Genomic DNA, 44146 nt, shown 5'->3' on the forward strand with positions numbered 1-44146 from the left:
GAACGCGGCGGAAGTCGCCGAAGCCCGCTGGGTGAACTGGAAGGAGTTCAGCGCCGAGGTGGTCTCGGGGGACGCGGGCGTTTCGCCGTGGTGCGCGTTGCAGGTCCGCCAACTGACCGAACTCGGCCCCGAACCGGTGCAATGGCCCAAGGGCGACTCGGCGGCTCTGCCGCCCGCGGCACGCATCGGCTGAGGGCTTACCCGCGGTGCCGACCTCCTGACACGCAGAGCGCTTTCGATGACGGGCTTCTCGGGACTCGTGCTGCGCAGCGGCGAGTCGTTAATCACAACATCCCAGTTCAGCGGGGCCTGGACTTTTCGTCGCAGTCGGTTAACTTAGGCTAGGCTAAGCGACCCGGATTGCGAGGTAGGTCCATGTTCAACCTGGTGCCGCGAGTGCGGCGTCGTGCGGTCGCGGTGGTCGGCGCGTTCATGGTGCTGCTGCTCGTCGCCGCCTGCGGCGCGGACACCGAACCCGCCGCGGGCAACGCGCCGAGCGCGGATGGTGCGTTCCCGGTGACGATCACGCACTCGCACGGCACCACCGAGATCCCCAAGCGTCCGCAACGCGTGATCGCGCTCGGGTTCTCCGATGTGGACCCGCTGTTGGCGCTGGGTGTCGTGCCGATTGCGATGCGTCCATGGGCCGACATGCCGGGTCCGGGCTCGTGGGCCAAAGACCGGTTGCACGGCGCCCAACCGGTGCAGCTGCCCAGCCAAGGCGACGTCGATCTGGAGAAGATCGCCGAACTGCAGCCGGATCTGATCGTCGCGATCAACGCGGCGGTCGACGACGCGCTGTACAACCGGCTTTCCTCGGTGGCGCCGACGATCGTGCGGCCCGCCGGGTTCGCCGACTTCGCCACTCCGTGGCAGGACGCCACCAGGATGATCGGCGCAGCCGTCGGCAAACCGCAGGAGGCCGACCAGCTGATCGCCACCACCCAGGCCCGGCTCGACGAGGTCGCCGCGAAACATCCCCAGTTCGCCCAGGCCACCGGCGCTGTGCTGCTGCTCAACCCCCGAGGGGGCTACTGGGTCTACGGGCGCAACGACGCGCGCGGGCAGTTCCTGACCGCACTCGGCATCAAGCTCCCGCCGGGCCTGCAATCGCTGGACGACGGCAAGAAGTTCTACCTGGACATCGGTGCCGAGCAGACCACCCTGCTGGACTCCGGTGTGCTGGTGGTCATCGACCAAGGTGGCGACACGCAACGACTCGCGACCGATCCGCTGTTCCAGAGGTTGGACGTGGCCAAACGCGGCGATGTGATCACGGTGCCGTCCGTGGAAACCGGCATCGCAATGGCGCACAACACGGTGCTCAGCATCCCGTACACCCTGGACACCGTGGCACCGCTACTGGCCGAAAAGCTCGGCTGACCTGTCGCAACACGCAGCAGGAGCGGGCGGATTCCCGCAGCGATCCGTGCGCGGCCCATCTCCAGCGACAGTCGCTCACACACCCGATCGAGTGCGGAGCACAGTCCACTGTGGGCACCTCTGGCTACGGTAGTGCGGTGGTTTTCGGGCGTAGGTCTAGCGACCAGCTCCACTCGCCTGGCTCTGGCGCTCCGACCAGCTTCATACCTGCCGCGCGCAGCGTGCGCGCGATCGGCGTGTTGTCCACGTGGGTGTGCGCGGTGAGCGTGCCTAGGCCCAGTTGCTCAGCTTGCTCGATCAGCTTTCGCACCACGATCGTCCCCACTCCCCGCCGCTGCCAATCGTCTCGGACCAGCAGCGCCAGTTCACCGGAATCGTCGTCGTACATCAGGTTCCCCATGCCGACCACGTCGCCGTCCGGCGCCAACGCCAGCAGCGATCGGCCCAGTGCCGGAGTCAGCAGCCGTTGCAGACCGCGCTCACCTTGCGCCGGGCCTGGGCTGAAGTAGCGGCGGAAGCGGGCCGCGCTGGAGCAGCGCGCGTGGAACGCCGCGACCAGCTCCACATCCGCCCGGTCCGCTGCCCGGATCGTCAGGTCCGCTCCGCCCGGCGTGCGCGCGGTGTCCGAGACCGGCCGCACTCGCGCCCGGCAACTCGCGGCCAACTCCGCCATCGCCCGCGCCCGTGCGAACTCCGCCGGGGTGAACGAGCCATCCGGCCGCTCCAGCACGAGCACCCCGCCGCCGGGATCCGCCAGGCACATCGCGCCACCGGTGAACGAACCGACCTCCAGCGGCGATTCCGGCTCCTCCTGCCAGTGGACTTCCACCTGCCCCACCAGGGCGCGCAGCGCCCGCACCAGATCGGTCCGACCGTTGACCAGGTCGATGGCCAGGTTCGCGGTCCGGGTCGGCACGTCGTCTAGTTCGCGGACATCCGCACGCGTCGCGGTCACGTCCCGCGCACCGGCCGTCTCGACGGCTTCGACCAGCTCTTTCCGGCTCACCCGCGTCGGCACGTGCAACAACACTTCGTCCACCACGCCACCGGCCACCGGATGCACCTGCATGGTCCGGATGTCCGCACCGAGCGCGGCCAGCCCACCGGCCAGCCTCGCCAACCGGCCGGGCGTGTCGGTGACCGACGCACGCAGCCGCCACAACGTCTGCGGCACGTTCACGACCTCCGGAACCGGCCCCGCGACGGGCGCGGCCGGTGGATGCTGTCGCCGCCACCACCAGCGACCACCGGCAACGACCAGCAGAACGGCGCCCGTGCAAAGCAGCACCAGCGATCCGCGCACCTGGCTGTGCAGGCCGGTGACGAACAGGTTCGCCGCCCCCGCAGCCAGGAACAGCGCGGCCAACTCGACGAGTTCGCGGGTCCAGTCCCCGTGCCCGTGGCGATGCTGTCTGGAAGTCATGCCACCATGCTTCACGAGCCGTGTTGCACGCACTTGACCTGCGATGACCACAGGGTTAACGGGCAGACATCACCCGGCAGCGCCTGGCTGAGAACGACGGGTCTGCTGGCCGTAGCCCGCGAACAGGTCCGCGCAGCGAGCCAGCTCCGCATCGCTGAGCAGCATCGGATCACCAACGCGGCTCGCGGTCAGCCAGAGTTCGCACAGCCACTCCAACTGCCTCGCCCGGTTGTACGCCTGCGACAGGCTGGCGCCGATGGTGATCGTCCCGTGGTTGCGGAGGATGCAGCCGGTTCGTCCACGCAATGCCTCCGACATGACCTCGGCCAGCCGGTCGCTGCCGAAGGTCGCGTACTCCGCCACCGCAACGGCACCGCCGAAGTCCGCGAGCTGGTAGTGCACCGCCGGAACATCGTTGCGCAGCAAGGACAACGCCGTGGCGTGCAGCGAATGCGTGTGCACCACTGCCCCGGCGTCGTGCCGTCGGTAGGCCATCAGGTGCATGGGCAGTTCGGAGGTGGGTTTGAGATCGCCCTCCACCACCTCGCCGTTGAGGTCCACCAGTGGGATGTCGGCCACCCGCAGAGCGTCGTAGTCGACGCCCGAGGGCGTCACCGCCACCAGATCGCCGCAGCGGATCGACACGTTGCCCGAAGTGCCGACCACCAGCCGGTCCGCCGTCATCCGGCGGGCGATGGCGATGACCTCGCCGCGCTGGTCGGCCAGTCGCGAACTGCTCACTTCATCCCTCGTTCAGCACGCGACGCCGGAGGCATCCGACGCCGACTCGTAGCCGTTGATCGCGGCGACCTTCTGCGCCGACGGCGAAGCCTCGTCGAACCGGTGGTCCAGCCACTCCGAGGCCAACTTGCGCGCCAACTCCAAGCCGATCACGCGCTGGCCGAAGCACAGCACCTGGGCGTTGTTGCTGAGCACCGATCGCTCCACCGAATAGCTGTCGTGCGCGGTGACCGCCCTGATTCCGGGCACCTTGTTCGCGCTGATCGCCACCCCGAGCCCGGTGCCGCACACCAGCAGCGCCCGGTCCGCTTCGCCTTCGGCGACCAGCCGCGCGGCGTGGACCGCCACGTGCGGGTAGGCGGTGTGCTCGTCGGTGCCGACACCCACGTCCACCACGCTGGCCACTCGCGGATCGTTCTCCAGGTCCTTCTTCAACGCATCCTTGTACTGCAGTCCCGCGTCGTCGGAGCCGACCACGATGCGAAACGGCTTCTGCTCAGTCACGATTCTCCGTCCTTTCCGTCCCCGGCGAGCACGTCCCCGATCCGGTTGAGCACCAGCGCCAGGGAGGTGGCGCCCGGATCCGGGGAACCGAGGCTGCGCTCGGCCAACGGCCGGGCACGTCCGGTGCGGGGCCGCAGCTCCGCGGTCTGCTCGGCGGCCTTGGTCGCCACCCTCGCGGCCTGCCGCCACGCCTGGGCACCGCTCGCGCCCGCCTCGACAGCACTGCGCAACTCCGCGACGAATGGCACCAGCGCGTCGACCAGCGTCTTGTCGCCGAGTTCCGCTCGCCCGAGCCGCTGCACCGCCGCCAGCGCCGCCGACGCGCCCGCGGCGAGGTCATTGGCCACCGCCGCGCGGTGGTCGGGCAGCAGGTCGCCGAACGATCGCAGCGCCGCGCCCCACAGCACTCCCGACGTACCTCCGGCCTTCGCCGCCCAGGCGTCACCGGCGGCGACCAACACCGCAGCCGGACCGACGCCCTGTGCTGCGGCCTCGTCGGCGGCCGCTACTGCCGCCGCGCTGCCGCGCGTCATGCCCCGGCCGTGGTCGCCGTCGCCAGCGATCGCGTCGAGACGGCCAAGCTCCTCTTCCTTGTCGTGCAACAGATCGGCGGCTTCGTGCAGGGCTTTCACCACGAGCGTGGCGGTCGCCTGGCCTTCCAGCGGGGCCACCACGGTCACCCGCTCCGGCGCCACCGGCAGTTCATCGTCCTCATCGGACTCATCGGACTCGGCGAGTGCGGCATTTCCCTTGCGGTAGGCGGGAGTGTCGGCCGGTGCCTGCCACAGCCGCTCCAGTTCCGGGTCCAGCCAGGTCAGCGTCAACGAGCAGCCCGCCATGTCCAAACTGGTCACCAGTTCGCCGACCTCCGGCGCGACGACCTCCACCCCGGCCTCGGCAAGCAGTCGGGACACCCTGCCCCAGACAACGAAAAGTTCCTCGTACTTGGTGGCGCCCAGGCCGTTGAGGATCGCCGTCACCCGACGGCTTCCGGTGTCCGGGGCCTCCGCGAGCAGGCCGTCCACCAGGAGCTTCGCCAGCTCGGAGGCGGAGGGCAGATCGCGTTCCGAGACACCGGGCTCGCCGTGGATGCCGAGCCCGAGCCCCATCCGGCCCTCCGGCACCTCGAACAGCGGCCGCTCCTGCCCCGGCAACGTGCAGCCGTCGAAGGCCACGCCCAGGCTGCGGGTTCGCGCGTTGGCGTGCTCGGCGACCCGCACCACCTCGTCGAAGCAATAGCCCTCCTCGGCCGCCGCCGAGGCGATCTTGAACACCACGAAGTCGCCGACCACGCCCCGGCGCTTGGTCTGCTCGGCGGCCGGGGCACTGGCCACGTCGTCGGTCACCACCACGTTGTGCGCGCGGATCCCGTCCCGTTCCAGGCGTTCCACCGCCAGCCCGAAGTTCATGTTGTCGCCCGCGTAATTGCCGAACGAGAACACCACCCCGGCACCGCGATCGGCCGCCCGGCCCACCGAGCAGGCATCGTCGGCCGACGGCGAAGTGAAGATGTTGCCGATCACCGCGCCGTCGGCGAACCCCGGCCCGACCACCCCGCAGAACGCCGGGTAGTGCCCCGATCCGCCGCCGGTGACCACGGCGACCTTGCCCTGCCGCGCGCGCTTCGCACGCACCACGCCGCCCGGCACCTGCCGGACGTAGTCGGAATGCGCCGCCACGAAACCGGTCACCATGTCCTCGGTGAACGACGCCGGGTCGTCGTACAAGCGCGTCATCTCACGTCTCCTCAGCACCACGTCGGGAGCTCGCGCCCCACAGCGGGCGGGCGCGGTCGATCGAGAGCAGGTATTCGCGGTAACCGCGTTCGTAGAACTCCACGGCGCTCGGGTGCGGCACCACGGTCCGCCGGGCCGCCGCCCACTGCTCGCGGTCCACCGGTTCGCCCAGCGAATCCCATGCGGTCATCGCCGCGCCACGCGCGCCCACGCCTTCCTCGTGCGGCACGTGCAGCGGGCGGCCCAGCACATCGGCGAAGATCTGGCTCCACGCCGCCGAACGCGCGCCACCGCCGCACGCCGAGACCGCACCGGTCAGGCCCGCGGACTCCAGGTTGTGCCGCGCCGCGTAGGCGACCGCTTCGCACATCGCGCGCACCAGGTCGGCCTGCGTGGTCTCCAACGACAGGCCGGTGAACTGGCCGCGCGCATGGGGTTCGACGAACGGCGCGCGTTCGCCGGAACTGGACAGGAACGACAGCGCCGATACGCCACCGGCACCGGGTTTGCTGTTGTCCAGCAACGTTTCCAGCTGATCCACGTGGCTGCCGACCACGTTCAGCACCCAGTCCAGGTTGGCGGTGCCGACCATCGCGGGCATCACCCGCAGGTACCGCTGCGGCAGCGGCGTTGCCAGCCACATGCCCGCGACCTCGCCGTGCGGGTCGATGTCGACCTCGTCGCGGAGCACCTGGCAGCCCAACGTCGTGCCGATCACCAGGCTGCCGTCGCCGACATCGCTGACCCCGGCGCCGAACGCGCACGCGGGCAAGTCGAACGGTCCGGCCGACACCGGCAATCCGGCGGGCAGTCCCAATTCCTTGGCGCTCCTGCCGTCCAGCGCGAACAGCTTGTTCGGCGGCGCGGGCTCGGCCAGCAGCCTGCGGTATTCCGCCACCCCGCAGGCCCGCAACGCCTCCTGCGAATAGCTGCGGGTCGGCACGTCCAGGAACGGCAGCGACGCATCCGATGCGTCCACGGTGATCTCGCCGGTGAAGCGCTGCACGATCGCATCCACGCAGTACCCGGCGACTGCCGCCCGCGCCAACCGTTCCGGGGCGTGCTCGGCGAGGTGCGCCAGCAGCGGACCAGCCGAACCGGGGAACATCCCGGACCCGGTGAGCGCGTGAACCTGCCGCTGCACACCGGATTCCGCCCACCGGTCCAACAGTCCCGACGCGCGGGCGTCCAACCACGAGATCGCCGGGCCAACCTGCTGGCCCTGGTGGTCGCGCAACCACAGCCCATCGCCCTGCCCGGTGATGGCCAGCGCCTCGACCAGGCCGCCGACCTGCTCGGCGGTGGCGGCGACTTCGCGCACCACCCGGATCACCGAGTCGACGACCTCTTCGAGGTCCTGCTCGACCCGGCCGCCGGGCAGCCGCTGCAAGGTGCTGCGCATGCTGTGCGTTACCAGCGCCGAACCGTCGCGGTCGAGCAGCGACGCTTTGGTGACCGAGGTGCCGACGTCGACTCCGATGATCATGGCCGCAGACCCTCGAACTTGCCGAGCACGTCCGGGTTGGCCACGAACCGCGGCCGTTGCCCGTTGCGGAACCGGGCGAGCTCACCGGCCACGATCTCGGCCGCGCGGTGCGCGGTCTGCCGGGTCGCCCCGGCCAGGTGCGGGGTGGTGATCACGTTGGGTGCGTCGAACAGCGGCCAGTCGCGCGGCGGCGGTTCGATGTCGTAGACGTCCACGGCCAGGGCGCCGAGGTGGCCCGACTCCAGCAGATCCGGCAGCGGCGCGTAGTCGAGCAGCCCGCCGCGCGCCGAGTTGATCAGCACCGCGCCTTGCGGCAGCAGCTTGAGGTTGTCGGCGTTGAGCAGGTTCTTGGTCTCGGGAGTCAGGCGCGCGTGCAGGCTGACCACCGAGCTGCGCCGCAGCAGCACCTCCAACTCGACGAGCTCGACACCGTCGCGAGCGGCGTCCTCGGCCCGCACGAACGGATCGGACACCAGCACGTGCGCATCGAAGGCTTTCAGCACTCGGGCGACGATCTTGCCGATCGCGCCGTATCCGACCAGGCCGACCGTGGAGCCCGCCAGTTCGATACCGGCGTTGTCGTAGGCGTAGTAGTCGCCGCGCCAGTTGCCCGCCTTCAACTCCGCGTCGGAGCCGGGAATCCGGCGCAACGCGGCCAGGATCAGACCGATGGCGAACTCGGCGGCCGCGGCCGCGTTGCGCCCCGGCGCGTAGCTGACGATCACACCATTTTCGGTGGCCGCGGCCAGGTCCACGTTCACCGGGCCGCCGCGGCACACCCCGACGAACTCCAGCTCCGGACTGGCGGCCAGCACATCCGCGGTGAACGGCGCCATCTGGGTGACGGCGAGCTCGACGCCGCCCAGCGCGTCCAGCAACTGCTGCTCGGTGCCGCTGGCCTCCTGCACGTTGCCCACCGGCCCGAACGGCTCCACCGGCCAAGGCAGTTTCAGGGTGCTGAACTGCAGGTCGTGCGCATCGACGCTGCGGCGCACGGCGTCGACGAACACTTCGGGGGCGACGAAGTGGTCACCTGCGGCCAGAACGCTGGTCATTAGGACTCCTTTGTCTCCTTGCTTCGGCTGGCGCCCGCGGTTTCAGCTCCCGACCGGCTCCGGTAGGGCGCCCACCAGGTGCAGCCGCACGTCGTTCAGGTCGTTGGCGATGTAGCCAGCTTTGGCCAGGGCGTCCTCGGCTGGCGGGTAGTCCGAGTTGGGGATGGCCACCACAGTCATCCCCGCTGCTGCGGCGGCGCGCAACCCGTTGCTGGAGTCCTCCACCGCCAGGCAGTCGCTGGGGTCCTGGCCGAGCTTGTCGGCGGCCGACAGGTACACGTCCGGGCTCGGCTTGCCCTTGGGCACCTCGGCACTGGAAACGGTCGCGGAGAAGTACTTGGTCAGCCCGTGGCGGTCCAGGACCGCGTCGATCAGTCGACGCGGCGCGGAGGAGGCGAGCGCGATCGGAGCCCGATCGGCGACTTCGGTGACCATCAGCGCCGCGCCGGGCAGCAGCTCGATCTCACCGCCGTCGAGCGCGGCGATCATGTCGTCGACCACGACGCGCTCGGTCGTCGCGGCGGATTCGGTGGCTCCGCTGAAGTCGGCGAGGAACGCCGACCACTCGGGGGCGCTCATGCCCTGCACCTGCCGGGTCTGCGCGGCGGTCCAGGTCTTGCCGCGAGCGGCGGCGAACTTGGCCCACACCCGCTCCCACAGGTGTTCGCTTTCGACCAGGACGCCGTCCATGTCGAAAACGACCGCGCGGTGGGTGCCGTTCGGCCCCTCGGACTGGGTCATCTGTACCTCCCGCCACTCGTTTGCCAGGTCAAATTAACATGACCGACGTTAATTGTCACCCGTCTAGTGATAGTTCAGCGCTGTTGTGCGTCCGCGCGTCACTTCCGGCGAGTCACCAGGCAAGATGACGGCATGGCGTCCGCACCGAAGAAGCAGTCCCCCCGGCTCCTGCGCCAGCAGAAGATCATCGACCACGTGGTCGGGCAGGGTTTCGCCAGCGCCGCGGAACTGTCCGAGCTGACCGGCGTCAGCCTGATGACGGTGCACCGCGACCTCGACGACCTGGTCACCAGGGGGCTGCTGCGCAAGTTCCACGGCGGGGTTTCCGCCCAGCCGTCCACGGTGTTCGAGAGCAGCTCGGACTTCCGGCTGCACACCCACACCGCCGAGAAGGAAGCGCTGGCCAAGGACGCGTTGCAGTTCATCACGCCGGGGATGTCGGTGATGCTGGACGACTCCACCACCGCGCTCTCGCTCGCCCGACTGCTGCCCGAGGTCGGCCCGCTGACCGTGGTCAGCAACTACCGCCAGGTGCAGGAGACGCTGCGCGACGTGCCGGACATCCGGCTGATCGGACTGGGCGGCGAGTACTCCCGCACCCACGACTCCTACCTCGGACTGCCCTGCCAGGAGATGATCAGCACCTTCTCGGTGGACATCGTGTTCCTGTCCACCTCGGCGATGAACGCGCAGCTGACCTACCACCAGGAGCAGGAGATCGTGCTGGTCAAGCGGGCGATGCTGGCAAGCGCGACGACGAAGGTGCTGATGATGGACGCCAGCAAGGTGGCCCGCTCGGCGCTGCACCAGTTCGCCCCGGTGAGCGCCTTCGACCACGTGCTGCTCGCGGGCGCCCTGGACCCGGAGCTCGTCGAGGCGATGCGCGAGCAGACCAACGTCCACCTATCCCCGGCGGACTAGGCGGGCTGACCCCGGCCGGACCAGGCTATTGGTCTTCACATCGGATTGCGACGAATTAACGTCTTGCGCGTTAATCTGAACAGGGTGCATGATAGTCGGCACCTTGCCCGGTGCGGCTGGTTCGTCCTCGACGTACCAGGCCCAGGTGATGCGCACCGGAACTTCCGATCCTTGGAGACAGTGATGTCCCAACAGACCACAGCGGATGCCGAGCCGAAACGGCCGGTGAGCAGACTCGACCGCATCGGTATTCCCAGGCAGCTGTTCTGGGGCTTCGTCGCCGTGCTGATCTTCATGATCGGTGACGGCGTCGAGACCACCTACCTGTCGGACTACCTGCAGCAACCCGAAGGCGGCGGGCTGCCCGGCGCGGTGGCCTCGTTCGCCACCGTCACCGTCTACGGCGTCGCGGTGATGATCGCGGCCTGGTTCTCCGGGACGCTTTCGGCGGTCTGGGGACCGCGGCGGGTCATGTGGCTCGGCGGCGCGTGGTGGATCGCGTTCGAAATCCTGTTCCTGTTCGCCGCGATCCCCTCGCACAACCCCACGTTCATCGTGGCCACCTACGGCATCCGCGGCTTCGCCTACCCGCTGTTCGCGTTCGCCTTCCTGGTGTGGGCGCAGGTCGCCAGCCCGACCCACATGCGCGGTTCGGTCGCGGGCTGGTTCTGGTTCGCTTTCACCGGCGGCCTGCCCACCCTCGGCGCCGCGGTGGCCGCGCTGGCGATCGGCCCGTTCGGCATGAGCCTGTACGGCACGCTCGTGCTGTCGTTGGTGCTGGTCACCGTCGGGGTGCTGATCGGTTGCTTCGCGGTGCGCGAGGAGCACGGCCTGAAGCCGATCGCCGATGAGACGGTGGCGAACCCACGGAGTCTGAAGCGGCTGATCGAGGGCGTGGACATCCTGTGGCGGGACCGCCGGACGCTGGCCGGTGGCCTGATCCGGATCGTCAACACCACGCCGCAGTACGGGTTCTTCGCGATGTTCCCGTTCACCTTCGGTCCGGCCGCCCCCGGAGGTGGCTTCCTCAGCGTCGCGGAGGTGGCCGCGTTGGCGTCCATCGCCTACGGCGCGAACATCGCCGCGAACCTGTTCTTCGGCGTGTTCGGCGACCGCTTCGGCTGGCGCCGCACGATCACCTGGTTCGGGTGCGTCGGATGTGCCGTGGCCACGCCGCTGTGGTTCTTCGCCGCCGTGGCCTCGCAGAGCTTCGCGGTCACCGCCACGTGCGGTGTCGTCTACGGTGTCCTGCTGGCCGGTTTCGTGCCGCTGTCGGCGCTGATGCCCTCGATGGTCGCGCCCAAGGACAAGGGTTCGGCGCTGGCGGTGCTCAACTTCGGTGCTGGTGGCGCGGCGTTCGTGGGCCCGGTCGTGGTCACCATCCTGTATCCGCTGGTCGGCGGCGGCGGGGTGACCATCGCGTTCAGCCTGATGTACATCGCGGTGGCGTTCCTGAGCCTGAAGGTCAAGGACGACTGCGACCCGGGCGAACAGCGGTTGAAGCAGCGCTCGTCGAAGCCCGCCGCGACGGTGCAATCCCCGGCGTAAGTTCCTGGACGGGTGTCGCGCAGCGGTGCGTCTCCCCCCGGTTCGGGCGAGAGGTGAAGGGCACCTTTTACCAACTTACTTGGTGAAAGGTGCCCTTCACCTCGTCCACGCGCGTTCGGCCGTCGTCGCCGAGCGCGACCAGGTGGTGGCCGTCCGGGGTGAAGGCGGGTTGGCCGACGATCTGTCCAGGTAGGACGGTCCTCATCGGTCCGAACACCGCTATGCGGCCTGTTCCGTCGCGGGCCGCGACGATCGGGGTGTCCCGGCCCGCGTTCCGCACCACTGCCAGCGCAGGATCAGAGGTGGTCGTGGTGTCGATCCTGGCGACCACCGACCATCCCGCCTGCTCGCCGAGCACGACCAGGTGTCCGGTGGCCGCCTCGCGGAACGCCACGAACGCTCGGCTGCCCCGTGCCACCGCGATGGCACCCACCGGGCGGTGGGCCTCCGGTGGTGCGACGAGTTCGCCTCGACCTGCGTCGTCCAGCCGCCAGTGCAACAGCGCATCCCGGCCAGCGGCGAGCACGTGCACACCGGTACCCGTGACCAGCACTGACACGACATCGTCGACCCCGGTGCCGCCGAGGTCGATCCATCCGGGCCGGTCGGTGAACCGGATGCTCGCACCACCACTGGCGTTGCGGACCGCGACCAGCGTCCGCCCGTCCGGTGTCACGGTCGCCGCTGGCGGTCCAACCTGCGTCAATTGCCCTCCGGCCGGTGGGGCTCCGAGCGACTTCCACCGGCTGTCCTTCCACTTCAGGAAGATCGTGCCGGTATGCCGGTCCTGCGCCAGCAGCGTGTCCGAGTCCGCGAACACCACCGAGCCGTCCCGCGGCACGAATCCTGGAGTATCCACAATGGACTCCCGTGATCCCGTTGCCCTGATCAACCTGCCACCCCGCACAAAGACGCAGGTCACCTGGCCGCCGCGACCGGTCGTGACCCAGTTCGACCGCCAGGACCAGCGGTGCCGCATGCTTCGCAGCCACGTCGCATAAGGCTCGTCCAACCCCACCACGGCGTCGTGCACCGCGTAGCGCTCGAAGATCGCCCGCTTGTCCGCGACGATCTCCGGTGGCAGGTTCGGCGGCGCGTCCGCGATGTTGTAGTCGCGGTAGTGGACCAGGTGCGCCGAACGAGCCCCGGCTGCTGGCATCGCAAGTTCGGCGAATCGCGCGGACATCACGTGGTCCGGATGGTTGTGGTACTTCCCCCACTGCGACTGGTATCGAACGTCCGGTTCGGGGTCGTGCGTGCGCACGATCGTCGGCGCGAACTGCCGGTAGAGCTGGGCCAACGCAGTTGTGACTGCGGCTCGGTCGTAGCTGCTGGTGCCCGGTAGCACCGAACCCTCCGGCAGAACTGTCGCGACCTGCACGGTCTCGTCGTGCCAAAGTCTGGTCAGCGCCTGCCTGCCACCGAGCGCGTGCGGATCGTTGTCGTCCGGCAGGTTCAAGAACACCAGCCGCACTCGTGGTCGTTCGCGCAACGTCTGCAGTTCTGCCTGTCGCCCGCCGGGCAGCGAGAGCGCGGCGCGATCCCAGGCGTCGGACGCCCCGGCCATCGTCGCGAACGCCGAGCGAGCCCCGGCCTGCCGCTGCGCGGCATACCTCGCGGTGGGCCGCACGTCGCTCTCCCCAGCCGTCAGGAACACCGTCGTCACTGTCGCGCCGGAACGAATCGAGATGGCCAGATCGGGGTTCATGAACAGGATGTCATCATCCGGATGCGCCACGACCTGCACATGTGAACGCACCTGCGCGGCAGCCTCCGGACTGGCGAGCAGCGCGAGCAGCAAGGCCGTGGCGACCGCGACGAAACCTCTCAGCACAACGGCCTCCCCGCGCGCAGCGGAACGAGGGACAGCGCGATCGCGAGCAGCGCACCCGCGCAGGCCAGCAGGAGCTGAGCGGTGAATCCGGGCGGGCGCCAGGACAGCGTCAGCGTGCCGTTCTGGACGCCAGGCGGGATGCGCACGACGAGCAACCCCGCATCCGTCCAGCCGATCGGTATCCGACGTCCGTCCACTGTGGCCTGGTAACCAGGCCATGCGAGACGGGCGAAGACCAACTCCGGCTGCCCTCTGGTGCTGCCGAAACGCACTGTCTCGTGCCGCTGCCCGTGCTGCACGTCATCGAGCACCTGCACGCCTCGGCTGACACTGAGCCGTCCACGCGGCCACGGCGGTGCCGATTCCCGGCTGAGCACCACGACATCCTCGTTCCGCCGGGAGATCTGCCAGCCCGCAGGAGCCTCGGACACGTCGCGAAGTCGGCGCTGCACCACGACATGCGCGGCTTTGAGCTGGTCGGCCAAGCTGTCCGGCTGCCAGAGGCGGTCGTACGCCTGCGGGCAAGTCGCGCCGTAGTAGCTCAGGCAGAGTCGGGTGTGCAGGGCGTCGTAACCGATTCCGGTGTAAGAGACCACGCTCGCCACCCCAGCCGCTGCGGGCATGTTGCCGAACAGCAGGTCGGACCAGGCACTGCCGGAGGCGATCTGCTCTGGCCGAATCAGGTTGCGGTCGGCCACCTGCACGACGGTGCCACCGCGAAACTCCGCGTAGCGGGACCGGAGTTGCGTGACATCAGCCGGGAAGTTGTAGACCGCGACGTCCCGGTTGGCCGGGAACCAGTACATCTGCAGCACGAGGGCACAGGCGGTGCCCAGGTGCAGCACGGCGACCATCACCTGCGTGCGCCGCAAGATCAGGACAGCGGCCAGCAGAACTGCGATCACGCCCAACGACATCAAGTGCTTCGGTGCCTGCGCAGGCCATGCCGCGAACGACAGGTACCCGCCGAGCAGCACGGATCCGGCCGAACACGCCAGCCGCACCCTGAAGTGGTCGGTGCGCAACCCCCGCGACAGCGCCACCGCGAGCAGCACCGCCACCGCCAGGTGCAGCACTGCCACGTGCCGCAGCGGCCAGCGGAACAGCCACACGTTGGACGGCCCGAGGCACAGCAGGAAATAGCAAACCGCCAGCACGACGGCGCAGCCGCAGCGCCGCCACGCCGCACCGGCCGACCGCCAGTCCAGCCAGGCCAGCAGCGGGATGGCGAACCAGGCGAAATAGGTCGCGGGCACGGACATCCGGAAGGCGCCGAAGGACAGGATCTGCGGGACGAAGGCGGGCATCGAAGCGTTCAACAGGTCACCGATGCCCGGCACCAATTGACCGATGTTGAACAACTCGTACCCGGACCGCCACCCCACCGCGGAAGTCGCCAGCACGGGGAAGAAGATCAGCGGCAAGCACGCCCCGACGGTCACGCCCACCAACGCCAGGCACCGGATACGCGGCCAACCTCGACCGGTTTCGACCAGCAGCCCCGCGAAAACCCCGCACAACGCCAGAACCCCGTAGGGATCACCGGCGGAGACGCACAAGAAGCAGCACAGCCACGGCACGAACGCCGGTACCCGACCGGCTATCGCACGACGCAGCGCCCACCACGCCCACGGCAGCCAGGCGAAGCCCATGAGGCCGCCCGCCCAGGTGGCGGCCTGGAAGTACAGCACGAATCCGGACAGCGGCAAGGCCACCGCGAGCACCGACGCGACGCCCTGCTTGGCCCCGTAGTCACGGCAGAGCAAGAGCGTTCCGATGCCGAGGGTCACGAGGTACTGGGTCTTCACCACGGTGGCCGCCACCGCGAGATCACCGAGCCACACCACCAGCACGCAATCCAGCAGGTGCACCGGATTCCAGATGCCGAACAGCGATTCGGCCGCCAGGTTCCCACCCATCCACGAGTCGACGTCCAGGCCGAGCGGCCAGTCACCGGCCAGCAGCCGCTCCCCCAGCCGGTGCCACATCGGCAGGAACTGCGCGGCGCTGTCGTCCCAGAAGTAGAACGACGGGTTCACCAACACCGGAATCTGGCTCAACAGAGCAATGATCACCCCAACAGCCACCGCGCCGCGCCAATCACCGCGCGGCAACCGCTCGGTCAGCACTGCCTTGCTCAGCAGGAACGTCGCAGGCACCACCACCAGGCCAGCCGCGACCGGCGCGAGCAGCGGATCCACTCCGAACACCGCAACGGACGCCGCAACGGTGGCGGTGCTCAAGCCGATCATCGCGAGGTTCGACAGCGGAAACAGCAGCAGCGAGCGGATGTTCGGCAACACCCCGAAGGTGAACCGGCAGTTGAGCAGGTACGAGCACAGCATCGCCACAACTGTCGCGACCAGGTGCGCCAACAGGTACGGCAGCAGCAACCACAAGGCGAGGTAGACGGTGTAATGCACGGTCGTGTTCGCGCCGCCGACCAGCGCGAACCGCCCGAGCTCCGATTGGCTTATCCTGCGCCACATCACGCCCCCTACGAAGCCAGCTCGGCCGCCGGGTGCAACCGGCGTTCGCGGGCCTGCGGGTGGAACTCCGGGCTGGTCTCCTTGACCAGGTAGTGCGGCCTGCGCTTGGCCTCGAAGTAGCTCTTGCCCAAGTACTCGCCCAGCACCCCGAGGAAGAGCAGTTGCAACCCGCCCAGTCCGACGATCCCGGCGAGCAACGTCGCGTATCCGGGCACGTGCACACCGTCCACAACGGTGTTCACCACCACGAACAGCACGTAGGCACCGGCCAGCACGGCCACCAGCACGCCCAGGTAGATCGACATCCGCAGCGGCCGGTTGTTGAACGAGGTCAGCCCGTCGATGCCGTAGTTCACCAGCGCACCGAAGCTCCACTTCGAACCACCGGCGGCCCGCGGCGCGTTCCGGAACGACACGTAGGCGGTGTCGAACCCGATCCAGGCGAACAGCCCCTTGGAGAACCTGTGGTACTCGGGCAACGACAGCACCGCGTCGACGGCCCGCCGCGAGAGCACCCGGAAATCACCGACACCGTCCTGCAACCGCACGTCGATGAGCCGACCGGCGGCGCAGTAGAACACTTTGGACAGTGTCGACCGGCAACGGCGCTCACCATCGCGGTTCCGCCGCGCGACAACCTGGTCGTAGCCGGAATCCAGCAGCACGAGCATCCGCCGCAGCAGCTCCGGCGGGTGCTGCAGGTCGGCGTCCAGCAGCGCCACCCGGCGCCCCCTGGCGTGCCGCAAACCGCACAGCATCGCGGATTCCTTCCCGAAATTGCGGCTCAGCGACACGTAGCGGAACCGCGGGTTCAGCGCCGCCAACCGGCGCGCTTCGCGCAGCGTCCGGTCGGTGCTGCCGTCGTCGACCAAGATCACCTCGTAATCTCGGACGCGTCCGGACAGCGCCGCGACCAGCGCGTCGTGCAAGCGCTGCAGGCCGTGCTCCTCGTTGAAGCACGGCACCACCATCGAGAGGTACATGGCAGGTCACATCCAGTGTCGGTCGACTCCCACGAGAACCGGGAAGCCGCTGCGGGCCAAACGAATCGGCGTCGACCGTAGGATTCGGTGCCTGCCGCACCCCCTCCCGACACACCGGCGAATAATCCGTCCGCGCGGCATCGAAACCTGTTGTCACCCGATGGCGGAAAGCCGGGATGACCCGGCCCCGTCACGCAACGCGAGCCAACTCTCACCAAACGTGGTGCCAACGTTCGGCGGACACCTGCCGACACTTGGCCGAACCGGAAATGGCAGGCTGGATCCATGCCGTCAGCGTCGTTTCCCCGCCGCAGCGCCCGAACGCAGGGCTTCACCCTGGGAGCACCGCGGAACTTCACCGCCGGTGCCACCGTGCTCTTCCTGCGCTCCGCCAGCGGCACCGACCGCAGCAACGCCCTGTGGGCACTGGACACCGACACCGGTCAGGAGCGCATGCTCGCCGATCCGGCCGCGCTGCGGGCCGAAGACCAGGTGTCACCGGCGGAACAGGCCCGCCGGGAACGCGCGCGGGAACGCGCTGGCGGCATCACCGGCTACGCCACCGACCGGGACGGCCGGATGGCCGCCTTCACCCTGTCCGGTCGGCTGTTCGTCACCGACGTCGCCGCGGGCACCACCCGCGAGCTGCCGGTGCCGCACCCGGTGGCCGACCCCAGGCCGGACCCGACGGGCCAGCGGATCGCCTACCTCTCCGGTGGCGGTCTGCGGGTGATCGAAGTGGACGGTTCCGACGACCGCGCGCTGGTCGAACCAGACGGCCCGAACATCACTTGGGGCGCGGCGGAGTTCATCGCCGCCGAGGAGATGGACCGGCACCGCGGCTACTGGTGGTCCCCGGACGGTTCGCTGCTGCTGGTGGCGCGAGTGGACGAATCCCCGGTGCGGCACTGGTACCTCGGCGATCCGGCCGACCCAGCGCGCGAACCGACCCCGATGCGCTACCCGGCCGCGGGCACCGCCAACGCGGACGTGTCGCTGGCTGTCGTCGGCCTCGACGGCGGCCGGGTGGACGTCGACTGGGACCGCCAGGCCCAGCCCTACTTCGTCACCGCGCACTGGTCCGAGCACGGTCGTCCGCTGATCGCGGTGCAAACCCGCGACCAGCACACCCAACTCGTCCTCGACATCGACCCGACCACCGGGCGGACCAGCGAGGTGCACCGCGACACCGACCCGCACTGGGTGGAGATCAAACCCGGCTGGCCCGCCTGGACCCCGGACGGAAGCCTGGTGCGCATCGCCGCTTCGGACGGCGCGTACCGGCTCGTCGTCGGGGATCAGCCGTGGACCGGGGCTCCCCTCCAGGTCCGAGCCGTCCTTGACGTCGGCGAGGACATCTTGATCTCCGCCTCCGAGCAGGACCCGACGCAGGTCCACCTCTACCGCGTCACCGCGAAAGGTGCCGAGCAGGTGACCGAGCAGCCCGGTGTCCACACCGGAACGCGCTCCGGCGACGTGCTGGTGGTCGCGACGTCCACGCTGGACGAACCGCGCACCCGCGTGCGGGTGCTGCGCGGTGCGCGAGAAGTCGCCGAGATCGGCAGCAATGCCGAAATCCCCGATCTGGACGTCAACGTCCGGCTGCTGCGCCTCGGCGACCGCGAGCTGTGCAGCGCCCTGCTGCTCCCCAACGACTACCAACCGGCCGACGGCCCGCTGCCGGTGCTCGTCGACCCCTACGGCGGTCCGCACGCGCAGCGCGTGCTGTCCCGGCAACAGGGCTACCTGACCTCCCAGTGGTTCGCCGACCAGGGCTTCGCCGTGCTGGTCACCGACGGTCGCGGGATGGCCGGTCGCGGCCCCGACTGGGACCGGGCCATCGCCGGCGACCTCGCCGGTCCGCCGCTGCAGGACCAGGTCGACGCCTTGCACGCGGCCGCCGCGCAGCACCCCGAGCTCGACCTCGACCGGGTCGCCATCCGCGGCTGGTCCTTCGGCGGCTATCTCGCCGCGCTGGCCGTGCTGCGCCGCCCGGACGTCTTCCACGCCGCGGTCGTCGGCGCCGGAGTCGTCGACTGGCGGCTGTACGACACCCACTACACCGAGCGCTACCTCGGTGATCCCAACGTCGTCCCGGAGGTCTACCAGGTGAACTCGCTGCTGCGGGACGCCAACAAGCTGGAGCGGCCGATGCTGATCGTGCACGGCACCGTGGACGACAACGTCGTCCTAGCGCACTCGCTGCGGCTGTCCGCCGCGTTGACCGCATCTGCGCGCCCGCACACCGTGCTGCCCCTGGCCGGTGTCAGCCACATGCCCACCGACGAGACCACCAGCGAGAACCTCTTGCTGCTGCAGGTCGACTTCCTGCGCAAATCGTTGGCTCGCTAAAGGATTTCCAGTGGCACGGGGTGCGGCGGCGCCGGGAAACCGGCGTCGAGCTCGGCGAGGTCCTCGGCTGACAGCTCGATGTCCAGCGCCGCTCGGTTCTGCTCGACGTGCTCCTGGGTGGCGGCCTTCGGGATCGCGCACACGCCGTCCTGCGCCAGCACCCAGGCGATCGCGATCTGCGCCGGGGTCACCGAGTGCCGCTGGGCGACCCGCCGCAACACCGGCTCGCCCAGCAGCCGCCCCTGCTCGATCGGGGAGTAGGCCATCACCGGCACCGCGTGCTGGCGGCACCACGGCAGCAGGTCGAGTTCGATCCCGCGCCGGGTGAGGTTGTAGAGCACCTGGTTCGTGGCGGACTGCCGACCGAGTTCGCCTGTGAACAACTCCGCCATGTCGTCGGGGTCGAAGTTGCTCACTCCGAAGTGCCGGATCTTGCCGTCGGCGCGCAGCTGCTCGAACGCGTCCAGCGTCTCCGCCAACGGCGTGCTGCCACGCCAGTGCAGCAGGTAGAGGTCGAGGTGATCGGCGCCCAGCCGCCGCAGGCTGCGCTCGCACGCCTCGACGGCTCCGCGTCGGCTGGCGTTGTGCGGGTACACCTTGCTGACCAGGAAAACCTCGTCGCGCCGCCCGGCCATCGCCGCGCCGACGACCTCCTCGGCACCCCCGCTGCCGTACATCTCGGCGGTGTCGATCAGCCCGAGCCCGAGATCCAGCCCGTGCCGCAGGGCCGCGACCTCCGCCGCTCGCTCGGCCCGCCGCTCCCCCATTCCCCAGGTGCCCTGCCCCAACACCGGCAGCTCCTGCCCGCCGGGCAACCGAAGACGTCGCATGCGCGCTCCGTTCCACAAGCTCTGATTTCACGCGGTCGATCAACGCCGGGCGTCGGCCCCAGGATACGGATCAGCGCAGCTGCGGCAGGACGGCCACCAGTTCGAAGCCGCCGTCCTCGGACGGTCCGGCGTTCAGCCGCCCGCCAGCCATCTGCACCCGCTCCGACAGCCCCGCCAGCCCGGAGCCGCCGCTACCGACCTCGACGGCCTCACCGCAGGGTGCAGCGTTGCTGACGACGATGCGCAACGAACCGTCACAACGAGCCAGGCGCACCCGGATACCCGCGCCAGGAGCGTGCTTGGACGCGTTCGTCAGCGCTTCCTGCACGACCCGGTACGCGGCGCGCTCCACGGCTGGGGGCACGTCGTGCTCGTCGCCGAGTTCGGAGGACAGCTGCACGTCCACCCCGGCCGCCCGCGCCTGCCCGACCAGGTCCGGGATCGAGTCCAACCCGGTCGGCTGGCCCGCCGTGCTCAGGCCCAGCGTCGCCCGCATCTCTTCCAGCGCCTGCTTCGCCAGTCCGCGCAGCCGCACGGAGGTCTCCTTCACGCCCCGCTCCGCGGTGGTCGTCGCCAACGCCGCCGACTCGACCGCGATCAACGTGACGTGATGCCCGACGGCATCGTGGATCTCCCGCGCGATCCGGGCCCGCTCATCCGCACGCGCCATCTCGGCCTTGGCGCGCAGTTCGGCCTCGGTCGCCTCCTCCAGCCGCCGCAGGCTGTCGGCCAACTGCTGCCGCAACGCCACCAACGCTCCCAACGCAACCGGCGCACCGGCGGCCAGCAGCACGAACGCCACCGTCAGGACGAGCGCACCCACCCCGAGCGACTGCGTGATCAACACCGGAGCCAAGGCAACGACCGACGCCAGCAAGACCCAGAAGACCAGCGGCTTCATCCGCGGCTGCGCCCGACCGAGCGCGAACAGTGCCACGATCGTCGGAGCCCACCCCAGGCCACCAACCATCGCGGGCAGGCAAAGGACCACCGCGACGCGCGGCCACCGCCGCCGCAGCGGCAGCACCGCCGCCCCCACCAGCCCGGACACCAGGGCGTATCCGAAGTGGTCGTGCGCGAACAGCACGGCGATCGCCGGAATCCCGACGACCAGCACCTCCATCCCGAACTGCCGCCACCGCGCCGGACTCACGGCGCATCACCCGCCACGCGCTGCGCGATCAACGCGGCCTGCACCCGGTTCTGCGCGCCGAGCTTGCTCAACACCGTCGAGACGTAGCTCTTGACCGTCGCCTCGGTCAACCCGAGCCGCGCACCGATGTCGGCGTTGGACCGGCCGTCGCCCAGCAGGTGCAGCACCTGCTGCTCCCGCCCGGACAGGCCCCGCACCAGATGCATCTCGTGGGTGTTGTCGCGCACGCTGCGGAACCTGGGCAGCAACCGAACCAGCACTGCGGGGTCGGCGTCCTTGAGGAGGAACCCGTTCGCCCCGAACCGCAGGGCGTCGGAGACGTAGTCGTCCAGGTCGAACGTCGTCAGCACGGCCGCCACCGGCGGATCCGGCAACGCACCCAGGTCCCGCAACGCGGTCAACCCGTCCTTGCCCGGCATCTGCACATCGATCAGCGCGACGTCCGGGCGGTGTGCGCGCACCTTGGCCAGCAACTCGTCGCCGTTGCCCGCCTCCGCGACCACCCGGATCGTGTCGTCGCCCTCCAGCAGCACGCGCAAGCCCCGCCGCAGCATCGCCTCGTCGTCGGCCAGCACGACTCGGATCGGTCCCCCGCCGTCCTCAGCCCGCACCTCTCGGGTCACCTCCCCTGCTCCGAGGGTCGCCAGCAGACTAGCGGTGCCGCGTAAACGCAGCGCACACACCACCCGAGCGGACAGTGATCAGCGACGGCCCTTGGCCTTGCGCTCCCGCACCCGAACGGAGATCCGCACCGGAGACCCGACGAATCCGAACGTCTCGCGGAACTTGCGCTCCAGGAACCGCCGATACCCGGCCTCCAAGAATCCGGTGGTGAACAGCACGATCGTCGGTGGCCTGGTCTGCGCCTGGGTGGCGAAGAGGATCTTCGGCTGCCGACCACCGCGCACCGGTGGCGGATTGGCCGCGACCAGCTCGGAAAGCCACCCGTTCAACCGACCGGTGGGAACGCGGGTGTCCCACGAGTCCAGCGCGGTGCGCAGCGTCGGGGCCAGCTTCGCCACCGCCCGACCGGTCCTGGCCGACACGTTGACCCGCTCTGCCCACCGCACCCGGACCAGCTCGCGGTCGATCTCCTTCTCCAGCTGGCGGCGCCGGTCGTCGTCGACCAGGTCCCACTTGTTGTAGGCGATCACCAGCGCCCGACCGGCGTCCACGACCATGGACAGCACCCGCAGGTCCTGCTCGCTCAACGGCTCGGAACCGTCGATGAGCACGATCGCCACCTCGGCCGCCTCGATGGCCGCCTTGGTGCGCAGCGAGGCGTAGTACTCGGTGCCGCTGGCGGTCCGGACGCGCTTGCGCAGGCCCGCGGTGTCGACGAACCGCCACACCTCGCCGTCCAGCTCCACCAGCGAGTCGACCGGGTCCACGGTGGTACCGGCGACGTCGTGCACCACCGACCGCTCCTCGCCGGTCAATTTGTTGAGCAGGCTCGACTTGCCCACGTTCGGCTTGCCGACCAGCGCGACCCGCCGCGGCCCGCCGGTCGCGCCGAACACCTCGCGCGGGGTTTCCGGGAACACCTCCAGCACGGCGTCCAGCAGGTCGCCGGAACCGCGCCCGTGCAGACCGCTGACCGGGTAGGGCTCACCCAGCCCCAACGACCACAGCGAGTGCACCTCGGCAAGACCGCGCTGGTCGTCGACCTTGTTCGCGGCCACCAGGACCGGCCGCTTGGAGCGGCGCAGCACCTTCGCCACGGCTTCTTCGGTGGCCGTGGCACCGACTTGGGCGTCCACCACCAGCAGCACCGCATCGGCGGTGTGCATCGCCAGCTCCGCTTGCGCGGCCACCGAAGCCTGCAACCCCTTGGCGTCCGGCTCCCACCCGCCGGTGTCGACGACCGTGAACCGGCGCCCGTTCCACAGCGCGTCGTAGGCCACCCGGTCGCGGGTGACGCCAGGGGTGTCCTGCACGACGGCTTCCCGGCGGCCCAGCAGGCGGTTGACCAGCGTCGACTTGCCCACGTTGGGTCGGCCGACCACGGCCAGCACCGGCTGCGGCTTCGCGGGCGCGTCTTCCTCCGGGGATTCGACCTCGTCGAACTCAGCCCATTCGGCCTCGTCGGACCACGTGCCGTCCAGGCCCTCCACCGACTCGTCGGTCACGCTCGTTTACCTCTCAAATCGTCTTGGTGCTGGTCCGCGACCAGCCGATCCAACTCGGCGATCAGCTCGACCAGTTCGGTGCGCACCGCGTCGGTTGCCGCTACCAGCCCGGTGCGGCCCTTGCCCGTCGGTACCGTGATCGGCTCCCCGAACAACACGTCGATCCTGGGTAGCAGCCTACGGCCGCGGCCTTCCGGTCGTCGCGTACCCCGGCAGGCCACCGGCAGGACCTTCGCACCGGACGCCCGCGCCAGCCACGCCGCGCCGTGCTGCGCGCTGGCCATGTCGCCCGCGCCGCGGGTGCCTTCCGGGAACACGCCGACCAAGCCACCGGCCCGCAACACCCGCACCGCGGCCAACAGCGGCGTCCGGTCCGGCTCGCCCCGGCGCACCCCGACCTGTCCGATGCGGCGCAGGAACCAGCCCAGCGGCCCGCGGAACATCTCCTGCTTGATCAAGAACACCGCGCTGCGCGGAATCATGCCGAACAGCAGCGGCCCGTCGATCAGCGAACTGTGGTTGGCCACCAGCACCACCGGTCCGCTGCGCGGAATCCGCTGCGCGCCGTGGATCCGCACCCGGAACGGCAGCCGCACGATCCGTCGCGAGATCCACTGGCCGAACCGGTGCAGACGCGCGGACGCGCCTTCTGGCAGGGTTTCGTCGGTCACGGCGTGGTCCGTTCCGCCGCGACCAGCAGGCCGCGGCTCTCGATGTGCTTGTGCAGCTGTTCGAGCACCGCCACCACGTCCAGATCGGTGGTGTCCAACTCCACCGCGTCGTCGGCCTTGCGCAGCGGCGACACCTGCCGCCCGGAATCCAGCGCGTCCCGGCGCTGCACGTCCGCGTGAGTCCGACCCAGGTCCCCGTCCCGACCCTCCGAGACGTCCTGCGCCGTGCGGCGGCGCGCGCGGGCGTGCGCGGAAGCGTTCAGGTAAACCTTCAGGCCCGCGTCCGGCGCCACCACCGTGCCGATGTCGCGTCCCTCGACGATCACACCGCCCGGCGCCAGCAGCGCATCGTTGATCAGTTCCCGCTGCTGGGCGACCAACTGCTCGCGCACCGCGGCGACCGCCGACACCGCCGACACCGCACCGGTCACCTCCGGCCCGCGGATCTCCCGCCCGACATCCGCTCCGTCCAGGAACACCGCGGGACGCACCGGATCGGTGCCCACGCTCAGCCGCGCCGCGCTCACCACCTGCGCCACCGCACCCGCATCGGACGGCTCGACGCCCGCGCGCAGCACGGCCAACGTCGCGGCGCGGTACATCGCACCGGTGTCCAGGTAAGCCGCGCCCAGTGCCGACGCCAACTTGCGGGACACCGTCGACTTTCCGGTGCCCGACGGGCCGTCGAGGGCCACGACACCGCGGAGCCTGGCGTGTGCCACGTCGCATGTCCTCCCAAGCAGGAAACCAACACCGTAGAAGTGCACCGGCACCAGCCGGACCAACCGTCTATTCTGCCTGGTCCGCCCCCGAGCATCCCAATCGCGTCCAGATCGGTCCGGACCACGGGACAAATGCGAAAGATCTCCTAATAAGGTCGGGGCGTGGACGTAACAGTGACCCCCTTGCCGGGGCTCGGCACGCAGCAGGACTTCACCACCCGCTCCGGCCACCGCATCGGCGTGATCACCTACCGCGACGGCAGGTTCGAGCTGATCGTTTCCGACCACGACGACCCGGACAAGGTGGTCGCCTCGGTCGACCTGACCACCACCGAGACCAGCGCGCTGGCCAACCTGCTCGGCGCCCCGCAACTGGTCGCCCAGCTCACCGAACAGCAGCGCGAGGTCACCGGGATCACCACCTGGCAGCTGCCGGTCACCTCGAACTCGCCCTACGACGGCCGCACCCTCGGTGAGACGGAAATGCGCACCCGCACATCCGTCTCGATCGTCGCGGTGGTCCGCGACGGCACCGTGCACCCGTCACCACGCCCGGACTTCCAGTTCGCCGCCGGTGACCTGGTGGTGGTCGTGGGCACGACGGACGGCCTGCGCGCCGCCAGCGAAATCCTGGAACAGGGCTGACCCAGCCCGGCTGAAGCACACTCCCGGTCACCGCACCGGGACACGCATCGCGCCAACGGCGGTCCGACGCGTGCCGAACCCCGAACAACTCCATAGAGAGGACATACGGTGCACGACACGGCGATCTCCCTAATCGAGCTGGGAGCGGTCTTCTTCGGTCTCGGCATCCTCGGGCGACTCGCCTGGAAGTTCGGGGTGTCCCCGATCCCGCTCTACCTGCTCGGCGGACTGGCCTTCGGCACCGGTGGGCTGATCACGCTGCACGGCATCCAGCCGTTCACCCACATAGCCTCCGAGATAGGCGTGGTGCTGCTGCTGTTATTGCTCGGCCTGGAGTACTCCGCGGACGAGCTGGTCACCGGACTGCGCCGCTCCTGGCTGGCCGGTCTGATCGACATCGTGTTGAACGCGGTGCCCGGCGCGCTGGTGGCCTGCCTGCTGGGCTGGGGGCCGCTGGGCGCGCTCGCCATGGCCGGAATCACCTACATCTCCTCCTCCGGCATCGTCGCGAAGGTGCTCGGCGATCTCGGGCGGTTGGGCAATCGGGAAACACCGGTGGTCCTGTCGATCCTGGTCTTCGAGGACCTGGCGATGGCCGTCTACCTGCCGATCTTGACCGCCGTGCTGGCCGGGGTCAGCTTCCTGGGCGGACTCACCGCCGTCGGGGTGTCGCTGATCGTCATCACGCTGGTGCTGGTCGTCGCGCTGCGCTTCGGCAAGTACGTGTCCGCGCTGGTCGACAGCCCCGATCCGGAGGTCTTCCTGCTGCGGCTGCTGGGCGCCGCGCTGCTCGTCGCGGGCATCGCCTCGGAATTGCAGGTCTCGGCGGCGGTCGGGTCGTTCCTGCTGGGCATCGCGATCTCCGGGTCGACCGCGGCGAACGCCACCCGGATGCTGGAACCGCTGCGGGACCTGTTCGCCGCGCTGTTCTTCGTCGTCTTCGGCCTGAACACCGATCCCAGGCACATCCCGCCGGTGCTGCTGGTGGCGCTGCTGCTCGCGGTGGTCACGTGCGTGACGAAGCTGCTCACCGGCTGGCTGGCCGCGCGGATGCAGGGCATCGGCCGGATGGGGCGGCTGCGCGCTGGTGCCGCGCTGGTCGCACGCGGCGAATTCTCCATCGTGATCGCGGGGCTGGCGGTGGCCTCCGGCGCGGTGTCGGGCGAACTCGCCGCCCTCGCCACGGCCTACGTGCTGCTGATGGCGATCCTCGGCCCGGTCGCGGCGCGGCTGGTGGAGCCGATGGCCCGGCTGTTCCTCCAACACCAAACCAGTAGAGCCTGAGTCCTGCCGTGCCGGTGCGGGCGGCAGAACTACCCGCGCTGGGCCCGGAAGGCGGTCAGAGTCCCACCGCGCGGTACAGCGAGCTGATCTCCTGCCGGTTCAACGGCCGGATGGCACCCGGCCGTTCCGTGGTCAACCGAACCTCGCCGATCTGGGTGCGCACCAGCCGCTGCACTGGGAGCCCGACGTGCTTGAGCAGCCGACGCACGATGTGCTTGCGCCCTTCGTGCAGCACGATCTCCACCAACGCCCGGTTCTGGTTGACGTCGACCAGCTTGAACCGGTCCACCTTCACCGGACCGTCGTCGAGCTCCACGCCGTTGCGCAACCGCTGCCCCAGTCCCTTCGGGACCGGCCCGAGCACATCGGCCAGATAGGTCTTGCGCACCCGGTAGGACGGGTGCATCAGCCGGTTGGCCAGTTCTCCGTCGTTGGTGATCAGCAGCAGACCTTCGGTGTCCTGGTCCAGCCGCCCCACGTGGAACAGCTTGCCCTGCCGTTCCCGCAGGTAATCGCCGATGCACGGGCGCCCCTGGTCATCCGACATCGTGCACAGGATGCCGCGCGGCTTGTTCAGCACCAGGTGCGTCAGGTTCTCGTTGACCATCACCCGGTCGCCGTCCACGTGGATCACCGCGGTCGCCGGGTCGACCCGCCGCCCCAGCTCGGTGACCACCTCGCCGTCGACCTCGATCCGCCCCTCGACGATCATCTCCTCGGCCGCGCGCCGCGAAGCCACCCCGGCTTGGGACAGCACTTTCTGCAGCCGCACACCCTCCGAATCGGCGCTGGGCTGCGAAGCACGGGACGGGGTGGGGTGCTCAGACGTCATCGATCGAATCCACTTCGGGCAACAGGGGAGCCAGCGGCGGCAACTCCTTCAGCGACGACAGCCCCAGCCGCTCCAGGAACAGCTCGGTGGTGCAGTACAGGATGCCGCCCGTCTCCGGGTCGGTTCCGGCCTCTTCGATAAGGCCGCGCCCCACCAGGGTACGGATGACGCCATCGACGTTCACACCCCGTACCGCGGCCACCCGCGAGCGGGTCACCGGCTGCCGGTAGGCGATCACCGCGAGGGTCTCCAACGCCGCGCGGGTCAGCTTCGTGCGCTGACCGTCCAACAGGTAGCGCTCCACGTAGGGCGCGTACTTCTCGCGCGTGTAGAACCGCCAACCGTCACCGACCCTGCGCAGGTCCAAGCCCCGTTCCGCGCCTGCGTACCCGTCGGAAAGCCGCTGAAGCGCCTCCCGGATCCGGGCCACCGGCTGCTCCAGGGTGTCGGCCAGCAGTTCCTCACCCGCAGGCACGTCCACCACCAGCAACAATGCCTCCAAGGCCGCGTCGAGTGCCACATCGGAGGTCAAATCCGGCGCTACCGGAGCTACCACCGCCTCGGACTCGCCCTCCGCCGAAGGTTCCGGCGGCTCGGCAGCGGTCGCCGATTCCTGCGGGGTCTCAGCACCCCCGCCTTCCACGGTCGGCTCCATCACCCGTACTCCTCATCGTCCTGCTTGGCGCGTTGGGCTTCGGCGTCGGCCTGGGCCTGGGCCACGCTGCCGCCGACCCACCGCACGTGCAGCTCACCCAGCGGGCTCTCCTGCTCGAAGTGCAGGACCTTTTCCCGGTAGAGCTCCAGCAGCGCCAGGAACCGCGCCACCACCTCGACCGTGTGGCCGCAGTCGGACACCAGCTCCGGGAAGGTGGCGGTGCCCTTCTGTGCCAGCCGCACCCGCAGCAGCGCCGCGTGTTCGCGAACCGAAACCCCGTGCTGGTGGATGTGGTCCAGCGAAACCGTCGGCGGCGGCTTGGGTCGGAACACCGCAGCCGCGATCTCGGCCAGCCGCTGCGGATCGACTCCGATCACCACTTCCGGCAACAGGTTCTCGAACCGCTCTTCCACCGAAACCGACCGCGGGTAACGCCGCAACGCCCCGGCTTCCAACTCGCCGAACAACGCGGCGACCTGCTTGTACGCGCGATACTGCAGCAGCCGCGCGAAAAGCAGGTCGCGGGCCTCCAGCAGCGCCAGGTCCGCTTCGTCCTCCACCTCCGCGGCCGGGAGCAGCCGGGCCGCCTTGAGATCGAGCAGCGTCGCCGCCACCACCAGGAATTCGGTGGTCTCGTTCAGGTCCCACTGCTCGCCGAGCGCTCTGGTGTAGGCGATGAACTCGTCGGTGACCTTGTGCAACGCCACCTCGGTGACGTCCAGCTGGTGCTGCGAGATCAGTTGCAGCAGCAGGTCGAAGGGGCCTTCGAAGTTCTCCAGTCGCACCGTGAACCCGCCGGTGGAGCCGGGGTCCTCGCTCGACTGCTCCTCCGGAACAGCGGGAACTGTCACTCGCCGGGCTCCCGCAGGCGCTGCACCAGCACCGATTCCGCACCACGCTCGTCGAGGTCGGCGAGCACCACCGCAACCGCTTCGCGCACCATCCGGCCCCGGTCCACGGCGATGCCGTGATCAGCCCGCAATGCCAGCCGCGCCTGCTCCAAGCCCAGCAACTCCTCGTCGGACACGTACACGGTGATCTTCGAATCGTGCCTGCGCCGACCCGAGCCGGACCGGGTCGCAACGGACCGAGCCGCGGACTCGGCCGACGCCCGTTCCGGCGGATCGGCGTGATCCGTCCGAGGAACAGTAGTACGGAACAGTTCGGCCGCTCCGGGCAGGGCGACCCGACGCGTCATCGGGCGATCACCTCACGCGCCAACGCCCGGTACGCCTGGGCACCTGCCGAACGCGGCGCCCACCTGGTGATCGGTTCGCCCGCCACCGTCGTCTCCGGGAACCGCACCGTGCGGTTGATCACCGCATCGAAGACGACGTCGCCGAAAGCCTCCACCACCCGCGCCATCACCTCGCGGGAGTGCAGCGTTCGCGGGTCGAACATGGTCGCCAGGATGCCGCTGATCTCCAGCTTCGGGTTCAACCGCTCCCGCACCTTCTCGATGGTGTCGATCAGCAGCGCCACCCCGCGCAGGCTGAAGAACTCGCACTCCAACGGGATTATCACGCCGTCCGCCGCGGCCAACGCGTTCACCGTCAGCAGGCCGAGCGACGGCTGGCAGTCCACCAGCACGTAGTCGTACTCCGACAGCGCTGGCTGCAGCACCCGGTGCAGCGTCTGCTCCCGGCCCACCTCGGCGACCAACTGCACCTCGGCCGCGGACAGGTCGATGTTGCTGGGCAGCAGGTCCATGCCCTCGACGGTGGTGCGACGCACCACGTCCTGGACGTCCACCGGGCGTTCCATGATCACGTTGTAAATGGTCTGCTCAAGCTGGTGGGGCTGTACTCCGAGGCCGACCGAAAGCGCGCCCTGCGGATCGAAATCCACCAACAGCACCCGGCGTCCGTACTCCGCCAGCGCTGCGCCGAGGTTGATCGTCGACGTGGTCTTCCCTACGCCGCCCTTCTGGTTGCACATCGCGAGCACCGATGCGGGACCGTGCCGGTCCAGCAACGGCGGCTCCGGGATGTGCCGACGCGGGCGTCCAGTGGGACCAAGACCGCGGGGGTTGGGCGTCAGGTCGACGTCTTCCTCGCGGTCCGTCGTCTCCGGGGCGATGCTCAGGTCGACCGCGCCCCGGGGCCGCCCGGCGGCGGAGGGCTGCGGTAGCGACATGGCGATCTGACTCCTTCAGGTGCCGGTGGCGATCAAACGCAGCCTAAGTGGCATCCATTACCAGCGGCAACGCGCCTCGCCGGGGTGTCGGAAATGCGTCCACGTTCGGTGTGATCTGATGCGCGATCAACGTCTACCCGTTGCACGGCCCGCCCGCATTCGCAGCGTGGCCAACTCACTCCTAAGCTTGACGTCCGCCCTGGCCGGGGATTCCTACTGCGGCGGCTCGCCGGGTTCCGGTCTTTCGTCGAGTCCGCAGGCGTTTTGCCTCGCCGTCCGTCCAGCGGCGAGGTCGTTGCTAACTGCCACGGTCATGAACAACGTCGCAAGGACACGACCATTCCCGCCCGCGCAGGGATTTTTCGCGTCGTCGCGGAGCGAGCGAATCAGAACGACCGAGCCAGGACAACTTCTTGATCGTTTTAGCGCTGATTCCCTCCGCCCCAATGCGAAGTGGACCCCTAGTCCGACATGAGGTGGGCGCGCGGATGGGCTGTCGCGTAAACCTCCCGCAGCGTGTTCACGGTGATCAGGGTGTAAACCTGGGTTGTGGTCACCGATGCGTGGCCCAGCAGTTCCTGCACCACGCGGACGTCCGCGCCACCCTCCACGAGATGTGTGGCGAACGAGTGGCGCAGCACGTGCGGCGACACCGACCCGGCGATTCCGGCGCGCTGCGCGGCAGCTTTCAACGCGTGCCACGCGCTTTGCCGGGAAAGCCGGGTACCGCGCGAATTCAGGAACACCGCCGCACTGCCGCGACCCCGCGCCGCCAGGCTCGGCCTGGCTCGAACCAAGTAGGCGTCCAGCGCCGCCAGGGCCGGTCGGCCGATGGGAACCAGCCGTTGGCGGCCACCCTTGCCGTCGAGCAGGACGGTGCGAGCGGTGCCATCGACGTCGTCGACGTCCAGGCCGACCGCCTCGGAAATCCGCGCCCCGGTCGAGTACAGCAATTCCAGCAGTGCCCGGTCCCGCAAGCCCCGGACGTCGTCGCCACCGGCGTGGTCGAGCAGCGTTCCCACATCGTCGATGGAAAGCGCTTTGGGAAGTCGTTTCGGCAAGCTCGGCGGCGCGACCTCGCGGGCGACGTCGACCGCCAGCAGCCCTTCGGCATGCCCGAACCGGTGCAGACCGCGGGCTGCCACCAACGCCCGAGCTGCTGACGACGGCGCGAGCGGGGGCCGTTGCTCGGTGCCTTCCCGCAACTCGGCCAGGAACCCCGACAGGTGCGCCGAGCGCACCTCGGCGAGCTCGGAAATGCCTTCCGCGACCAGGAATTCGGCGTATCGACGCAGGTCCCTGGCATAGGAGTCAAGAGTGCTGCCAGCGGTGCCGCGTTCCACGGCGAGGTGATCGAGGTAGCCGGTGATCGCCCCGCGCAGTTGCGGCGGCAGCGACTCGAAGCCCTTCACCGCGCCGCGAAGCGACGCGGCCGATCACGCCACTCGGCGTCCGCCGGGCGCGGCCGAGCGCGGCCGTCGCGAATCGCCTGGGCGGCGAGCAGCCCGGCCACCGCCGGACCGTTGACGATCTCCCCAGCCAGCGCCATCCGCACCGCCTCGGCCAGCGGGAACCGCCGGATCACCAGATCCGCCTCCTCGTCCCCGACCGCCGCCGGGCGGTCCACATCGGACAATCCGGTGCCCAGGAACACCCGCACGCTCTCGTCGGTGAATCCGGGCGAGGTCGCGACGTCGACCAGCACCGACCAGTCCCGCGCCGCGATCCCGGCCTCTTCGGCGAGCTCCCGCTGCGCCGTGCGCACCGGATCCTCCCCGGCGACGTCGAGCAGCCCGGCTGGCAGCTCCCAAAGCCGCCGACCGATCGGATACCGGTACTGGTGGATGAGCACGACCTCCTCGTGCTCGTCCAACGCCACCACCGCGACGGCACCGAGGTGCTCGACGACCTCGCGGCGGGCCTGCCCGCCACCGGGCATCCCGACCTCGTCGGCCCGCAACGCGAGGATCTTGCCGACGTACACGTCAGCGCTGGCCAGGGTGGTGAACTCGTGCTCGCCGTTGGTGCGCGCGACACCGTTCTCCGTCGTGTCCACGCCACCACCCTAGAACCAGCTGGCATCAGAGCACGACTGCCGCAACTCCCGCCGGGGTTCCGCCACCCGCACCGCCATCCAGAACGAGCCTGGAAACAACCTCAAATACTCGGTGCTGGTTCCTGGATGGGTTCGAGTTCGACCGGCAGGCGCTCCGCCGCGCGGTAGTCCAGCGCCCCCTTGACGAACGCCGCGAACAGCGGGTGCGGGCGCGTCGGGCGGCTCTTCAACTCCGGGTGCGCCTGGGTACCGACGAAGAACGGGTGCTCCTCGCGCGGCAGCTCGATGAACTCCACCAGCCGGTCGTCCGGCGAAGTCCCGGAGAACACCAGGCCCGCGTCGCTCAGCTGCTGCCGGTAGGCGTTGTTCACCTCGTAGCGGTGCCGATGCCGCTCCGCCACCTCGGTCGTGCCGTACGCCGCGGCGACGATCGAGTCCGCCTGCAGCTTCGCCGGGTACGAACCCAGCCGCATGGTGCCGCCCATGTCCCGATCACCGGCGATCACGTCGTGCTGATCGGCCATCGTGCTGATCACCGGGTGCTGACAGGGCTCCTCGAACTCGGTGGAATTCGCCCGGTCGAGTCCGGCCAGCGCGCGCGCCGTCTCGATCACCATGCACTGCAGGCCCAAGCACAGCCCCAGCGTCGGGATGCCGTGCGTGCGGGCGTAGCGGATGGCGCCCAGCTTGCCCTCGATGCCGCGCACCCCGAAGCCGCCCGGGATCAACACACCGTCCATTCCGGACAGTGCCTGCGCGGCGCCCGTCTCGGTCTCGCAGGTGTCCGAACCAACCCAGGAGATCTCCACCTTCGCCCGGTGCGCGAACCCACCGGCGCGCAGCGCCTCGGTGACCGACAGGTAGGCGTCCGGCAGGTCGACGTACTTGCCGACCAGCGCGATCCGCACCCGCTCCGAGGGGTTGTGCACCCGGTCCAGCAGGTCGCCCCACACCGACCAGTCGACGTCGCGGAACGGCAACCCGAGCCGCCGCACCAGGTAGGCGTCCAGGCCCTCGCCGTGCAGCACCCGCGGGATGTCGTAGATCGACGGCGCATCCGGGCAGGCCACCACGCCGTCCACGTCGACGTCGCACATCAGCGCGATCTTGCGCTTGAGATCCTCCGGCAGGTCGCGGTCCGCCCGGCACACCAGCGCATCGGGCTGGATACCGATGTTGCGCAGCGCCGCCACCGAGTGCTGCGTCGGTTTGGTCTTCAGCTCACCGGAGGGCGCCAGGAACGGCACCAGCGACACGTGCAGGAAGAAGCAGTTGTCCCGGCCGACGTCGTGCCGGACCTGCCGACACGCCTCCAGGAACGGCAGCGACTCGATGTCGCCGACCGTGCCGCCGACCTCGGTGATCACCACGTCCGGCGTGCGACCGTCCTCGTCCGGCTCGGCCATCGCCCGGATCCGGGCCTTGATCTGGTCGGTGATGTGCGGAATCACCTGCACGGTGTCGCCCAGGTATTCGCCGCGCCGCTCCTTGGCGATGACCGTCGAGTACACCTGGCCGGTGGTCACGTTGGCGTTGCGGGTCAGGTCGCGGTCCAGGAACCGCTCGTAGTGCCCGATGTCGAGGTCGGTCTCCGCGCCGTCCTCGGTCACGAACACCTCGCCGTGCTGGAACGGGTTCATCGTTCCCGGATCGACGTTCAGGTAAGGATCGAGCTTCTGCATGGTCACCCGCAATCCGCGGGAAGTCAGCAGTTCGCCCAGGCTGGACGCCGTGAGCCCCTTACCCAACGAGGAGGCCACGCCCCCCGTGACGAACACGTGCTTGATCGTGCGTGCTTGCGGCACCAACAAAAGCTCCCCGTGGTCAAGCCGTCGCCTGGCTGGATATCTGCGCTGGCAGGACGGCTGGATCCGTCTCTCCCACGGAATTCCAGCCTAACGCACGACCGTCCGGACGCGCACCGAGACCCGCCGCTGCCCCACAGGGGTACTGAGCATCCACACCCGTCCCACCAGCACCACCCGCACCGCAAAGCAAAACGAGTTCAAAGACAGACCCTCAGCCGCGGGTGTTCGGCACCGGGCCTTGGGCGCTGCTGGCGACGCCGTAGTGCCCGGACTGCCGATCGGCCTGCTCGCGCACCGCCAGGACCACTGCTACCCGTCCCGAACTGCTGCCGACGTTATCCACTGTGGACAGGATCGAGGAGATCGCGGGGTCCGCGCGGGCCACCCCGACTGCCCCGGTCCCGTCGGCCGAACCGGTGTCACCGGCGAGCACCGCGCCCTGGCCAGCGCGGTCGATCTGGGTCGCGAACCGGGCCAGGGTCGCGGCCCGGTCCCCCGCGCTGTCGCCATCGATGCGACCACCGGTCAGCACCACCGCGAGCTGCGCGGGCCGCAGTCCGGGCGAGGCCATCGCGAAGCCGCCATCGGCCAACCCGGCCAACGCCGCCTCGCGTTCCTGGTCGCCGGTTTGGGGTTGACCGCTCTGCGGATTCAGCAGGGTCAGCGGCCCGATGAGGCCCCCGGCCAGGGTGCCCGGATCCGCCGCGGTGGGCAGTTGCACACCGGCGGGCAGCAGTTCGGTGACGACCCGACGCAGCTGGTCTGCCCGATCCGGGTCGGCGAACGCCTCCCCCAGGTGCACCTCGCCGGTCAGGTCCGCCCCTGCGGCGCGCAGCAGTTGCGCCACCGCGTCGCGCTGCTGCTCGGAAACGTCCGCCGAAGCGATCAGCACGACGCTGCGCTGCGCCAACTGGTCCTGCACGGCCATCGGACCGATCGTCGAATTGACCCGCTCAGCCGCGGCGACCTGCGCTTTGAGCGCCGTTCGTTCGGCGCGCAGGTCGTCGACCTGGTCCTGCAACGACTGCCGTTCGTGGCCCACACCGGTCAGCAGCCGGTCGCTGACCGAGGAGGAGCCGACCACGACTCCCACGGCCAACGCCAGGAAGACCGCGGCGATCGACACGATGTGGTACCGCAACGAGATCACGTGAACAGCCCCTTGAAGTATGCGGACACGGAGTTGCCGGTGTCGGCGAGCACGTCGAGGAACGCAGTGCCCAGCCCGGAGACCACCAGCGCCACGGCCACCACCAACAGCACCGAGGTGACCAGCATCACGATGGCGCTGGTGGGCGTCCTGCTGCGCTGCAGGGTGGCCACCGCCGGGCCGTCGATGACCTTGCTGCCCAACCGCAGTCGGGTGAGGAACGTCGACGGGTTCGAACCGGAGCGCCCGCGGTCGAGGAATTCGCCCAGCGTCGCCTGGAAACCGACGGTGATCACCAGGCTCGCCTGGTGCGCGTCTGCGAGCAGCAGCGCCAGGTCCTCCGGATTGCCGGACGCCGGGAAGGTCACCGCGCCGATGGCGAGGTCCTGGATGCGTTCCAGGCCGGGGGCGTGCCCGTCGAGGTGGGCGGGAATCACCAGTTCCGCGCCGCACTTCAGGGTGTCGGTGCTGATGCCGTCCGGGTCGCCGACGATGACGTCCGGTTTGTACCCGCCCTTGACCAGCGCGTCGGCACCGCCCTCGACGCCGATCAGCACCGGCCGGTACTCCCGGATGTACTTCTTCAACCGTTTCAAGTCATCGGTGTGGCCGTAACCCGGCGCCAGCACGAGCACCTGCCGGTCGGCCAACGGCACGGTCAGCTCGGGCACGCCGATGCCGTCGAGGATGAGCGTCCGCTCCTTGCGCAGGAACTCGATCGTGTTCGCCGAGAACGCCTCCAGCTGCGCCGACATCCCGGCCTTGGCCTCGATCAGCAGGTCAGCGATCGAGTTGGCGTCCTGCTCGGTCCCACGCCCGATTTCCCGATCCCCGACGAACACCCCGCCCTCGTGCAGCCGGATCTTCGAGCCGTCCTTGATCCGGTGCACGACCTCCGGGCCGACCCCATCGATCAGCGCGACACCCGCCGACAGCAGCACTTCGGGTCCGAGGTTCGGATATCGCCCGGAAATCGACGGCGCGGCGTTGACCACTCCGACCACTCCGGCGACGACCAGCGCCTGGGCAGTGCTCCGGTCCAGGTCCGCGTGGTCCATCACCGCGATGTCGCCAGCACGGACGCGGCGCAGCACCCCGCCTGAACGTCGCTCGACCCTGGCGATCCCGACGACGCCGGGCAGTTTTTCCTGCTGACGGGCAAGCAGACCGCTGAGCTTCATGCGCCGATAGTGGCAAACCGACCACACGTTGTTGATCCGCCACGCCGATGGCGTTGACCCGCTCGCGCCAAATCGGTTGGACCGAAAGGCCTACTTCTTGCTGTGCCCCGCTTTTCCGCGCCGCCGGAACCGCGCCTGGGCCAACTTGTACGCCGTGGCGGTGTTCAGCAGCTCCTCCGCGTGGGCCCGGCCGGTCTCCGTCGAGTCGAGCCCGGCCAACATCCGCGCCAGTTCGACCACCCGCCGTTCGTCGGCGACCACCCGCACATCGCTGCGCGTCAGCCCACCGTCGGCAGCTCCCTTGTCCACCACCAGGTGGCGATCGGCGTACGCGGCGACCTGCGGCAGGTGCGTGACCACCACGACCTGGTGGGTCCGAGCCAGCCGGGCCAGCCGCCGCCCGATCTCCACCGCCGCCCGACCACCGACCCCGGCGTCGACCTCGTCGAACACCAGCGTGGGCACCGTGTCGGCATCGGCGAGCACGACCTCCAGCGCCAGCATCACGCGGGACAGCTCGCCGCCTGACGCGCCCTTGTGGATCGGCAGCGCGGGAGCGCCGGAATGCGCGATCAACTGCAACTCGACCTCGTCGACGCCATCCGGCCCGGCATGCACCGTCTTGCCTCGCACCGACAACGCGGACGGGTCGCCGGTGTCGGTCTCCTTCGCCTGGACGACGACTTCGAGCCGAGCTTGCGGCATGGCCAGCCCGTCCAGCTCCTCCGACACCGCCGCGGCGAGCCCGACCGCAGCCTCTTCCCGCGCCGCGGACAACGCAGCCGCGTGTTCGGCCAGTTCCACCGCGAGTTCATCGCGCCGCGCGGCCAAGGCCGCCAGCGCCTCCTCCGAAGTGTCCATTCCGGACAGACGGGTGCGCGCATCTTCGGCCCAGGCCAGCACGCCGTCGACGTCCGCGGCGTACTTCTTCGTCAACTGCTTGAGTTCGGCTTGCCGGGCCAGCACCTGCTCCAGCCGGGCCGGGTCGGCGTCCAACCGGTCCAGGTACCCGCCGAGCTCACCGCCCACGTCGGCCAACACCGCGACGGCCTCCGCCACCCGCGGCTCCAACTCCCGCAGCACCGGGTCCTCAGCGGCCGAGAGACGCCGCCGGGCCTCTCCGATCAGGCCGATCGCGCCCGGCGAATCCGGATCGCCGTCGGCCGCTCCGGTCAACGCCAAGTGCGCCCCGGTGGCGATCTCCCGGAGCTGGTCGACGTCCGCGAGTCGACGGGCCTCGTCGACCAAAGCCACGTCCTCGCCCTGTTCCGGGGCGACGGCCTCGATTTCGGCCAAGCCGTGCCGGAGCAGTTCCGCTTCCCTGGCCAGTTCCCGCGAGCGCTCGGTGCGTTCGGTGAGCTCCCGGACCGCATCAGCCCACTCCGCGCGAACCCGCTGGTAGTCGCCGAGCACGTGCAGCACCGGTTCCCCGGCGAAGCGGTCCAGCACCGCGCGCTGCTCGCCAGGGCGCAACAACCGGAGCTGATCGTTCTGGCCGTGCACCGCCAGCACTTGGTCGGCCAGCTCGGACAACACCGCGTTGGGCACCGAACGGCCACCGAGATGCGCTCGCGAACGCCCGTCGGCGGTCACGGTCCGCAGCGCGATCAGACTTCCGTCGTCGTCGGGTTCGGCCCCGGCATCGGCGGCGACCTTGGCCGCCGGTGAGTCGATCGTGGTCTGGAACCGGCCCTCCACGACGGCACGCTGCGCACCGGAGCGGACCCGCGACGCATCGGCTCGACCACCGCCGAGCAGGTGCAGCCCGGTGACCACCATCGTCTTCCCGGCGCCGGTCTCACCGGTAACCACGGTCAGACCAGCGTGCAATGCGAGCGTGGCGTCGTCGATGACGCCCAGTCCCTGGATGCGCATCTCCGCCAACACATCAACACCCTAGCGGCACAACCCGACCAGCGGAGCCCCGCTGGGGTGATCAGCACAAGCTTGAGATCCGCGGCTGTTCGCACAACCGATCCCGTGGCACAGACCCAGATGTCGCCCAAGACCCGGTCCTCGCTTGTTCCACATTCCGCTGCGGGCCTCTGAGGTTCCGCTACCCGCACCGCCACGAAAGCCACTCCGCGCACTCTCTAAGCGCGGTCAACAGATGGTGGCGGGACCGCGCCAGCCTTGCACCGGTAGCTCGAACTTGCGCACCAGGCGATCGGTGAACGCGGTGTCGTGCAACCGGACCAGCCGCAGCGGGGTGTCCCCGGCGGTCACCTCGACCCGCGCGCCCGGCGGCAGGTCGAAATGCCGTTGCCCGTCGCAGCACAGCACCGCGTGGTGGCCGTGCTGGTCGATCTCCAGCGCGACCAGCGACTCCCGCGACACCACCAGCGGGCGGGCGAAAAGCGCATGCGCGTTGCTCGGCACGACCAACAACGCCTGCACCTCCGGCCACACCACCGGGCCGCCCGCTGAGAAAGCGTAGGCAGTGGAACCGGTCGGGGTGGAGCACAGCACGCCGTCGCACCCGAACGCCGAAACCGGGTGGCCGTCGACCTCCACGACCACGTCGAGAATCCGCTCCCGGCTGCTCTTCTCGACGCTGGCCTCGTTGAGCGCCCAGGTGTTGCCCAGCACCTCGCCATCGAGCTTCATGGCGATCTCGATGGTCATCCGTTCCTCGACGTGGTACCGCGACTCGACGACCGCGGCCAACGCCTCGTCGAGCGCATCGGAATCGGCCCCGGCCAGGAAACCCACCCGACCGAGGTTCACGCCGAAAACCGGCACATCCGCGAGCCGCGCGAGCTCAGCGGCGCGCAACAGCGTGCCATCCCCGCCGAGGACCAGGACGAGTTCCGTACCGGCCGCGGCCTGCGGACCGGGTGCCACCACCTGGCTGTAGCAGTCCGGGCTGAGTTCCGGCGCCTCCTCGGCGAGCACCCGCACCCGCAGGCCCGCGCCGACGAGTTGTCCGGCGACCTTCTCGGCGGTGCGCAAGTTGTGCTGCCTGCCGGTGTGCACCACCAGCAGCACCTCTCGGGTCAACTCCTACTCCTTCGACGTTCCTTCGGCGGCGTCGCCGCCCGCGGTGTGGGACCGCCGCGGATCTCGCAGCCGAGGCGGGATCCGAGGCTCCGCTGAGCGACGGCCCACGCAGACCACTTTAGAAACAATCTTCACCGGTGCGAGGTCTTGACCGCAGTCTGCGGCCCTCGTCGAACCGCGTCCACCACCAGCGCCTCCGCAGCCGCATCATCGATGGCCGCGCCCGGACGCAGCCAGGCGAAGTACTCGACGTTGCCGGACGGACCTGGCAGCGGACTGGCCACGACACCACGCAGGCCCAGCCCGTCCTCAGCGGCGAACCGCACGACCTCCAGGACCGCTTCGGCCCGCAACTGCGGATCTCGCACCACGCCACCTGAGCCTAACCGCTGTTTGCCCACCTCGAACTGCGGCTTGATCATCGGCACCAGATCGGCGTCCGGGGTGGCGCAGGCGACCAGCGCGGGCAGCACGAGCTTCAGCGAGATGAACGACAGGTCGGCCACCACCAGGTCCACTTCGCCGCCGATGTCCTCCGGGGTCAGCGACCGCACGTTCGTCCGATCGTGGATCTTGACCCGGTCGTCGGTCTGCAACTTCCAATCGAGCTGGCCGTACCCGACATCGACGGCCACCACCTGGCGCGCGCCGCGACGCAGCAGCACGTCGGTGAATCCGCCGGTCGACGCTCCCGCGTCCAAGCAGCGCCGGTCGGCCACGGACAGCCCGTCGGGCTCGAACGCCTCCAGCGCACCCACCAGCTTGTGCGCGCCGCGCGACGCCCAACCTGGGTCGTCGATGTCTTCGGCGACCACCACCGGCGCATCGATTTCGATCGCGGTGGCGGACTTGCGGGCCACCATGCCGCGCACGCTCACCCGACCCGCGGCGACCAACTCGGTGGCGTGCTCTCGGGATCGGGCGAGGCCGCGACGAACCAGTTCGGCATCCAACCGCGACTTGCGTGGCACTCCCGTCAACTCCTGTGCGCGCTCGTTGCGGAGAGGAGGTTGTCGGCCTTCGAAAGCGCATCGGTGAGCGCCGCGTGCACCGCCTCGAACCGTTCGACGTGCTCTGCGACAGGCAACTCCCGAACGTCGTCGAGTTCGGCCACCGCCGCCGTGATGGCGTCGATCGCCGGTTGACCGTCATCGGCCGGGCGCACCAGCATCGCGGGATTCGGTGCCTGCTGCCACGGAGAGGTCATCCGTTCCTGCTCCCCTCGATCACGCCGCGACCGCTGTGCGGCGACATGTCCACGCTAGCCGAACGCCCGGACGGCGCCACCACGACATGCGCCGGTCAGAGCAGCCTCAACTGTCGCAGCACGTCTCGCGCGGGCTCGTCCGCACCCTGCACCGCGACTGCTCCTGACTCGGCAGACCACCAAGCGACGCACAGCGCGCGAAGGGCGGAAAGCGCATCCCCTGGTTGTTCTCCGGCCTGGGCGGACAGTTCCAGCGACTTGGTGTCCACTCGGACCTGCCACGCTGGCTGCGCACCGATCGCGACCTGGGCGGGTGACTGGTGCAGTCCCCGCAGATCGGCGGCGACGTAGTCGGGCCGCATGTCGGCGGTCGCTTCGAGCAGTTCCCGAGCCGTGCTGACGCCGGTGAGCACCATCAGCGACGGCATTTCGGCCTTCACCGCACCCGCTATGTCGGTGTCGAGCCGGTCGCCCACCATCAGCGGTGCGGCGGCCCCGGCCGAGGCGACCGCCCGGTCCAGCAGCGGGCGCTCCGGCTTGCCCGCCACCAACGGGTCCTGGTCGGTCGCGGCTCGCAACGCCTCGACCAGCGCACCGTTTCCGGGCACCTCACCGCGCTCGGTCGGCAGGGTGCGGTCGCCGTTGCACGCCACCCACAGCGCACCGGCGCGAATCGCCAGGCAGGCTTCCACGAGGTCGCGGTAAGTCGTCTCGGTGGAAATCCCCTGCACCACCGCGGCCGGGTCGGCGGCGAAGTCCCGAACCGGCACCAACCCCACTTTGTCCACTTCGGACTCCAGCGCGGCGGTACCGACCACCAGCACCTTCGACCCGGCGGGCAACTTCGCGGCCAGCACCGCGGCACCGGCCTGAGCGCTCGTGCTGACCTCGGTCGGCTCCGCGTGCAACCCGAGACCGATCAGGTGGTCGGCGACCGCCTGATCCGGCTTCGACGCGTTGTTGGTGACGTAGCGGACTGGGACCTCCCGCCGGTGCACCTCCCGGATCGCTTCCAGCGCACCGGGAACGAGTTCACCACCGCGGAACACCGTGCCGTCGAGGTCGAACAGCACGACATCATGACCATCCAGCAACGTGCCGGTCACTGCGCTCGTGCTCCTCCTGCGTTGTCCGCATCGCCGTCGGTGTTCTCCGGAGCAGCCGTCTGCTCTTCCGACCGCTCCGCGGTCTCGTCCGTCCCGGCCTCTTCAGGCTCCGCACCGTCTTCTTCGGCATCGTCGCGCTCGTCGTCGAAATCGTCGTCGACCAAGGCGGCTTCGTCGTCGAAGTCGTCGTCGGCTTCGGCAGCCGCTTCGGCTTCGGTGACTAGTTCCTCGACCACATCCGGACCGCCCAACTGCGCGGCCAGCTCTTCGAGACGATCGGCAGCGTCCGTCTCGTCATCGTCATCTGCGTGCGCGGCGTGCACGAACCAGGTGAAGGCATCCCGTTCGCGCCCGGCGGCCAGCAGATTGTCCGCGTATGCGTAGAACAGGCGCGCGCTCCACGGCTCCTGGCGTCGCGGGTCGAGCTCCGCAATCTGCAGGCTCACCACCGAGGCATCGATCTCGCCCAGGTCTCGGCGGGCACCCGCAGCGACGATGCGCAGCTCGACCGCGTCCTCCTGGTCGAGCTGGCTGGCCTCCTCGCTGCGGCTGAGCTCCACCGCGCGTTCTGGCCGCCCCATCGCCCGCTCGCAATCGGCCATGATCGCCAGGTGGCCGGGTCCGCCAGCCATGCGCCGGACGGCCCGCAGCTCGGCGAGCGCCTCGTTCCACTCGCCCGCCAGGTAGGCGCTAAGACCGTTGGCTTCCCGGATCGAGGGAATGCGGGGGGCGCGTTGCCGCGCGTAGCGGGCGTGCTCCAGGGCCTGCTCCGGCTCCGAGTCGATCAGCTGACCGGCCGCGATCAGGTGCAGCGCGACCTTGTCGGCCAATCCCTTGGGCAAGGTGAGCAGTTCGCGCCGGATTTCGATGTCCAACTCCGAGGGCTCCAGGCCCTCGGGCAGCTCGGGTTCCCGCTTCTGCGCCGACTCGGCGACCGCGTCGTCACGAGATTCCGGCTTTGGCGAGTCCTGCCGGTGGCCGCTGTGATCCCGCCGAGCCCCACCCCGGCGGTCGCCGGCGCGGTCGTTCCGATCCGGGCGACCGCCCCGGTCCCGGTCGAACCGGTCATCCCGGCGGGGTCGGTCGTCACGGCGGGGTCGGTCATCCCGGCGCGGCCGATCGTCACGGCGGGGTCGGTCGTCAGGCCGTCGGTCGTCTCGGCGATCACCGCGCGACCGGTCGTCACGGCCCCGGTCCTCGAATCGAGGCTTGCCCTGCCGGTCGTCGCGACGCCCGTAGCTACCGCGCCGATCTTCGCGGAAGCCACCGCGTCCCCGGTCATCACGCCGATCCTCGCGGTTGTCCCGGCGGAAGTCGCCACGGTCCCGATCGTCGCGACGGAAATCATCGCGGCGCGGCCGGTCATCGCGACGGAAATCGCCGCGTCCCCGATCATCACGCCCGCGATCATCACGGCGGAAATCGCCACGCCCGCGATCATCACGGCGGAAGTCACCACGCCCACGATCATCACGCCCACGATCGTCACGGCGGAAATCGCCACGCCCACGATCATCACGACCGCGATCGTCGCGACGGAAATCGCCACGCCCACGATCATCACGCCCACGATCGTCACGGCGGAAATCGCCACGGCGCGGCCGGTCATCGCGACGGAAATCGCCGCGTCCCCGATCATCACGCCTGCGGTCGTCGCGGCGGAAACCACCGCGGTCATCCTTGCGATCGTCGAAGCCACGACCCCGGTTGTCCTGCGAGTCGTATCGGCGGGGCCGGTCATCACGGCGGTAGCCGCCGCGGTCATCCCGGTAGCCGCCGGACCGGCGGTCCTGGCCGCTCTGCCCGCGAGATCGGTCACGGCCGAAGTTGTCGCGACCACCCCGGTCTTCCCGGAAGTCGCGGTTGTTGCGACCATCGCGGTTGTTGCGGTCGTCGCGATCATCGCGGGAGCCGCGGTTGTCGCGGTCGCCGAACCGGCGCGAGCCACCGCCACCGGCACGGTCTCGGCGAGGACCGCCCGAACCGCGGCGATCGAAGTTTCCACGGCCGCCTTGGCCGCCTCGGCCGGTACCGGCCCCGCGGCGAGGACCGCCGCGCTTGTCATCGGAACCGGACACCGAACCTCCTGAAGCAGAAATACGAAAAAACTGAAGTCCCCCAAGCGTAGTCCCACCTGGAGGCAGGGCGCGGCAGTGGCCGCCCTGATGTGAGCAGGGGCAACTCGTGTGGGGCGTGATGTGCTCGCCCATCCCGCACGATGATGTTGAGCATGCGAAAAAGGGCCGACCGGAAAGCTCCATCCACGAACGGACAGAACCTTCCCAGCCGACCCTCTTTCTGAATGTATTGTGTCGGTGGTGTCTTACTCTCCCACACCCTGGCGGGTGCAGTACCATCAGCGCTGGGGAGCTTAGCTACCGGGTT

At 69.6% G+C, this 44146-nt stretch carries 39 protein-coding genes and 1 pseudogene; 8 read left to right on the forward strand and 32 right to left on the reverse strand.

All coding sequences use genetic code 11. The features are described from left to right. Window positions 1-193, forward strand: a pseudogene (locus MOQ72_RS35750) (isopentenyl-diphosphate Delta-isomerase); the annotation flags it as partial. Window positions 194-375: 182 nt separating this feature from the next. Continuing rightward, on the forward strand, window positions 376-1383 hold the full coding sequence (locus MOQ72_RS35755) for an iron-siderophore ABC transporter substrate-binding protein (RefSeq protein WP_242190262.1): 1008 nt from the start codon (window positions 376-378) through the stop codon (window positions 1381-1383). A gap of 124 nt (window positions 1384-1507) precedes the next feature. Here MOQ72_RS35755 and MOQ72_RS35760 read toward each other — a convergent pair whose 3' ends face one another. From MOQ72_RS35760 to MOQ72_RS35790, 7 genes are all read right to left on the reverse strand, one after another. After that, a complete protein-coding gene (locus MOQ72_RS35760) occupies window positions 1508-2806 on the reverse strand; it encodes a GNAT family N-acetyltransferase (RefSeq protein WP_242190263.1) in 1299 nt (432 codons plus the stop codon). Between the two features lie 69 nt (window positions 2807-2875). Then, a complete protein-coding gene (locus tag MOQ72_RS35765; protein ID WP_308198038.1) occupies window positions 2876-3547 on the reverse strand; it encodes a class II aldolase/adducin family protein in 672 nt (223 codons plus the stop codon). Between the two features lie 12 nt (window positions 3548-3559). Beyond that, window positions 3560-4051 (reverse strand): ribose-5-phosphate isomerase, encoded by a 492-nt coding sequence (locus tag MOQ72_RS35770; RefSeq protein ID WP_242190264.1) that lies wholly within the window; start codon window positions 4049-4051, stop codon window positions 3560-3562. Next, the gene (locus MOQ72_RS35775) at window positions 4048-5787 is read right to left on the reverse strand and encodes a dihydroxyacetone kinase family protein (protein WP_242190265.1); all 1740 of its coding nucleotides are present in this window, start codon (window positions 5785-5787) and stop codon (window positions 4048-4050) included. Before MOQ72_RS35775 ends, MOQ72_RS35770 begins: the two co-directional genes overlap by 4 nt. Window position 5788: 1 nt before the next feature. Further along, window positions 5789-7273 carry an FGGY-family carbohydrate kinase gene (locus tag MOQ72_RS35780; protein ID WP_242190266.1) on the reverse strand — a complete coding sequence of 495 codons (1485 nt, stop codon included), beginning with the start codon at window positions 7271-7273 and terminating at the stop codon, window positions 5789-5791. Continuing rightward, window positions 7270-8328, reverse strand: a complete 1059-nt coding sequence (locus tag MOQ72_RS35785) for a 2-hydroxyacid dehydrogenase (protein WP_242190267.1) — start codon at window positions 8326-8328, stop codon at window positions 7270-7272. The genes MOQ72_RS35780 and MOQ72_RS35785 overlap by 4 nt, the downstream gene beginning before the upstream one ends. 42 nt (window positions 8329-8370) lie before the next feature. Further along, entirely contained in the window at window positions 8371-9069 is a 699-nt protein-coding gene (locus MOQ72_RS35790; RefSeq protein ID WP_242190268.1) for an HAD family hydrolase, read from the reverse strand. A 132-nt stretch (window positions 9070-9201) separates the two neighbouring features. On the opposite strand from MOQ72_RS35790, the gene MOQ72_RS35795 reads away from it, so the two are divergent. Together MOQ72_RS35795 and MOQ72_RS35800 are read left to right on the forward strand one after the other, a co-directional pair. Then, window positions 9202-9990: a DeoR/GlpR family DNA-binding transcription regulator gene (locus MOQ72_RS35795; RefSeq protein ID WP_242190269.1), complete on the forward strand. Its 789-nt coding sequence runs from the start codon at window positions 9202-9204 to the stop codon at window positions 9988-9990. A 183-nt stretch (window positions 9991-10173) separates the two neighbouring features. Then, on the forward strand, window positions 10174-11538 hold the full coding sequence (locus tag MOQ72_RS35800; protein WP_242190270.1) for an MFS transporter: 1365 nt from the start codon (window positions 10174-10176) through the stop codon (window positions 11536-11538). A gap of 67 nt (window positions 11539-11605) precedes the next feature. On the opposite strand, the gene MOQ72_RS35805 is transcribed toward MOQ72_RS35800, so the two are convergent. From MOQ72_RS35805 to MOQ72_RS35815, 3 genes are read right to left on the reverse strand one after another with little or no spacing between them, the layout of a single operon-like run. Next, window positions 11606-13372 (reverse strand): PIG-L family deacetylase, encoded by a 1767-nt coding sequence (locus tag MOQ72_RS35805; protein ID WP_242190271.1) that lies wholly within the window; start codon window positions 13370-13372, stop codon window positions 11606-11608. Further along, window positions 13366-15861: a GtrA family protein gene (locus tag MOQ72_RS35810; protein ID WP_242190272.1), complete on the reverse strand. Its 2496-nt coding sequence runs from the start codon at window positions 15859-15861 to the stop codon at window positions 13366-13368. The genes MOQ72_RS35805 and MOQ72_RS35810 overlap by 7 nt, the downstream gene beginning before the upstream one ends. A gap of 8 nt (window positions 15862-15869) precedes the next feature. Further along, window positions 15870-16844 (reverse strand): glycosyltransferase family 2 protein, encoded by a 975-nt coding sequence (locus MOQ72_RS35815; protein WP_242190273.1) that lies wholly within the window; start codon window positions 16842-16844, stop codon window positions 15870-15872. A 285-nt stretch (window positions 16845-17129) separates the two neighbouring features. Here MOQ72_RS35815 and MOQ72_RS35820 point away from each other — a divergent pair, with 285 nt between their 5' ends. Next, window positions 17130-19196 (forward strand): S9 family peptidase, encoded by a 2067-nt coding sequence (locus MOQ72_RS35820; protein ID WP_242190274.1) that lies wholly within the window; start codon window positions 17130-17132, stop codon window positions 19194-19196. Here MOQ72_RS35820 and MOQ72_RS35825 read toward each other — a convergent pair. The 6 genes from MOQ72_RS35825 to cmk all read right to left on the reverse strand — a co-directional run bounded on the left by MOQ72_RS35825 (window position 19193) and on the right by cmk (window position 24701). Further along, the gene (locus tag MOQ72_RS35825) at window positions 19193-20026 is read right to left on the reverse strand and encodes an aldo/keto reductase (protein ID WP_242190275.1); all 834 of its coding nucleotides are present in this window, start codon (window positions 20024-20026) and stop codon (window positions 19193-19195) included. The two genes, MOQ72_RS35820 and MOQ72_RS35825, sit on opposite strands and share 4 nt — an antisense overlap. A 70-nt stretch (window positions 20027-20096) precedes the next feature. Beyond that, window positions 20097-21179 carry a sensor histidine kinase gene (locus MOQ72_RS35830; protein ID WP_242190276.1) on the reverse strand — a complete coding sequence of 361 codons (1083 nt, stop codon included), beginning with the start codon at window positions 21177-21179 and terminating at the stop codon, window positions 20097-20099. Further along, on the reverse strand, window positions 21176-21802 hold the full coding sequence (locus MOQ72_RS35835; protein WP_308198039.1) for a response regulator transcription factor: 627 nt from the start codon (window positions 21800-21802) through the stop codon (window positions 21176-21178). The genes MOQ72_RS35830 and MOQ72_RS35835 overlap by 4 nt, the downstream gene beginning before the upstream one ends. 78 nt (window positions 21803-21880) lie before the next feature. Then, entirely contained in the window at window positions 21881-23293 is a 1413-nt protein-coding gene (gene der, locus MOQ72_RS35840; RefSeq protein ID WP_242190299.1) for a ribosome biogenesis GTPase Der, read from the reverse strand. Between the two features lie 11 nt (window positions 23294-23304). Then, window positions 23305-23979, reverse strand: coding sequence for a lysophospholipid acyltransferase family protein (locus MOQ72_RS35845; RefSeq protein ID WP_242190277.1), 675 nt, complete (start codon window positions 23977-23979; stop codon window positions 23305-23307). Then, window positions 23976-24701 (reverse strand): (d)CMP kinase, encoded by a 726-nt coding sequence (cmk, locus tag MOQ72_RS35850; RefSeq protein ID WP_242190278.1) that lies wholly within the window; start codon window positions 24699-24701, stop codon window positions 23976-23978. Before cmk ends, MOQ72_RS35845 begins: the two co-directional genes overlap by 4 nt. 162 nt (window positions 24702-24863) lie before the next feature. On the opposite strand from cmk, the gene MOQ72_RS35855 reads away from it, so the two are divergent. Continuing rightward, window positions 24864-25346 carry a cation:proton antiporter regulatory subunit gene (locus MOQ72_RS35855; protein ID WP_242190279.1) on the forward strand — a complete coding sequence of 161 codons (483 nt, stop codon included), beginning with the start codon at window positions 24864-24866 and terminating at the stop codon, window positions 25344-25346. 108 nt (window positions 25347-25454) lie between these two features. Further along, on the forward strand, window positions 25455-26630 hold the full coding sequence (locus MOQ72_RS35860) for a cation:proton antiporter (protein WP_242190280.1): 1176 nt from the start codon (window positions 25455-25457) through the stop codon (window positions 26628-26630). Window positions 26631-26685: 55 nt separating this feature from the next. On the opposite strand, the gene MOQ72_RS35865 is transcribed toward MOQ72_RS35860, so the two are convergent. The 16 genes from MOQ72_RS35865 to MOQ72_RS35940 form a co-directional block, all read right to left on the reverse strand. Continuing rightward, the gene (locus MOQ72_RS35865; protein ID WP_242190281.1) at window positions 26686-27462 is read right to left on the reverse strand and encodes a pseudouridine synthase; all 777 of its coding nucleotides are present in this window, start codon (window positions 27460-27462) and stop codon (window positions 26686-26688) included. Further along, window positions 27452-28117, reverse strand: coding sequence for an SMC-Scp complex subunit ScpB (gene scpB, locus MOQ72_RS35870; RefSeq protein WP_242190282.1), 666 nt, complete (start codon window positions 28115-28117; stop codon window positions 27452-27454). Before scpB ends, MOQ72_RS35865 begins: the two co-directional genes overlap by 11 nt. Continuing rightward, a complete protein-coding gene (locus MOQ72_RS35875) occupies window positions 28117-28968 on the reverse strand; it encodes a segregation and condensation protein A (RefSeq protein WP_242190283.1) in 852 nt (283 codons plus the stop codon). Before MOQ72_RS35875 ends, scpB begins: the two co-directional genes overlap by 1 nt. Beyond that, window positions 28965-29315 carry a hypothetical protein gene (locus tag MOQ72_RS35880; protein ID WP_242190284.1) on the reverse strand — a complete coding sequence of 117 codons (351 nt, stop codon included), beginning with the start codon at window positions 29313-29315 and terminating at the stop codon, window positions 28965-28967. The genes MOQ72_RS35875 and MOQ72_RS35880 overlap by 4 nt, the downstream gene beginning before the upstream one ends. Further along, window positions 29312-30253: a ParA family protein gene (locus MOQ72_RS35885; RefSeq protein WP_242190285.1), complete on the reverse strand. Its 942-nt coding sequence runs from the start codon at window positions 30251-30253 to the stop codon at window positions 29312-29314. Before MOQ72_RS35885 ends, MOQ72_RS35880 begins: the two co-directional genes overlap by 4 nt. 461 nt (window positions 30254-30714) lie before the next feature. Continuing rightward, entirely contained in the window at window positions 30715-31665 is a 951-nt protein-coding gene (gene xerD, locus MOQ72_RS35890) for a site-specific tyrosine recombinase XerD (protein WP_242190286.1), read from the reverse strand. Then, the gene (locus MOQ72_RS35895) at window positions 31662-32309 is read right to left on the reverse strand and encodes an NUDIX domain-containing protein (RefSeq protein ID WP_242190287.1); all 648 of its coding nucleotides are present in this window, start codon (window positions 32307-32309) and stop codon (window positions 31662-31664) included. Before MOQ72_RS35895 ends, xerD begins: the two co-directional genes overlap by 4 nt. A 101-nt stretch (window positions 32310-32410) precedes the next feature. Continuing rightward, entirely contained in the window at window positions 32411-34114 is a 1704-nt protein-coding gene (gene pyrG / locus MOQ72_RS35900) for a CTP synthase (RefSeq protein ID WP_372495616.1), read from the reverse strand. A gap of 214 nt (window positions 34115-34328) precedes the next feature. Further along, window positions 34329-35267 carry a copper transporter gene (locus MOQ72_RS35905; protein ID WP_242190289.1) on the reverse strand — a complete coding sequence of 313 codons (939 nt, stop codon included), beginning with the start codon at window positions 35265-35267 and terminating at the stop codon, window positions 34329-34331. Next, on the reverse strand, window positions 35264-36448 hold the full coding sequence (gene steA / locus MOQ72_RS35910; protein WP_242190290.1) for a putative cytokinetic ring protein SteA: 1185 nt from the start codon (window positions 36446-36448) through the stop codon (window positions 35264-35266). The genes MOQ72_RS35905 and steA overlap by 4 nt, the downstream gene beginning before the upstream one ends. Before the next feature lie 90 nt (window positions 36449-36538). After that, window positions 36539-38335, reverse strand: coding sequence for a DNA repair protein RecN (gene recN / locus MOQ72_RS35915; protein WP_242190291.1), 1797 nt, complete (start codon window positions 38333-38335; stop codon window positions 36539-36541). 216 nt (window positions 38336-38551) lie between these two features. Next, the gene (locus tag MOQ72_RS35920; RefSeq protein ID WP_242190292.1) at window positions 38552-39448 is read right to left on the reverse strand and encodes an NAD kinase; all 897 of its coding nucleotides are present in this window, start codon (window positions 39446-39448) and stop codon (window positions 38552-38554) included. A gap of 131 nt (window positions 39449-39579) precedes the next feature. Further along, window positions 39580-40419, reverse strand: a complete 840-nt coding sequence (locus MOQ72_RS35925; protein ID WP_308198040.1) for a TlyA family RNA methyltransferase — start codon at window positions 40417-40419, stop codon at window positions 39580-39582. Between the two features lie 5 nt (window positions 40420-40424). Further along, entirely contained in the window at window positions 40425-40655 is a 231-nt protein-coding gene (locus MOQ72_RS35930; RefSeq protein ID WP_372495617.1) for a hypothetical protein, read from the reverse strand. A gap of 95 nt (window positions 40656-40750) precedes the next feature. After that, complete coding sequence (locus tag MOQ72_RS35935) at window positions 40751-41761, reverse strand: HAD-IIA family hydrolase (RefSeq protein ID WP_242190294.1); 1011 nt, start codon at window positions 41759-41761, stop codon at window positions 40751-40753. Then, entirely contained in the window at window positions 41758-42636 is an 879-nt protein-coding gene (locus MOQ72_RS35940; RefSeq protein WP_242190295.1) for a tetratricopeptide repeat protein, read from the reverse strand. The genes MOQ72_RS35935 and MOQ72_RS35940 overlap by 4 nt, the downstream gene beginning before the upstream one ends. A gap of 99 nt (window positions 42637-42735) precedes the next feature. Between MOQ72_RS35940 and MOQ72_RS35945 the strand changes: the two genes are divergently transcribed. Continuing rightward, the gene (locus tag MOQ72_RS35945) at window positions 42736-43851 is read left to right on the forward strand and encodes a hypothetical protein (protein ID WP_242190296.1); all 1116 of its coding nucleotides are present in this window, start codon (window positions 42736-42738) and stop codon (window positions 43849-43851) included. The last annotated feature ends 295 nt before the right edge of the window (window positions 43852-44146 follow it).

This window comes from Saccharopolyspora soli (assembly GCF_022678645.1).
GTDB classification, from domain to species: Bacteria; Actinomycetota; Actinomycetes; order Mycobacteriales; family Pseudonocardiaceae; genus Saccharopolyspora; species Saccharopolyspora soli.

Excerpts from the sequence above, each read along its gene's own strand:
- MOQ72_RS35800 (WP_242190270.1), top strand. The coding sequence starts at position 10,174 with ATGTCCCAACAGACCACAGCGGATGCCGAGCCGAAACGGCCGGTGAGC.
- MOQ72_RS35780 (WP_242190266.1), bottom strand. The coding sequence starts at position 7,273 with ATGATCATCGGAGTCGACGTCGGCACCTCGGTCACCAAAGCGTCGCTG.
- MOQ72_RS35795 (WP_242190269.1), top strand. The coding sequence starts at position 9,202 with ATGGCGTCCGCACCGAAGAAGCAGTCCCCCCGGCTCCTGCGCCAGCAG.
- MOQ72_RS35775 (WP_242190265.1), bottom strand. The coding sequence starts at position 5,787 with ATGACGCGCTTGTACGACGACCCGGCGTCGTTCACCGAGGACATGGTG.
- MOQ72_RS35755 (WP_242190262.1), top strand. The coding sequence starts at position 376 with ATGTTCAACCTGGTGCCGCGAGTGCGGCGTCGTGCGGTCGCGGTGGTC.
- scpB (WP_242190282.1), bottom strand. The coding sequence starts at position 28,117 with ATGGAGCCGACCGTGGAAGGCGGGGGTGCTGAGACCCCGCAGGAATCG.
- MOQ72_RS35825 (WP_242190275.1), bottom strand. The coding sequence starts at position 20,026 with ATGCGACGTCTTCGGTTGCCCGGCGGGCAGGAGCTGCCGGTGTTGGGG.
- MOQ72_RS35880 (WP_242190284.1), bottom strand. The coding sequence starts at position 29,315 with ATGACGCGTCGGGTCGCCCTGCCCGGAGCGGCCGAACTGTTCCGTACT.
- MOQ72_RS35810 (WP_242190272.1), bottom strand. The coding sequence starts at position 15,861 with ATGTGGCGCAGGATAAGCCAATCGGAGCTCGGGCGGTTCGCGCTGGTC.
- MOQ72_RS35785 (WP_242190267.1), bottom strand. The coding sequence starts at position 8,328 with ATGACCAGCGTTCTGGCCGCAGGTGACCACTTCGTCGCCCCCGAAGTG.
- MOQ72_RS35885 (WP_242190285.1), bottom strand. The coding sequence starts at position 30,253 with ATGTCGCTACCGCAGCCCTCCGCCGCCGGGCGGCCCCGGGGCGCGGTC.
- MOQ72_RS35815 (WP_242190273.1), bottom strand. The coding sequence starts at position 16,844 with ATGTACCTCTCGATGGTGGTGCCGTGCTTCAACGAGGAGCACGGCCTG.
- steA (WP_242190290.1), bottom strand. The coding sequence starts at position 36,448 with ATGAAGCTCAGCGGTCTGCTTGCCCGTCAGCAGGAAAAACTGCCCGGC.
- MOQ72_RS35930 (WP_372495617.1), bottom strand. The coding sequence starts at position 40,655 with ATGACCTCTCCGTGGCAGCAGGCACCGAATCCCGCGATGCTGGTGCGC.
- MOQ72_RS35760 (WP_242190263.1), bottom strand. The coding sequence starts at position 2,806 with ATGACTTCCAGACAGCATCGCCACGGGCACGGGGACTGGACCCGCGAA.
- MOQ72_RS35865 (WP_242190281.1), bottom strand. The coding sequence starts at position 27,462 with ATGACGTCTGAGCACCCCACCCCGTCCCGTGCTTCGCAGCCCAGCGCC.
- MOQ72_RS35790 (WP_242190268.1), bottom strand. The coding sequence starts at position 9,069 with ATGACCCAGTCCGAGGGGCCGAACGGCACCCACCGCGCGGTCGTTTTC.
- MOQ72_RS35820 (WP_242190274.1), top strand. The coding sequence starts at position 17,130 with ATGCCGTCAGCGTCGTTTCCCCGCCGCAGCGCCCGAACGCAGGGCTTC.